The organism is Siminovitchia fordii DSM 16014 = CIP 108821, assembly GCF_000374565.1.
Classification (GTDB): domain Bacteria; phylum Bacillota; class Bacilli; order Bacillales; family Bacillaceae_C; genus Siminovitchia; species Siminovitchia fordii.
Window position 1 is genome coordinate 1 of the sequence record NZ_KB894695.1, and the last position, 56,738, is coordinate 56,738.

The following is a 56,738-nucleotide window of genomic DNA, read 5'->3' on the forward strand; positions in this document are numbered from 1 at the left end:
AAACTGGAGAAATCTACAAAAAACGTAAAACTGATGTGGAGCCAGTCTTCGGATTCCTGAAGGCTAATTTGCGTTTCACCCGTTTGTCCGTAAGGGGCAAAAAGAAAGTGGAAAACGAACTGGGACTTGCGTTCATGGCGGTAAACTTAAGAAAGTATACCGCAACGAATCCCTCACATGTCTTTTAAGAATAAAAATCACCTATAAAAAATGGTTCCAACCATCTAAGACCGATGGTTGGAACCATTTTTAATTATTTTGGCCAGTTATGTCCCAGCCTCTTTTGGATTTTTAACCTTGAAGAGCAACTTCAAGATTCTTTATAAGTTCATGCCCCTTTGCAATATATTTGTCATCCACGGAACCGTCCGGATCTTCAGGTTCAGCAAACTGATTGAAAGAAGCAGTCATGTTTCCCGGATCGGGCCCATCGTCAATCCCTTCTTGATATACGTGGTTCAGTATAAAAGGCTTGCCAAGTTCAACAACTGCCCCTTTCTGATCCAGTTGGCCGTCAACGGCAGTGAAAGGAACACGTAAAAATTGATACCCCTCATCGTTTGCCATTTTGTAATCAAAAAATCCCCGATCATAATCCCAGTTGCCACCAATGGTATAGCCCCGCGGTTTTAACAGTTGCTCAAGCTTATGTAAATTAAAGCGCCTTCCTTCAATAGAGGATTCGATCTGAATCATTGCTCTCACTCCCATGGTATATTTAAAATTATTGTTCCTAAGAGGGGTGGGGGTTATACAAAAAACTGCCGGTACAGATGTATCGGCAGTTTCTATTCATTAGTTCTTTATTTTTATACCCATCCTCTAAAGCGGGATGCTTCAGCAACATTACGCAATCCGAGCATATATGCAGCTAAGCGCATATTGACTCTTCTGCTTTGAGAAAGGTTGTAAACATTATTAAACGATTCAACTAATTTTTCCCTTAGTCTTTCATTCACTTCTTCTTCCGTCCAGTAGTAGCCCTGATTATTTTGGACCCACTCGAAATAAGAAACTGTAACCCCGCCGGCACTTGCAAGTACATCCGGCACAAGCAGGATTCCACGCTCAGTCAAAATTTTCGTTGCCTCCTCCGTCGTCGGGCCATTGGCAGCCTCGACAACAATGGATGCCTTGATGTTTGGAGCATTTTCTCCCGTGATTTGGTTGGCAACTGCTGCCGGAACGATAATATCACAATCAAGTTCGAATAATTCTTTATTGGAGATTGTATTTTCAAATAAAGTGGTCACTGTACCAAAACTGTCTCTTCTGTCAAGGAGGTAATCAATATCCAATCCATCAGGGTCGTGCAAAGCTCCGTAAGCATCAGAGATACCAACAATTTTCGCACCCGCATCATAGAGGAATTTGGATAGAAAGCTACCTGCATTACCGAAGCCCTGAATGACAATTCTTGCATCTTTCAAATCGATGCCGCGTTTCTTTGCAGCTTCTTCAATACAAATGGTTACACCTTGGGCGGTTGCTTTTTCCCTTCCTTGCGATCCGCCAAGTACAATCGGCTTGCCTGTAATGAAGCCGGGAGAATCATTTTCACGGAGACGGCTGTACTCATCCATCATCCAAGCCATGATCTGGGAGTTTGTATATACATCCGGTGCCGGGATGTCTTTAGTCGGGCCTACAACCTGACTTATTGCACGAACGTATTCACGGCTGAGGCGTTCAATTTCGCCCATTGACATTGTGCGCGGGTCGCATATGATTCCACCCTTTCCACCACCATACGGAAGATTTACAATCCCACATTTAATGGTCATCCATAAGGACATCGCTTTTACTTCTTCCTCCGTCACTTCGGGATGATAGCGAACTCCACCTTTTGTGGGACCGACAGAATCATTGTGCTGCGCACGGAAGCCGGTAAAAACTTTGACTGACCCGTCATCCATTTTCACGGGTATTCTGACAGTAAGCATACGAATCGGCTCTTTCAATAATTCATACATTTCCTCGCCAAATCCAAGCTTGTTAAGGCTTTCTTTTATGACCTCTTGTGTTGATGTAAATAAGTTCAGATTTTCTGCCATCGTTTTTTCTCGCCTCTTTGTTTTGTAATCAACTAACATTATAACACTAGGACAGAACTTTTTTAATACGTTCCAGCGCCCAATCGACTTCTTCCCGGGTTATGACCAGCGGAGGTGCAAACCGAATGACATTCTCATGGGTTTCTTTGCACAATAGACCTTCATCTTTCAGCGACTCGCAATATTTTCGGGCTCCCTCATGCAATTCTACTCCGATAAACAACCCTCTCCCTCTGATTTCTTTAATTATGGGATTATCAATCTCTTTTAATTTTGACACAAAATAGTCACCAAGTTCAAGTGAATGGTCAGAAAGATTTTCATTTTCAATTACTTCGAGTGCTGCAAGCGAAACTGCACAGGCTAACGGATTTCCTCCGAATGTAGATCCATGTGAGCCAGGATTGAATATACCAAGTATATTTTCATCGGCGCATACGCACGAAATCGGGAATACCCCTCCTCCAAGCGCTTTTCCTAGAATATATATATCCGGCTCAATACCTTCCCAGTCACAGGCAAACATTTTTCCGGATCTTCCAAGTCCCGCCTGTATTTCATCCGCTATGAAGAGCACATTATGTTCCTTGCAGATATCATTGGCAGCTTTTAAAAATCCTTCCGGTGGAATCACTACTCCAGCCTCACCCTGGATGGGTTCTATTAAAAACGCAGCAGTATTTGGCGTAATGGCCTTCTTCAAAGCTTCCAAATCTCCGTAAGGAACCAGCTTGATCCCCGGTAACAGAGGAGCAAATCCACGTTGGTATTCCTTTTCAGAAGAAAGGGAGACTGCTGTCATCGTTCTGCCATGAAAATTCCCTTCACAAGCGATGATCTCCGCTTGGTTATCAGGAACACCTTTGACATCATAAGCCCAGCGGCGTGCTGCTTTAAAAGCTGTTTCCACTGCTTCTGCACCCGTGTTCATGGGGAGTGCCATTTCCTTATTAGTCAGCTTTGTGATCTTTTCATACCATGGTCCCAACTGATCGTTATGGAAGGCCCTTGAAGTCAAGGTGACCCTGTCGGCCTGGTCCTTCAATGCCTGGATAATTTTGGGATGACGGTGACCTTGATTGACTGCCGAATAGGCACTCAGCATATCCATATAGCGATTCCCCTCCGGATCACGGACCCAAACGCCTTTCGCATCAGAAATGACAATCGGAAGAGGATGATAGTTTCGTGCACCGTATTTTTCAGTTTGCTCAATAATTTGATTCGTTTTCGACAATATCATCAACCCCTTTAATCTAATGGAGCCTCTTTAAAAAAAGTGCGCCTTATCAGTTATGCTGCCTGTATATATCATTTTCGCCGCTCTATTCCCCTGCATGTAAAGGACAGTATCCCGGAGGAAACGGATCTGCCTCGGCAATACATCGGTTTGATTGTACCCTTATCCTTATGTATCAAAGGCATTCTAATCGTTTACCAGCTAATGAAGTTTTCCTTGTTTACAGGGTCACCAACTTTCAGTTCCTGTGTGAGTTCCATAGCAATCTCAAGTATTTGGTCGTATATTTCCCACATTTCCGCCCCTATTCTTGTCCGAAAAAATACGAGAGCTAAACTGAACGATCGATTGCACCGTAGTTCCAGTTCCACATCCTTATCGAAAATGATTGTATCTTTTATCTTACAAGCGGAATAGTCCTTTTTCAGGTAGCCTTTACATCAAGTCCAATCAGATCTTTTGAGACATCCGTATACGATTCGTGCCTGTAGAAAAACATCTTGCATCCTCCCTCAATCATCATCTTATTAGGCTGCCTAATAGTTGCAGATATAAACGCAGGATTAAGTTTTCGACTGTTACATATATAAGAATGAAGAATGTCCCGTTTTTTTTCAAGTGATTTTGATCACCTATTTAAAAAATTAAAAAAATAAATAAAAAAGCTGAATCCCTATTTCAGAACTCAGCTTCGCTTGGAAAATATTATTTTTTGATTAAATCGTCCCGTTCGGATTTTTTAATCCATTCTTGTAGCTTGTCTTTTAACGTATTAAATCCTTCACGGTCCACCTCATCAAGCTTGATACTGCCCTGGCGTCGTACCCGTGGATTCTTTGTTGCTTCTGCAGGAGGTTCCTCTTCCAATGCACGGATGGAAAGGCTGATTTTCCCTTTATCTTCATTAATTTGAAGCACTTTCACTTTCACTTCATCCCCGACAGATAGAACTTCATTAATATCTTTCACAAACCCGTGTTTAATTTCTGAAATATGGACAAGACCCTGGGTATCCTCGTCAAGCGCCACGAATACGCCGTACGGTTGAATGCCTGTCACCTTTCCGGTCAGAACGTCGCCTTGGTTATACTTTGCTGTCATGATAACACTCCCAATTGATATTTGATTTTCTCTTATGAACGCAATAGAATATACTAGCATAAAACAGCAAAAAAATCAAAATTGACTTTGCTATCTTTTCTCCAAAAAGTTACGCTTTGAACTTGATGAAAAATTAAATCATATGTTTAAAACTTCTGTATACTGGCAATACTTGTACCGTAGGACATTCCAATATTCCCCCTTTTTTATGATTGGTCGTGGCTTTTCTAAGCCACGAATTTTTCTTTTGTAAGGGGAATTCCAGGAGGGAAAATCCTTGGCAGACTGTCAGCAAGGAAAGAAAGCATGCATTAACGGCATACAAATGTATTATGAAGAAAGCGGCAACTCCTGCGCTGCCCATACTATTGTTCTTCTTCACGGATTTTTATCCTCTTCATTCAGTTTCCGTATGCTTGTCCCTTATTTGGCTAAAGATTTCCGAGTCCTTTCTGTAGATCTGCCTCCATTTGGTTACAGTGACAAAACGAAAAAGTTCTATTACTCATATAAAAACATTGCAGCAACTGTTTTGCAGCTTTTAGAGGAAATCAATATCGAGCGTTTTTCTGTAGCAGGACACTCCATGGGAGGACAGATTGCTCTGAATATGATGCTCCAATCACCTGAAAAAATTGATAAGGGTATCCTTCTTTCAAGTTCCGGGTATTATACCCGTGCAAAACGCCACCATATTTTAGCCTCGTATCTGCCTTTTTTCCCGGTCTTTGTCAAGCATTATTTGGGAAAAACGGGGGTAGTCGGCAACTTAAAAAGTGTTGTTTATGATCAAGCATTAATTGACAAAACTATGATTGACGGATATGCAAAACCATTTGAAAGCACAGAGATTTTTCCTGCATTGGCAAGGCTTCTCAGGCACCGTGAAGGAGATTTATCAGAGAAATCATTACAAAACATCGAAACACCCTGCCTTTTAATTTGGGGAGAAAATGACAAAATTGTTCCTGTTAATATCGGAAAAAGGCTTTCCAAAGATTTGCCGTATGCACGGCTTGTAGTTTTTAAAGAGACAGGTCACCTTGTCCCGGAAGAAAGGCCGAAGGAAGTTTATGAGGAAATCAGTTCTTTTATAAATTGAGACATGATAGCTGACACTCTTCTTATAAATGTCATATAATGATGCCTAAACGAACAGGAGAGGGGTTAGGCGGTTTGATGAACTTTGATGAAAATATCGATAGAAAAAATACACGTTCCCTTAAATGGGACGGTATGAAAAATCTTTTCGGCAGGGAAGATCTTCTCCCCATGTGGGTCGCAGATATGGATTTCCGTCCTCCGAAAGAAGTCATCGCTGCTTTAAAGGAGCGAGTGGATCACGGAATATTCGGTTATACGATTGTTACTGAAAGTTTATCCGAAGCGATCTGTGACTGGACAAGTACGCGCCACAACTGGAATGTCAAACCCGAATGGCTGTTGTACAGCCCCGGTGTGATTCCATCCATACATACCGTAATCCAGGCATTTACCGAACCCGGGGATAAAATTCTTGTACAATCACCTGTGTATACGCCTTTTTTCCACATGATTGAGAGAAATTCAAGAGAAGTGGTCAATTCCCCCCTTATTTTGAAAAACGGCCGATATGTAATCGATTTTGATGATTTTGAAAAAAAACTCCGAGACGGGGTGAAAATCTTCATACTGAGCAGCCCGCACAACCCAGCGGGAAGAGTTTGGGAAAAAGAAGAATTGACAACAATCGCAGAGCTTTGCAAGAAATACGATGTATTGATCGCTTCTGACGAAATCCACGCGGATCTCGTCCCAGCACCTTACAAGCATGTTCCGATTGCCTCTTTGGATGAATCATTTGCCGATATCACCATTACATTCATGGCACCGACCAAAACTTTCAACTTGGCAGGAGTTCAGGCATCCTTCATGGTAGTTCCCAATAAAAGCCGCCGCTCAAAAATAGCAGCCATACAGGCAAGCGATGGCTTTTCCATGTTGAACACATTCGGTGCGATTGCAATGGAAGCCGCGTACAGACATGGAAGCGCCTGGCTTGATCAAGCTTTAAATTATATACAGACTAACATTGAATATGTGAAAAAGGAGGTTGGCACTCATCTTCCGGATTTAAAAGTGATTGACCCAGAAGGCACTTATTTAATTTGGATCGATTGCAGAAAGCTCGGTCTTTCTGATGCAGAGCTGAAAAAACGAATCCTTGAAAAAGGAGAGCTAGCCTTGAATTTTGGTCATGCATATGGTCCCGGAGGGGAAGGATTTGTCCGGATGAATGTCGCCTGTCCGAAAGCGACAGTAATTGAAGGAGTGAAAAGATTACGAATGGCGCTGGGTGAGTAAATATATAAGTAGAGCGGAATCTCTAGGGATCCGCTCTTTTTTATTGATATCCAGGATGGTACTAGCGGGCTTTTTTACTTCGCCGGCTTTCTGTTTTTCGTTATTTCCCCGCAGGCTATCCTATTGCCTGAGTCTCCTGCAGGCTGCGACATTCCGTCATCAGCCTGCTCATGGATTACGAGGGAAGTCCCGTCTTTTGTATATAGAGAAGTTTTCGCTTCCTCAAAAGTTACATTTTTAGCTGTAACATCCACTTTAGACTTTCCATCCTCGGCCACTGTGAGATTCGGAAGATCCCCGGCATGCGGCCCTTTTGAATTCAGCAGGCCATGTTCTTTTTTATCCGGATTGAAATGGTCGCCTGCGGATGCGAAATCCGGGGGATCACACTTCCCTTTATCATGGATATGCATGGCGAGTTCACCTGGAGGAAGACCTTTCACCTCTCCCTTAAGCTTGATTCCCTCCGCCTGTTCTTCAAAAGTAATCTTACCAATTGAATCGCCATCCGCATTTTTTATATCTACATCAAATTTTGTTGGCGGCTGATTCGTGCAGCCCGCCATCACAAAAGTTAAAGTTAAAATAACAATAAGACTTCGCAAATCCTTTCCCCTCCCTGCTCCGTTTTTCCCCAGTCTAACCAAGGCAATACTTGTTTATTCGTTTAGCACCCTTATTGGAAACGCTTATGAAAAAATGTTTGCACATCTCTCCTGCAGTTCATAATAATGAAGGACTTCTAAGATTAGATCGTAGGTTAAGGGGGGACAAGATGTTTTCTTTTCGTGGAGATGGCCATAAAATATATTTGCAGTTACGAAAAAACCAAGAAATAAAGTTTATAGAAGAGCTCAAAGAAACGGAAGAAATTAAAAGCTTTTACGAATCGCTTGACAGCCGTACACTTCAGTTGGCCCGCTACCGTATGATCAAAGAACAAAATGGCGTGGGTATTATTCCGATTTTTGTCACAGCTATTCCTTGGTTATTGTTTTTATTTTCAACCAAACTTCAAAAATTTCTGTTTAAGGACGGCAGTATGCTATGGGCAGTGTTTGCCATTCTGTATCTCATTTCTTTGACTGCAAGTGTACTGAGCCATTTCAAAGAAAAAGCCTGGACTGCGTTTCATTTGAATATCATCCAGGATGTGTTGGCTGATAGAGGTAAAAATTTCAAATAAAAAACGCCCCCATAACAGATGTCGAAAGGTTGCGTCCATTGTTTTTGAATAAGTTATATCTTCCATTAGGTCTGACAATCGGAACTATGACTACCCTCAATCCATCATGTCACAGTAATACCTAAAGACTATTGCATATTAAGCCCTATTCAAGAACACCTAAAGTATAGGGCTATGGATATGCTCTCTTATTTGACAGCACTTTTTTCTAGTAAAACAACGTAAGAAAAAGCACCCATCAGGTGCCTACACATGTTTGCCGTTTCTTTCACGATTGATGCGTTCTTCTATCTCTTTTGTTTTCAACTCTTGCTTCTTTGATACTTTCTTGATAAATATGAAAGTCAAAACGCAGGCAGCGCCAAATATTGCCATTGAGATTGCTGCTGGAATATATTCGGATTTATCTTCCGGAAAATATAAAAACGGCATGTATAGTACAAATGTCTGTAATATGGACAGCACGTTAAACATCCCTTCTTCATGAGAACATATCTTCATTATACCCGTACCGGAGCTGTACTTCCAATATAGGAAAGGTGGCAATTATGTGAAAGCCGGCTTGCGCCGGCTCTTTAAATTGAAACGGCAGGGTTCGGGATAGGTATATCTTGCGCAATACCACCCATAAAACGAAATCTCCCATTCCTTGTGCGAACCTTTTTAGGCCACCACCCATGCACTACGAACTAATCTTTAATGATATCAATGCTTTCGATTACGACATCTTCAACAGGTTTGTCAGCCATTCCCGTTTTTACATTGGCAATTTTATCAACGACATCCATGCCTTCAATTACCTGGCCGAAAACAGTATGTCGATGATCAAGATGCGGTGTTCCGCCATGCTCCATATAAGCTTCGACGATTTCCTTCGGAAAACCTGCGCTTTCCATTTGTCCTTTCATTCCAGGATCCATGTGGCTGTTTTGGACAATGAAAAATTGACTGCCATTTGTTCCTGGTCCTGCATTTGCCATCGAAAGAGCTCCACGCAAGTTAAAAAGATCCATGGAAAACTCGTCTTCGAAAGGTTGTCCGTAAATGCTCTCTCCACCTCTTCCCGTTCCGGTCGGGTCACCGCCCTGTATCATAAAGTCCTTGATGACGCGGTGAAAAATAATCCCATTATAATAGCCGTCTTTACTGTGCTTCATAAAATTTTCCACTGTTTTGGGCGCTTGTTCAGGGAATAACTTTATTTTGATTGATCCAAGATTCGTATTCATTGTGACGACTTTCTCATTTTCTGCAACTTCTGTTGTCAATTGTGGGTAAGCAGCTTGTTCTGACATACTAGTATCTCCTTTTCTCTTTTCAGATTTTTCTTTTTGGCCGCATCCGGCCGCCAGAAGTAAAATTATCCAACAAATAATTAAAAGATTCCACTTTTTCAACTTGTAAACCTCCATTGATTACTTTACATCATGCAAGCTGAAAAATCATCATTCTTCCATTTTTACCATATGTCCTCCATAATAGTAACATAGAGGTGATGATTACATGGAAAATGGACAAATTGTCAGGGCTTTTAGAAAAACAGGTTCGTACATAGGGGAAATTACCGAGGTCAGACAGGATGTCTGCATTGTGCGTGTACTTGCCGTTATAAAACACCCGATGCAAGGCAACCTTCACCATCCGCGGGAAGTGGATGTTCCCTTTTTCCATGAGCGAAAGGCCCATGCATTCCGGGAACAAATCCAGGTTCCGGCCAATATGGTCCGTCCCTATGAAAAAGGAGTGCCAAAGTATGAAGACAGTTTGCGGGAAGCTGTGCAAAACCTTCATGATGAACTTGCATCTAAGCCTGACGATCCATTCAGCAAACGTAGTCTCGAAGCTTTAAATATACTGATCCGCGAATATGAGCTGATGTACGGCATTAAATGGACAGGTATTGAAAAAAGCTGAATCCCAGCAGATTCGGCTTTTTGTTCATGTTCTGGAAATACCCGATAAATGAGCATTCGAGTTGAATTTATGACCAATCGCAGTATAATATATTTAGATACACGAAATAACCAACAATGAGAAGGTGTTATTTATCAGTATCGAAAAACGCAATTTATGGATCATGTGGATCTGCAATTTTATTATTGCAGCCAGCATGACAATGGTATTGCCTTTTCTTTCCTTGTATATCAGCACTTTTGGGGATTTTAGCGCCGAATATATCCAGCGCTGGTCAGGCTTCATTTTTGGAGTCACATTTGTTACAGCTTTTTTTATGTCCCCCATTTGGGGACGAATTGGAGATAAATATGGATTTAAGCCGATTTTAATCATTAATGGTCTTGGGATTGCGACAAGCATCTTCTTAATGGGGTTCATGCATCACGTTCATGGGCTTTTTTTATTGAGACTGTTTATGGGAATCGTCACAGGTTTTATTCCGACTTCAGTCGCGCTCATTGCAAAACAGACGTCAAAAAAAGAAGCGGGAGAAACCCTTGGCACTCTGCAGATGGGGACTGTGTCAGGAACACTTTTTGGCCCTCTAATCGGCGGTGTGATGGCGGATACTTTCGGATTTCAATACACGTTTATTATCACTTCAATGTCCATTGTTCTCGCAACAGTTGTAGTCATCTTTGGTATTGTTGAAAAGATACACGACAATCAGTACAAAACGAAATTGCGCCCTTCCAAAAAAGCGGTTATCCAGCTCATATTAAAGCGAAGGATGCTTGTCAGCGTCATGGCGATTGCATTCATTGTCCAGGCAGGATTGTTCAGCATCCAGCCCTTGCTCTCCCTATATGTAAGTGAGTTGACAAAAGCGGACAGTGTCGCTTTTTTATCTGGGCTGGCCTTTTCAGCAACAGGTTTTGGCAATTTATTGCTTACAAGGAAGTGGGGTAAACTTGGCGATGATATCGGTTATGACAGGGTGATGATGATCCTGCTCGTATTAGCCGCTGTACTGATTGTTCCCCAAGCTCTGGTGACCGAGCTTTGGCAGCTCGTCATATTGAGATTCCTTTTTGGAATGGCAGTTGGCGGAATGCTTCCGTGCATTACCGCTTATATCAGAATTGAAGCTCCTTATGAACTTCAGGGAGAAATTCTTGGTTATAATCAGAGCTGCCGCTTCCTGGGAAACGTGGTTGGTCCCATGATTGGCGGTATTTTTTCTGGTTTCATGGGAATTTCTTCTGTTTTTTACGTAACCGGCTTCTTATTTTTACTAGCCTTTGGGCTGCTATGGTGGAGTATAAAACAGAGCCGCCAAGCAAAAATAAGAGAAATCTATTAAGTAAATTGGGGTTCCGGGAGATAGGCATTTGAAAAGGAGGCATCCTGAAGATGATGTTTCCTTTTTTTTGTATATCCAACAAAAGAATCCCAAGAATTTACCTCTTGTTATTTGTGAACATTTTATGACATTTTCCAACGAATAGATGCGTCTCTTCCTATTTAATATCTTTAGAAGTGAAAAAATAATTTTCGGCAGGCTGGCATGAAACAGATGGATAACTACGCTATAATTTCTGTGAGTCGATACTTGTAACCGAAGGGGGAGATGTTTTGTCACTTTTACATTTAGCGATTATTGCGCCGTTGTTGTTAGCAATTTTTATTCCGTTTCTTTTTAAAAGATTGAACCTCATACATACAGGCTGGTTCGTATTCGGCCTATCCATCATCCTTTTCATTTATTTTCTGCGGTTTCTGCCCGAGATTCAACATGATGCGATTCACGAAACCATCAATTGGATCCCTTCTCTTGGCATCAATTTCACTGCCTATTTGGATGGACTCAGTTTATTGTTTGCCTTGCTTATCACTGGGATCGGTTCGTTAGTTTCCCTTTATTCCATTTATTATCTATCAAAAGAAAAAGAGGATTTGGGAAGCTTCTATGTCTATTTGCTCATGTTCATGGGAGCAATGCTCGGTGTAGTTTTGTCGGATAATCTGATTGTCCTATATACATTCTGGGAACTTACTTCCTTTTCTTCATTTCTTTTGATTGGATATTGGTATCATAAGGAGCGTTCACGTTACGGTGCACAAAAGTCCATGATAATCACAGTTTTCGGTGGATTGGCCATGCTCGGAGGCTTCCTGCTCCTTTATTTGATGACAGGTTCCTTCAGTATAAGAGAAATCATTTCCATGACAGGAGATATTACTGCTGATTCACTGTTCATCCCGGCATTAATTTTAGTTTTACTGGGAGCTTTCACTAAATCTGCGCAGTTCCCGTTCCATATTTGGCTGCCTGATGCAATGGAAGCGCCGACACCGGTAAGCGCCTACCTTCATTCAGCAACAATGGTAAAAGCCGGCATCTATCTGGTTGCACGTTTAAGCCCTGTTTTCGCTGCACAGGGAACATGGTTCTGGCTTGTGGCCGGTTTCGGTATTTTCACTTTAGTATGGGCTTCTTTTAACGCAGTAAAGCAAACGGATTTAAAAGCCATTTTAGCCTATTCAACGGTGAGCCAACTCGGATTGATTATGTCTCTTCTTGGAGTCGGAGCAGCTGCGCTTCATTACACTTATTTGGATGACAATTTACATATGGCCGCTACATTTGCCGCTGTTTTCCATTTGATTAACCATGCTACTTTCAAAGGAAGTCTTTTTATGGTTGCCGGTATTGTTGATCATGAAACAGGCACCCGCGATATCAGGAAACTGGGCGGATTAATGCAGATCATGCCAATCACATTCACTATTGCATTGATCGGTACCTTTTCCATGGCAGGACTGCCTCCTTTTAACGGCTTTCTGAGCAAAGAAATGTTTTTGGCAGCCATGGTCAATGTATTATCTCTGGATATTTTCAACATGGACACTTGGAGTGCATTGTTTCCAGTGCTCGCCTGGGTCGGGAGCGTATTTACATTTGTTTACAGTATGTTACTCCTATTTAAAACATTCACAGGTGATTTCCAGCCGGAAAAATTGGAAAAGAAACCAAAAGAAGCACCTTTTGGCATGCTTATCCCACCTGTTATTTTGGGAGCGCTTGTCGTTGTTTTCGGATTTTTCCCGAACATCCTCTCGACATCAATTATCGAGCCGGCAGCTAAAGCCATTGCACCTGCACTGATTGATGCAGGACAAGATTACAGTTCACATATTAGCTTTTGGCATGGCTTTACACCTGAATTGTACATGACAATAGGTATCATTATTGTTGGTGCATTTTTATATGTAACACTGCCAAAATGGGGAAATGTTTATGGTTGGTTTCCGAAAAAGCTTGCGCTGAACCATTTGTATGACCAAACCCTCATTCGGGGGGAAAACGGAGCACGTGGGATGACCAATTCTTATATGAACGGCTCAATCCGGACATATATGATTTATATCCTTATTTCCATGGTTGGACTATTGGCGTTTTCCATCGTGAGAAAAGATGCCTTTTCCTTTACAACAGAAGGCATGGCGCCCATCGGTTTGTATGAAGTGGTGCTGGGAATCATTATTTTTGGGGCATCCATCACAATCTTGGTTGCCAAATCAAGATTAACGTCAATTATTGCATTGGGAGCCATTGGCTACACCGTTGCATTGTTCTTTGTCCTGTTAAGGGCTCCGGATCTCGTTTTAACGCAGCTTGTTATAGAGACCATCTCTGTTGCATTATTTTTACTCGCATTTTACCACTTGCCCAAAATCAGCCGAAAAGAGGAGCGTATGGGCTTCAAGTTGACGAACGCCCTAGTGGCAGCAGGTGTCGGAGTGATTGTTACGATTATAGCGTTTTCTGCCTTAAGCAACAGGCTATTCGAATCAATCTCCCAATACTATATCGAAAATACCGCAGAAGAAGCCGGCGGATTCAATATGGTGAATGTTATACTTGTTGACTTTAGGGGCTTTGATACGATGTTTGAAATTGCAGTCCTCGGAATCGCCGCGCTCGGTATTTACGGGATGATCAAGCTCCGGTTGTCAAGGAGGGAAGACACATGAAAACGAACGACATCATCCTGCAGACAGTAACTAAAATTATTTCTTTCATCATTTTGATGTTTGCCCTTCATATATTTTTTGCCGGACATAACAATCCGGGGGGAGGATTTGTCGGGGGTCTCTTGACTTCTGGAGCCATTGTTCTCCTGTTGCTCGCTTTTGATATAAAAACAGTCGCCAACAGCTTGCCAATTGATTTTAAAATAATGGTGGCTGTCGGATTACTGTTTGCGGTTGGAACTGGTCTAGGTTCCTTCATGTTCGATGTCCCATTTTTAACACATGCATTTGGTGAGTTTGCCCTTCCGATTCTTGGGAAAGTACATCTCCATACAGCGGTGCTGTTTGATATAGGGGTATATTTAGTTGTCGTCGGCTCTACGATGACCATTATCCAGACCATTGGGGAGGGAAAATAATGGAAATATTCATGTCGGTATTGATCGGCTTTTTATTTGCAAGCGCTGTTTATCTGATGTTATCTAAAAGCCTGCTCCGCATCATCATCGGAACAGGTCTATTAAGCCATGGCGCCCACCTATTACTTTTGACGATGGCCGGCTTGAAACAAGGGACTGTTCCTCTCCTTGGTGAGCAGGCGAAGGCTTATACAGACCCCATTCCGCAGGCATTGATTTTAACGGCCATTGTTATCAGCTTTGGTGTAACAGCCTTTTTCCTGGTTCTGGCCTACAGGGCTTATCAGGAGCTTGGGACAGATAACATAGATGAGATGAGAGGTACGGAATAAATGATCAACTTGTTAATATTGCCCATCATCATTCCATTCGTTGCAGCCGTGTTATTGATCTTTTTGAAAAAGAATGTTGTTCTCCAACGATGGATTTCCACCATCGCTGCAGCAGGGGTTCTGGCGGCGTCCATAACTCTTGTCCATACCGTCTACAATGAAGGGATCCAGACCTTGGACCTTGGGAGCTGGAAGGCTCCATTTGGAATCACGCTGGTTTCCGATATGCTGTCCGCCCTTCTTGTGACAGCCACGTCCCTAATCACACTTTGTTGCATACTCTTTTCGTTCCGGTCCATTAGAAAAGAAAGGGAGCGAAACTTTTATTATCCTGTTGTCCAATTCCTTGTTGTCGGGGTAAACGGGGCATTTACTACAGGGGATATATTCAATATGTTCGTCTTTTTCGAAGTCATGCTCATGTCTTCTTATGTGCTTCTCGTGATTGGAGGAACAAAGATACAATTACGGGAATCAATCAAATATATATTGGTGAATATCACTTCATCTGCTTTGTTTGTCATTGCCGTTGCTTATTTGTATTCCATTGTAGGGACACTGAATATGGCACACATATCACAGCGGATTGCTGAAGTGGACCAACCTGCTATTTTAACCGTTCTCGCAGTCCTTTTCCTGATCGTGTTCGGTCTGAAAGGAGCGATTTTCCCACTGTTCTTTTGGCTTCCGGGTTCTTATTATGCACCACCCGCTCCTATCATGGCATTGTTCGGAGCATTGCTAACGAAAGTGGGAATCTACTCGATTTTAAGGACATATACCTTGTTTTTCTATCATGACATAGGATTTACACATGAACTTCTATCCATTCTATCTTTAGTCACCATTATTCTTGGATCGATCGCAGCCATTGCCTATAAAGATATGAAAAAGATTGTTATCTACAACATTATCATTGCGATTGGTGTCATCACGTACGGTATCGGGGCAATGAATGCCGATGCACTCACAGGCTCTGTTTTTTACCTGATCCATGACATGATCATCAAGGCCGTTCTCTTCCTTTTGGTTGGTGTCATTATTTTGATAACAGGATCCAGTAATTATACGAAATTCAGCGGACTGATCAAACATTATCCTCTACTTGGATGGTCTTTCTTTATCTCCGTGCTGGCTCTTGCCGGAATTCCGCCTCTCAGTGGGTTTGTCGGAAAAATTTTAATCGTAAACGGCGGCTTTTCAAACGGAGATCTTGTTGGAGCATTGATTGTCCTGATGTCCAGCCTGTTCGTCCTGTATTCACTGATGCGGGTGTTCATCAACGGATTTTGGGGAGATCCGGCGGGGAGTGTAAAGAAGCCGGAGTTAAAAATCGGAAGTATGTTATTTCCAATTATTATTCTCGTGATTTCAGCCATTTCGTATGGGGTCTTCTCTGAATGGATGAATATGTATATTGCTCAAGCTGCTGAAGCATTGATCGACCCGACTGTATATATAGACGCAGTTTTAGGGAATCCATAAGCGCCTTAATCAGCGCAGGCAAACAAAACAATTCCTGAGGAGGCAATTCTTCCCCCTCCACAAGGAAGTGTTTGTTTCCTCGAGGGACTGGAGTTGCAGTTAGACAGTCACCACTTTAAAGAAATCCCGGAAAGACCGTGCACAAAGGAGGTAGAGTGTCCGTTGGCATTTCAAATTTTATTGAACTTTTTACTCGCTTTCACGTGGATGTTTTTTGAAAGTTCGATGGAATCGTCCACTTTTTTCATTGGCTATCTACTTGGAATGCTTGTCATATTTTTTATGCGCAGATTTTTTTCTTCCAGATTTTATGTATATCGAATTTTTTCCATCATCAAGCTGATCCTGATTTTTTTAAGGGAACTGATTTTATCCAATCTGGCGGTACTGAAAGTGGTTTTACGTCCAAAATTGGATATCCGTCCTGGTATTTTTGCAATGGAAACAAAGCTTACATCGGATTGGGAAATCACTTTACTGGCAAATTTGATTACGTTGACGCCCGGGACGCTAGTTGTGGATGTGTCTCCAGATAATAAAACCCTCTATGTACACGCCGTGGATATAGAGGATGCAGAAGAGGCGATTGAGGATATAAGAGGTTCATTTGAGAAGGCGATCATGGAGGTGAGCCGCTGATGCTGGATATCGTGATTAAAATAGCTTTATTAGGTTTTGCAATATCTTCCTTCATTCTTTTATTACGCGTAATAAAGGGACCGTCAACCCCTGATCGAGTTGTTGCGCTGGATGCCATGGGAATCAATTTGATAGCTATTACAGCACTTATGTCAATGCTGCTTGCGACAAATGCCTATCTCGATGTCATCCTGCTGCTGGGAATTCTTTCCTTCATCGGAACGGTGGCTTTCTCGAAGTTCTTGGAGAAAGGAGTCATCGTTGAATATGAGCGCAACCGCTGAAATAATCATTGCTGTCTTTATTCTGATTGGCGTGTTTTTAAGCCTGGTTTCCTCTTTTGGAGTCATGAGACTTCCGGATGTTTACACAAGAAACCACGCTGCATCTAAATCTACAACGCTAGGAGTCATGTCCACCTTAATAGGTGCACTTCTCTTCTTTTACTTCCATGAAGGAGTCATTCACTCCCGCATTGTGCTTGGAATTATCATTATATTTGTCACTGCTCCTGTTGCAGGTCATGTAATCAGCAGGGCTGCATATAATTCTGGCGTCAAATTATCGGAGCGAAGTGTCCAGGATGATTTAAAAAGAGGAAAATAAATGTCCCGCCCATTGCCTGTTATGGCTTATGGGCGGGATTATTATTTTTCATGTTCATTCAAGTACAGAGGCAAAGCGATAAATATTCGCTTCATCGAAAGGTTTCCCAATCAGTTGTATCCCGATTGGAAGCCCACTCTCCGAAAAGCCGCATGGCATGGAAAGACTAGGCAATCCTGTCATATTGAACGGGCCAGTAAACCGGTTAAGTACCAGACTGCTGTGAATGGCTGAACCATTCAAGACGATTTCGCGCTGGCCGATATCTACCGGTAGAATAGGAACTGTCGGGGTGACAATGATATCCACCTCTTTAAAAATCTTCTCAAAGTCCCTGTTGGCTTGCTTCTTGATTTGCTGTGCTGCAATATAGTCTTTGGCATGTGTATCTTTGGCAGTGAACAAACGGTCCTTGACTTCGTCATCCCATTCATCTGAATAATCTTGCAGCCTTTTTTCATGGACGGTATAAGCTTCGCTTGTCAAAGTTTTCCTGAATGCATTCAGGATTTCCTCCATATCCGGGAGGTTAACCGATTTGATTTCTGCACCAGCTTCTTCAAATTTTTTGATGGCTTGAATATAATTCTCCTCAACCTCCGGATTTCCGCTTTTGAAGAATTCGCCCGAAGGAATTCCAATTACCGCACTCTTAATATCCGTTCCAATTAAAGCAGTATAGTCTTCTGTCGGTATGTTCATTGAATACGGGTCGTTTTCGTCATACCCTGCAAGTACATTCATTAATATGGCGTTGTCACGGACGGTTTTAGTCATCGGACCCACATGATCGAGTGTCCAGCCAAGAGGAAATACACCATAGTTGCTCACTCTTCCAAACGTAGGCTTCATTCCAACTATCCCGGTAAATGAAGCAGGAATCCTGATGGAGCCGCCCGTATCCGTTCCAAGCGCTCCATAACAAAATGAAGCGGCAACTGCTGCTCCTGAACCGCTGCTCGAGCCTCCAGTAATTTTTTGTGTGTTGTGAGGATTTTTAACTGGCCCTGCAAACGAACGGTCTCCAGATGTTCCATAAGCTACTTCGTGCATATTTAACTTCCCTAAAATAACAGCACCGGCTTCTTTAAGCTTTTTTGCCACTGTTGCATCGTGGTCAGGGATATATTTTTTGAAAATAGCCGATCCCATGGTTGTAGCTATATTTTTAGTATAAATATTATCCTTTAAGGCAATAGGAACTCCATGAAGCGGACCTCTTATTTTCCCATCATTTATCTCGAGTTCTGCCTTTTTCGCCTGCTCCATCGCTTCTTCAGCTGTGACAGTTATAAAAGAATTAAACTTTCCGTCCTGTTCTTCAATCCTTTTCAGAAGCTGACGTGTCACAGCAACCGGTGACAGCTGTTTATTCTGAATCGCATAAGACAATGTTGCCAAATCAAATTTTATAAAATCCTCTTTGTATGTATCGGCCAATCCTTGCTCCGGGGTCTTCACTAGTACCTCCACCCTTCAAAAGAAATATATATTTAAATTATATCAAGTGCTGGTTTTAATGCCAGAGTATCGAAAATAAAGCCTCCCATTGTAAAATGGGAGACCTATTGATTAATCATACAGCCGGTCGGAAACAGAACCATCCGTCTTATGGATAACCAGCATCCCGTCACGGTCATTGACATATTCTTTGGCCCGGTCGAGTAAATTTTTTTTTGTTTCTTCCCGCATAATGGCCTTTAAACCATCCTTCTTTTTCAAGATCCAGTCCTCTCCATCCGGTTCAACATGATATTCTGGCCGGTTATCGTCATCACCCTCGATGTATTTCCGTGCCTGTGCGATACCGATAGATATCGCTCTTCCCTCACTGTAATCTTCCTCCAAAAGTGCATTGGCAATTTCAATCGCCTTATCCCTGATATCGTCAGGAAGGTTTTTCATCGATTCCGGATAATCGTTTTTTGACCAAGGCATGTTAAATGACCTCCTTTACCTTGTCCACTATTTTCCCGGATTCATACGTCCCAAAACCACCAGGGTTGAAAAGCTTTGGAATCAGCCTATTCCGCCCACAAGCAAAATCTACTGTTCTCCTTGAGTCATTGAATGGAGTAATCATTCTTAGCCATCTTTCTGAATAGGCACAATGGCCACCGTACATCTCGATATTGAAATAAGGCGTTCCTCCTCATCCTTGATTCGTATATCCCAAACCATGGTGGTTTTTCCGCGGTGTACAGCCTCAGCTGTTGCCGTTACCAGCCCACTCTTTTTGGGACGAACATGGTTGGCATTGATTTCCAGGCCAAAGCAAACCTCTTTCTCCAGATCAATCAAAGACGCAGTCCCAACGCTCGCTGCTGTTTCTGCAAGAGCTACGGATGCACCGCCATGCAAATATCCATAAGGCTGTCTTGTGCGTTCATCTACTGGCATTGTAGCCGTAACTTTCCCATTTAAGATATCAATGACTTCAATTCCTAATGACTGTTGTAATCCTTTATATTTCATATGTAGTCCTCCACTAAATATATTTCTCTTTCTTCATTTCTACATATATTTACTTTAATCCTTTTTTAAAGAAGAAAGCCCTTCGGTTTTTTGACCGACGGGCATTTTTCCGTGAACTTTCCGAAAGCAAGCTTATCTTAGACCTGTCAATACAGGGGAATTCAAAACCCGTATGGTGCTCCGTAGGGCACTCCATACCCATACGGTCCGCCATAGCCATACGGAGCTCCGCCGTAAGGAATCGGCCCATAGGGATAAAACGGGCGCGGTCTGAATATTGCGCTCCCGATACCGGCTCCGATGCCGCCCCCTATCAAACCGCCGATAAAACCGCCGAGTAAGGGAGCACCGAAGAAAAAGCGGTTTCCGGGATAGGGTTCGAGATTTCGATAATACATCATTACAGGTAGCCTCCTTTATATAAGAGCTAAAAAGCTCTCTATATCTGTGTATGCGGCTAAAGCACAGATGGGATGGGCAGATTCCCAAAAACAAGCCCTTTCCTTCAATTATTCCCAAGGCTTTTCCCCGACTGCAAGCATAGCAAGTGTCCGAACCATCACTCCTGTAGCACCGGAAGGCCCAAGTTCATATTCTTTGTCGGTAGTTGCGGTTCCTGCAATATCCAAATGGACCCAGGGGGTATTTTCCACAAATTCCCCGATGAATGCACCGCCCATGATAGCATGCCCTTCCCTTCCGGGTGAGTTATTTAAATCGGCGATCTTACTTGAACGTACACGTTCCCTGTCATTCTCCGTATAGGGCAGCCGCCAAATAAATTCCCCGGTCTTTTTTGAAGCTTCTTTCACTTGGTTATAAAAGTCATCATTATTTGTGATCGCTCCTGTTTTATCAAGGCCGAGCGCAATGATGACTCCGCCGGTCAAAGTAGCCACATCAACCAGGCGGTCCGCTCCATGCATTTTCGCATACGTAATCGCATCCGCCAAAACAAGGCGCCCCTCTGCATCCGTATTTAACACCTCAATTGTTTTTCCGTTCATTGATGTGATGACGTCATCCGGTTTAAATGCTTTTTCGTTGATCATATTGTCAGTGGCCGGAATCACTGCCACAACATTTCGGTCGGGCCGCAGCCGAGCTATCACTTCCATTGCACCAAGAACAGCAGCTGCTCCTCCCATATCAGTTTTCATCCCGACAATTCCATCCTTCGGTTTGATGGAATAACCGCCCGTATCAAAAGTGATGCCTTTTCCAACAAGACCAAGCACGTCCGCCCATTCTTCTTTCCCCTGATATTTTAATACAATCATATAAGGCGGTTCACCGGATCCCTGATTCACTGCAAGAAAAGCACCCATCCCAAGTTTTTCGATTTCCTCTTTTTCTAATAACTCTATTTCAATTCCATATTCATCTGCCATCTCAGCTGCATATGCTGCCATGCTGGAAGGCCTCAACAGATTGCTTGGGGTATTTACCAGCGTCCTTGCATTGTTTACTCCTGTACCGAAAATCCAGCCTGTCTCAACGGCAGATTCGATTGTCTTTTTATCTTGATTTGTAAAAACGGTAATTTTATTAATGATGATGTCCGGCTCATTGGATTTTTTGTATCCGGGGAATTCATATGATGCCATGATAAATGCTTCACTCAAGGTCCAGGCGGCTTTTTCAGCAGAAATTTTTCCTGCGATAAATGTGTCCAGCACGATGGAAAAAGACCCCGTCCGCAAATCCTTTATTTTTTTTGAAGCTTTTCCGACTGCTTCACGCAGGCGTTCATCCGTCAGCTCCTTTGATCTGCCCAACCCGATAAAAATGAACCGTTTAATAGGTGTGTTCCCTAGACTATGTATGACAGAGACCGATTTATATTTTGCGGAAATATCACCTGTTTTAACGAGCTTTGTCAAATTCCCCTTAAATGCATCATCAAGCTGCTGCAATCCCCCCGAAAATTTTTCCGGTTGGTCTATCAAACCGATTAACATGCATTCCTGTTCACTCTCATATGGGTTTCCATTCGAAATATGAAACATATTAGAAGCCCCTCCTTTATAAAAATTATAGAGGAAATAATCAGAGGTTTCGAGTTTTCCAAAAGCATGATTCCTTTTTGGGCTATTGTGGTAATATAGAACAAGAATGGCTGGCGAAAAGAAAGGATGTAATTGATGGACCTGTTTTTGAACTTTCCTCTTTGGTTTGCTCTCACTGCGATTTTCTTTGCCCAGTTTGTGAAAGTCCCTCTTCATTTCATCGTTACAAAAAAATGGGATTGGTCCCTGCTTACTTCAACAGGCGGGATGCCCAGTTCTCACTCCGCCGCTGTTGCTGCGCTTTCCACAGGAGTTGCCCTTCAGGAAGGACTTGGGTCAACATTGTTTGCTGTATCTGCAGTTTTTGCCATTATTGTGATGTTTGATGCGACAGGGGTTCGAAGGCAGGCTGGGGAACACGCTATTGTTTTAAATCAGTTGAGTTCCGATTTCCAGCGGTTTATTGAAGAAGCAAAAGATTGGCCTGAAAAGCCCGCACAAGAAAAAAGGGATGAGTTAAAGGAATTGCTTGGCCATAAACCAGTGGAAGTTTTTATCGGGGGATTGACTGGTGTCGGACTAGCACTGATCCTTCATTACTTTTTTTATGCTTGAAAGAGAAAAGGCTGCGGATTTGTCCGTCAGCCTCCATTTTTAATCTGCAGTTTTTAGATAAGACTGCCTGAATACTTGCATTGCCTCATCTTCATTTAGGGCCGTTAACTCTTCTTCTGTAATCTTTCCTGCCCCCATTTTAATGATATGGACATCCAGCGTTCGTTTCCCCCAATTTTTATATACCTCGTCAACAGTCTCGTAATAAAGATCAATTTTATCACCTTTGATCGCTGAACCTGTATCCGCCACAACACCATATCCATATCCTGGTATAAATAAAATGGTGCCGATCGGAAATACTTTGGGGTCAGCCGCTACCGTTGAATATAAATCTCTTTTCACTTTTACTCCTGAATATGTAATGCCGTAAGACGGATGTCCCGGCTTTTTTCCAGTAGACTCCTCCCCTGCCGTATATCCAGTTGCTTCTACCTTTTTTACCGGATATTGAGACCAGTCAAACGCCTCTTCCAATGGGGGTATTTCATCAGCTGCAGCTTTTCCAGCCTTGACTGCCGGCTCAGACACTGGCTCATTCTTCCACTTATTTGAATCTGAAAATAATATCTGGGCAGTTGTTCTTAAATCCAAGCCCGACAACGATTCAAACGTTGCACCTAAAGCCGCTGCAAATAAAAGCAACATAAAAAATCTCCTAGCATACAGATAGCGCGTAAACATTCATTCACTCCTCTCAAGGGTATTGTTTCCCTATTTTGAGAGGGTTTATTCATATTGCTAGAAAAACCAGTAAGGGCATATAGGATATTCCAATAGAACAACTTGTTTACCAATGTCTGTATTTCAATAGGTATAGTAGCGCTTTGGCGTTAAGTTATTAGATAGATCTTTTTTGCTCGGAAACACTTCCCCTATGATACCGACTTTCTGGATTGGCTGCTTGTTTGGTATGAATTCGCCGTGTTCAAGCGCATTTGCTTGTAAATTCAAGGATTACACCACACTTTGGACATAAAAAAACGCCAGGAATCAGTTTCCTGGGCGTTTTCTTGATTAAAACATCCTGTATCCTTTTTTACGTAAAACCCGCATGGTGAATCCTGCTGTGATTGCTCCTGCCAAACCGCTTAATAAAATAATTAGATCGGCTGCCGCAAGATTGGAAATGCTTGTTCCAAGGCTCGAAAAAGAAGCTGATGGAGATGTGATATAATCTGTAAATCTCACTTTGTCCACTATCAATATAGCGACAACCGGATAGATGATCGCCATGATCCATGTCATCCGTAACAGCATATTAAGTAAAAATCCGATCCCGAAAAAGAGAACAAAAAATAATAGTATTGATATCAGCAGGAGCGGAAGTGGCATCTGCATGGCTGTTTTCCCCCTTGATTTCACTTTCATACCAAGTTTACTGAATGGTTGATAGAGCGTCAATGCGGTGACTCGGACGAATTCATGACAATTCAATCATAAAGGAAAGTGGTAGCGCCTTGATTAGACCCGACAAGTATAAGATGATTCTGGAAGAGGAAGTTCTTTAGCCACCACAGGGAGTGGCTCTATAACCACTGAAGGGCATTGGTAAGTGGACGCGTCTCTCAGATTTTGTCCGGACGTTCTGATTCCAACTTATTCAAAGGAACAATTTATAGGCTGTATACCCGAATTGATTGCCAGGGTTGACCGCATTCACTTCTTTTTGAAGGGGTCTGTATCCTCCTTGGATCAATTCAGTGATCATAACAGATGTCCGTTTGTCATGAAGCAGGCTCTCAGGTGTCATCCAGCAGGCCTCTTCAAGTTCCTTCTCCTGAACACAAATCGTTTTGTTTTGTGGATTACAGGCAAATATCATCATATTATCGCTGATCGTGGATTGCAGGACACCTGTCCTCACACCAAGCAGTCCCTCCACAGTGCATATAATCCCTGTCTCTTCGAGCACTTCCCTTTTAATCGCTTCATCCAATGTTTCACCCGGCTCCACAAACCCCGCAGGCAAAGTCCATTTTCCTTTTGCCCCGCCATACCTCTTTTTCACAACAAGTAAGTTTCCATCCTGATCCGTCACCACACCGCATACTGCCAACCAAACCTTGCCTCGATCTTGACTTATCCTCATTTCGCTACACTTCCTGTAAAAAAGCTTTTTCCAACGAACAAGGCGCTTTCATCCTGAACTTCCTAAAAAAGACAGAATCCATATAGATTCTGCCTCTTTCACCATTCACTACTTAAGCAAGTTGAATTTCCCTTTTTTCATTGTCAGCGGTACACCGCCGATCATGTAAAGGGCACGGTTGTCGATCATTTTTTTCATAAATGAAGCTTTTGTACCTGTCACTTTCTTTCCAAAGACAACGCCGATAGCATCATCATCACCTAGGGAACAAACAGTTCCTTTGTTATCAAAAATGAAGCTGTCAAGATTTGTCTTCCCGTTAACGAGTTTCGCCAAGTTGCTTGCAACCAATTCACCTTGCTGCATTGCGATTTGAGCAGTTGGCGGATAAGGACGGTTGATTTCTTCATTGATGACGAGTGAACAGTCTCCAATGACGAATACATCGGATAAACCAGGTGCACGAAGGTCTGGTTCAACTTTTACCCGGCCACGCATATTTTCAATGCCTGATTCCACGATGATTGGGTTGCCGCGCACTCCTGCTGCCCAGACTACTGTTCCAGCTTTGATTTCTTCTGTTTCGTCTTCTCCTTTGGCAACGACAATTCCTTCTGGAGTAGCTTCCTTGATAGCTGTGCCGATGCGGAATTCCACATTTTTTCTTTCAAGCAATGCCGTCGCATATTCGACAAGCTCAGGGTCGAAGCCAGGAAGAGCGGTAGGAGCAGCTTCCACACAAACTACTTTCACCATATTTTTTTCAATATCATATTCCTTGCAAAGTTCGGGAATACGGTTCCCTAGCTCTCCTAGGAATTCAATTCCTGTAAAGCCCGCGCCACCGACAACAATTGTCAAGCGCTCAGGTTTTTGATCCACTTTATAAGTTGCAAATTGGTATTCAATATGTTCACGTATTTGTCTTGCTGTATTTACATTTGTAATAGAGAATGCATATTTATCAAGGCCTTTGATTCCAAATGTTTCTGGTGCTCCACCTAAAGCAATCACCAGGTAGTCATAAGAAAGCTCGTCCCCTTTTTCAAGTTGAACTTTTTTGGCTTGAGTATCAACTTTTAAAGCAGTGTCTTGTACAAAATCGACCTTGCTTCTGTCAATGACATTTGAGATGTCGTAACGGACCTGGTCAGGGGACAATGTTCCGGCGGAAGCTTCATGCAACCATGTTGTTTCATAATGGTAGTCATTTTTATTAACTAAAACAATGTCGGCATCGTTGCTCCCGAGTTGTTTTTGAAGACGTGTCACTGTCATTAATCCGCCGTAACCAGCGCCTAATACTACAATTTTTGGCTTTCTCAATCTAATCACTTCCACCTTTTCGTCTTATTATTAAATATTCGTACGGCTGAAATGCATATTCGGAAAGATAATAAAGTATATAAGTAAATGTGATGCACTTCACGTACATTTATAAAAAAAATGTCATAAAAAATAGATATATGTCTGTCTCAATACATCATATGGCTTTTATCCTCTTTTTTCAAGCGGTTTCAAGGAAGAATAACAATTCTGAATATTTGAGGTTAACCACTGTTTGTCCTTTCTATTTTCCTATGTTCATGGGGCATTTTATATGACAAAAATAAGCATTGTATGGCACAATAGGAACGTGTTAGGATGACATAATGAAGTTGTTTATGAACTTAGGAGGGATTTTCTTTGAAAGAAGATCAGCAAGTTTTTGATATGACCATCATCGGGGCAGGTCCTGCCGGGATGTTCACCGCCTTTTACGCAGGAATGAGAAACTCATCTGTTAAGATTATAGAAAGTCTTCCCCAACTTGGCGGTCAGTTGGCAGCCCTGTATCCGGAGAAATATATATATGACGTGGCCGGTTTTCCAAAAATCAAGGCACAGGATCTTGTCAACAACTTAAAAGAGCAGTTGAAACTATTTTCTCAAACGATTTGCCTTGGCCAATCTGTACAGAATGTTGAAAAGCTGGAAGATGGAACTTTCAGATTGACAACCGACAAGGAGATTCATTATTCAAAATCAATTATTATTACTGCAGGAATCGGAGCATTCCAGCAAAGGAAATTGGAATTGGAGAATGCTGAACAATATGAAGGAAAAAACCTTCATTATTTCGTGGATGACATGAAGAAGTTCGAAGGACAGAGAGTTGCCATACTTGGTGGAGGAGATTCCGCAGTTGACTGGGCTTTGATGCTTGAGCCGATTGCCGAAAAAGTAACCCTTGTCCACCGCAGGGATAAATTCCGTGCCCATGAAAGCAGTGTGAATCAATTGAAGTCTTCTTCAGTTGAAATCAAAACTCCTTTTGCTGCATCGGATATTATCTGTGACGAGGAATCAATCAATAAGCTTGTCATCCAGGAAGTAAGAGGGGATGCTGTAGAAGAGATTGAATTGGATGCCCTCATTTGCAACTACGGGTTTGTATCATCGCTCGGACCAATTAAAGATTGGGGCATTGAAATCGAAAAGAACTCCATTGTGGTCAACTCAAAAATGGAAACGAATATTCCGGGCATTTACGCTGCAGGAGATATTACAACATATGAGGGAAAAGTAAAATTGATCGCCACTGGATTTGGCGAAGCTCCGACAGCTGTCAGCAATGCGAAAGCTTACATCGATCCAAAAGCAAGATTACAGCCGATGCACAGTACATCCCTATTCGATAAATAAAAAAACATGAAAGGCCTGAACAGTCTATTCTGATCAGGCCTTTCACTGTGACTTGTGATAGTCGTAAGCCGTTAAATCCACATGACACGGCGGTCTCCAGCAGATTTTTCTAACATTCTTCCGGCGTTCCTGTCACTTTTGCCGTACGGAATGATGAGCCGCATCCACATGATACGAGAGCATTCGGATTATCTATTGTAAAGCCGCCCCCCATAAGGGATTGTTTAAAATCAATGACGGTTCCAGCAACGATCGGTGCAGTCTCTTCGTCGATGACAACACCTACTCCGTGCTGTTCAAAGAATGTATCTTTTTCGGCTTTCTCTTGGTCAAGACTCATGCCGTATGATAAACCGCTACACCCGCCGCCATTAATGGAAAAACGGAAATAGGCTCCTTCTTCCCCATTTTCCTTCATCATTTTTTTGATCTGCATTGCAGCTGCTTCGGTCAATGTAACCAGATCACTCATGAATCTGCACCCCCTCAGCGAGAAATTTAGGTCTTCCTTCTATTATAAATCCGGACTGATCTATTCTCAACCAATTGGTTTCATCAAAACATCGGATTATCTTCTATATATTGGTAAATACTTTTCACCAAATCATCCGGGCTTTCACCCGTTACAACTTCTCCATTGACAAGAGCATATAAAGTTTCAGCACACAAATCGCAATGATCCAAGCAGCCATACTCAACAATGTCCAAATCCGGGTCTTCCTCAAGCTTTTGCATTGCTTCGTAACCACCCATACCTAAGTTGCTGATACAAAATTCTATGATAGGATTCATTTGCTTCACCTCATTACCAGTCTTTATCCTACTCTTTTCGCATGGGTTAGTCAATTTGAAAGACCTAATCGGGTAATTCCACTGACCGAAACATACTAATCCTGTTGTATATCAAAGTGGATTCAGCTATACTTTACGTTGGATATAGAACTCTTAAACCGATAAATATCGTTTTGTTTTTTCTTTAAATGGATAAATAGACGGCAAAAGGAGATTGTTTGCATGAAAAAATTAGTACTGCTGGGCGGTGGATATGGGAATATGCGGGTGCTGCACCGTTTGCTGCCAAATAACTTACCGGAAGACGTATCCATCACATTGATTGACAGAGTGCCTTATCATTGTCTTAAGACAGAATACTATGCATTGGCTGCCGGTACAGTCTCAGATCAAGAAGTCCGTGTACCATTTCCAGAACATCCGCGCCTTGAATTGAAATATGGTGAAATAACGAAAATCGACCTTGAAAAAAAACTCGTTCATCTCGATGAGGGTGAACCTGTCCCATATGATGACATCGTTATAGGTCTTGGGTGCGAGGATAAATATCACAATATTCCTGGAGCCAAAGAGTATACACATAGTATTCAAAATATAGAAAAGGCCCGTGAAACGTATCAAACATTGAACAATCTGCCGGCCAATTCCGTTGTCAGCATTGTAGGCGGTGGGCTGAGCGGAGTGGAGCTTGCGAGTGAGCTTAGGGAAAGCCGCGAGGATTTGGTCATTAAGTTATTTGACCGTGGAAAAATCATTCTTTCAGCATTTCCGGAAAGAGTCAGCCGCTATGTGCAAAATTGGTTCCAGACAAATGGCGTTGAAGTCATTAATGGTGCGAACATTACAAAAGTGGAAGACCGCACTCTTTACAATCATGATGAACCGGTCCAAACCGATGTTATTGTATGGACTGCCGGAATCCAGCCAAACTGGATTGTACGTGATATGGATGTTGAAAAGGATAAGCAAGGCAGAGTCGTATTGACGAAATATCATAACATTCCAGTTGATGAACATGTATATGTTGTCGGGGACTGTGCAAGCCTACCTTATGCACCAAGTGCTCAACTCGCTGAAGGACAAGCGGATCAGATTGTACAGATACTTCAAAAACGCTGGAGCGGGCAGGAACTTCCTGAAGAATTACCGACAATCAAACTTAAAGGAGTACTTGGCTCTCTTGGTAAAAAGCAAGGATTCGGTCTGATGGCCGAACGTGCCATTACCGGCCGTATTGCCCGGATTCTGAAATCGGGAATTCTGTGGATGTATAAGTATCATAATGGTTAGAAAGCAAAAGGCGATCTTTAGCGGGACAGATTCTAATACGAATAGCAGCGCCTTTCTTACAAAGCTGGAAGAAGTACTGAGTAACACTTAATTTGACTGTACAGTCTAGGGTTTACAACTCGAGACGATGGGGCTTAATCGTAATGTCTGCTAATCGCTGTTGCCTACAGCTGAACATATAGAAAAATTTTCAAATCCTGTTTATAGGCTCAGCATTAATATAGCCGGAATCAGGTTATTTCCTGATTCCGGTAATTTTATTCCGCATGATATCCGTATTCTTTCAACTTCTTGTACACATCTTTTAACCGTGGATTTCCTTCTCCGATGATTTCATCGTCCATCGTAACAACTGGATAAAACAGATCTTCTTCAATAACCCGCTCTGCAAATGCTTTGGTTTCCGTCTCTTCCGGCGGATTAAAAATATCGATATAACGGATTTTAAACGGCTGGCCCGGAAACTTTCGTGTAATGGCCGCTTCCAGCCATTCGTATGTCTCTTTTGAAGAAGGCAAGTTGACGCAGCTTGCACAAATTTGCTCTGCCCCATATACAATTATTTCAGCTTCTTTCTTCATCGCTTCCACACTCCTTTCCATTTATTTTAACGCTTATGTAGGAAATTCCAAATGTATTGATTACGATGGATTGGGACTATAATAATGGGAGACTGTCGAAATGGATCGTTTGACATTGAAAGTACAGGCTTATTAATTTTACAGACACTTTTTAAGTCAGTAGAAATCCGCCTTTTTAAACAATGATTATTATAATCATATAAAGGGACGTTAAAAAAATGATACCAACTCTATACATCATTTTCCCGAACTGAAACTTGCCGCACTCCAAATATTGGTATATGAGTGACTAGTGAGATGGCCAAACATAGTCATAGATTTTTTTTTCGTTTCTGATTATAATGGGTATTAGGAAGGGAGTAGATCTGAATGTCTGAACAAACAATGTACAGTCAAGTTCAAGAAGTACTCGATAAATTACGGCCTTTTCTCCTTCGTGACGGCGGTGACTGTGAACTCGTTGATGTAGATGAAGGTATTGTTAAACTTCGTCTTTTGGGTGCCTGCGGCACATGCCCAAGTTCAACTATTACCTTAAAAGCCGGTATCGAGCGGGCATTGGTTGAAGAAGTGCCTGGCGTCGTTGAAGTGGAACAGGTATTTTAATTCGCGATACGGATTTTTCCGGATCGCTTTTTTATTTTTTGTAAGAAAATCTAAAAGTATTGATATCCTGACAAGCGCAAGGCAATTCCGAGAAGGCAGTTCTTCAGCCTTTCAAGGAAGTACCTTGAGACCTCAAGTGGCTCGATTTTAAAAGCACGTCCAATGGCCGCTAGACCTCACACTCGTTGGAGCTCATCAACGCACTTTGCATATATATAGAATTAAAGCCATTCAACCAACGGCAGGCTTTTTTTCACTCCCACCGTAGAAAAAAAAGTTCGGAGGAACCGTTCATAATCCTTCGTATCCCTCAAATATCTGGCAAGCGTTTCTTCCAACTGCTTTTTTGTAGATTGTGAATTTGTATTATAATATTCCTCTACACAGACAAAATAGTGTAACGGAAATAATAACCTTGCATAGATCAGCCTCCATGCGAAAGGAGATATCGGTGAAAGAGACTGGTATTCATTTAAAAACTTCACCATATCAGGGCGAAGCGTCCGGCTGCTTTTAAAATAACGATCCCTGATCCATTCCGAAATGTCCCTGGAAGGATGGTCAAGGACCCAGTCGAAAGGATTCCGAATTTCTTGTTCACCCTTCCACAGCTCCTCATGGAATCTTTCATGGCAAATGGTCCCATAATCAAGACGCTGATGCTGCTCGTCCAGTTCTGTATCTGTCACATATTGGATGGCATTCTCGCACAATCCCAAATAATATGGAAAAGATTCCATAAACATCTTGTCAAATTCTTCTCTCGGTGGCTCATGAATCAACCCAGTCCATACTTTCTCCATTTGATCAAGCCTTGTCGACCAATACTCCTTCCATTCTCCCACCCTGTTCAATGTTTTAATGGGAGCCTGCAGTCTCTTTCCCCTTTCATGGAACCTTGCCAGTTGCCGGCCTGTCTTTCGATTGCGGTTCGCCGTGTGGAATGGGTTTTGAAGGACGACATAATCCTCATTTTCATGTGTGACTAAATACTTTCCATCCTTGCCAGCTACAAACCTTGACACTTTTTTATCTGAATGCTTTGCCATGTGCTCTGACATTTCATATAATTCTATTAGAGCTTCCTGTTGCACATGTGTAACGGAAACAATAGTATACAACAAACCGTTTGAAAAATAGCGTATTTGCCGTCCAATACGCATCGACTGCTCTGCTTTAATATTAAAATATTTCTCCAAAATATCCATAGGCATAAAAACATCCCTCTCTTATCACTTTTTCCCTATATAAGTATATGAGCGAAATTAGTTAAATTGCTGATGAATTGTTCTTCACATGGAAAATGCGGGGGAGGAGAAAATGTAATTTAAACAGAACTTCATGATGACATTTCCATAAAGGGTGAGAAGAATGAGTGCAGAAAGAAAAATGACAAAATTGGAAGAGAAGGCACGCCGCTTATTGAATGAGCGTGGAGTGTCCATTGAGGATATCGCAGAATTGGTGATGTACTTACAAAAGAAATACCATCCCGACCTCACAACCGAGGAATGCGTATTTAATATCGAGCGCGTACTTCGTAAAAGGGAAGTCCAAAATGCCATATTAACGGGAATTCAATTGGATATGTTAGCAGAACGGGGCATGCTTGAGGAGCCGCTTCAATCCATCATCGGAACAGATGAAAGCCTGTATGGTGTTGATGAAATTTTGGCTTTTTCCATCGTCAATGTATATGGATCCATCGGATTTACCAATTATGGTTATATTGATAAACAAAAGCCAGGTATTCTTAAGCATCTGAATGACCATTCAACAGGCGAGGTCAATACTTTTCTGGATGACATAGTCGGCGCAATCGCAGCGGCGGCTTCCAGCAGGCTTGCCCACAGCGCAAAAGGCGAAGAATAAATAACTTCCGCGTGTCACAGTTGGCTGAATGCGATCACCACAAAATGAAAAAGGTCTGAACAAACGCGTTCAGACCTTTTAATCCAATTTATCTATTTATACATTCAATTAGACTGTTTTAGACCGTCCATTCTGCAAGATTATCCACCACATATGTTGGTTGAATTTCCTTTGCCTTTAATGCTTCTTTTGTTGTTACACCCGTATGGACAAGTAGGGTGTCCATTTCAACATTAATGCCTGCCAAAATATCCGTATCGTAATTATCACCGATCATCAGCGTTTTCTCTTTTGGAATACCAAGTACTTTTAACGCCTGTTCCATAATAATGGAATGAGGCTTTCCTATGAAAATGGGCTCTTTTTGAGTGGAAACTGTAATGACGGAAGTAATCGCCCCGTTCCCTGGGAGGAGCCCCCTTTCCGTCGGTAGCGCCACATCGCCATTCGTGGAAAAAAACATGGCCCCGTTTCGGACGGAAAGGCAGGCTTTCGCTAACTTTTCGTATGTTATTTTACGATCTATTCCAATGATGACGGCCTCTGGATCGCTGTCTGTCAATCTGAAACCTTTTTCCTTCAAGGCGGTTGTAAGTCCTCTTTCGCCAATAACATAAATTGAAGTCAATGTATGGTTTTCATGCAGGTATTCAGCTGCTGCCATGGAGGTTGTAAATATATCCTTCTTTTCAGCTTCAATTCCAAAATACTTTAAATGATCTGCAACTTGTTCTGGAGTTTTTGATGAATTGTTTGTAACAAATAAATAGGGAATCCCCTTTGTCCTCAAACTGGCTACAAACCGGACAGCCTCAGGGATACTTTCTGTGCCTCTGTACATCGTACCATCCAAATCAATCAGATAGCCTTCATACTTATTCACCGAAATCCACCTTCCAAACACTTACTTCTTAAATGCCGATACAGGTCCCAATTCATTAGTTAAATAATCCCTTACTTTTGGCGGGAATTGTTTAAGAGCATCGCTTTCTTCTGTAAGCATTGATTTTACTTGTTTGTGATTAACTTCAATATACTCCTGTACCAGCATTTTCCGAAAGCTGATGACAGATTTTAAGCTTTTGCTCATATCATTTGTGATGACTTTTTCATCATTTAGTATATCAATGATATCGTCATAACTGCCCGGATCCCTCATGATAAATCCGTCAATCATCGCATTTCCGGTATCAAGAATGGATTCAATGACAGTTTGCGCAATTCTTTCAAGCGCCATTTTTTCAACTTCTGTCTCCCATTCATTTTTTCCTTCAAAAAGCTGAAGCTGCTCTTCCATATACAACAACGTCTTTTCAATTCTTTCACGATCTATAAAGTACATGTTTCTGATTCCCTCCAACAGTTGTTACCATTATCTTATCAAATATATGATCGGTAGACGAATAACTGGAACGTTTATGGGGATTTTAAACAATAAAAAAGGTGGGTCTATCACATGGAAGAATCACGCCACGACGGCAATAATCCCGATAAAGAAGAAATCTCATATACAGACGTATCCAATGCAGAAACGCGAAGGAACTTTATTATACCTGAGGACTTTCCCGAAGGGCCATACGGAGCACCGAGAGGAAAGCATACACGAGTAGAAAATAAATCGACTCCATGGAAAGAAGGGCAACGCCCGTATAGTGCTTTTAACTACGAATTCAAATCCATGCACCAAAATAGGCCCCGCCAGTTCCCAGGAGCCCATCCGACACATGATGACCCAAACAGAGACACCGAACCCCCTTATGAAGACAGCTAATTTCATAAGAAGTGGCCAAGGACAAAACTTGGCCATTTCTTAATTGATAAGCAACCTCGGCTCCGACGGACAGGAAGTACTAGTGCAAACGAAGACGATATGAGCCTGCCGAAGCCACTGGACGTGGCGCTCTGAGGCGGCCTTTGTCACCGGGTTGTCTGGCTCGAGTGCCATCGGGCTCGAGGTCATAAGCCAATCGCTGCTGAAGGCAAACTACGCCTTCTTCACCGCTCGTCTTACGCTTGTCACCAATAAGCAGGCACTCTCGCACTTCTTTTTTCCTTTATCTCGTCAGGATTCGTCCAGTCTGTACGTCGATTTGCAGGCATCTCCGCTTTTCTTATTTATCCACTTTTTTCAGTACAAAGTACGCGCAGCCAAAGTTGCAGTACTCATATAGATATTCCGATAAAGTGCTTATTTTTGTATCATATGATGCCTTATGATTATCATCCGAGAAAAAGCCTTTCAGGCGAAGCTGGCCATAGCCCCAATCACCTACAATGTAATCATATTTTATCAATATATCGCTGAAGCGGGCTCTCAACGCTTCCTCATTGAAGCCGTCCCTAAAATCTTCAACGAGCTCATATTGCTTATTTTGTATCGCAACCAATTATCTCACCCGCTTTTTTGGCTTTAGTTATAAAAAATTGCCTCTAGAAGTCTTTCCTATAAGGTTGTACCTTATGTTAACAAAGTTTGTGTTCAATTTCTGTTCCTCTATAAATTATAACTCAAACGGCAACAATTTCTAGTAAAAAAGCCGCTTTTTCGCACATCCTACTATAGAGGAGGTGTATTTTTTGAAATCAGCAAGGGTTGTATCGATTGTTCTAAGTGTCATGATATTGGGTGCCTGTGCGGCCAATGAGCGCCAGACCGCAGAAAACGATGCGGTCTATAAAGAAAGCGGAAACACGATGAATAGAGATGACCGGCACGATTTATATAACCGTTCAAATAATGATAATAATTATGGCTTTGTCCGCGAGGTAAAAAGCCCTGTTCCGGGCAAAACAGCGGATTTTGAGCGTAATGATACAATAGACCGGGAAAAAACCGCCCGTACAATCAGCAAAATGACCGTTGCACTGCCAAATGTTCTTGACAGCAGTGTAGTCGTAACCGACAGCGAGGTTTTAATTTCCTATAAATTAAGCGAAACAGATGATAAAACAAGGTTTGAGACGGCTGATCAGGTAAAGAAAACAGCCATGTCTGCAGTTCCACGCTGGTATCACGTTTATGTCACAGATGACCCAGCCTTAAGGCAATATGTTGAAAATATTGGTTCCATTGATCCTTATACAGCGAATAAAAATAAAGCTGTAAGGGACACCATCCGTATGATGAAAGAAAGTTCCCCTCAAGGCCGAAAAATGAGTGACACTGAAAATGAGAATGGAGAAACAAAAGAAGATCGTATGATCAACTCAAGATAGCCTTGCAACATATATATCGGCCCGTGTATATCATGGGCCTACTTATTTTTTAATAATAAGCAGAGGAGGTTTCACCCATTTGAGAATTGTATTACTCTTTGCCGTTCTCATATTTTTTTCAGGAATATCGGTTGAAGCAGGAGAGATAACAAAGAAGTCGGATATGTACGAAAAAAGATTGGAGTTGTATAAAAAAACAGAAACAGCTACCGGAGTTCCATGGTTTTATATAGCAGCTGTAGACCAATACGAACGCAGTATAAGGTATGTAAGAAAAGATTTGCCGAAACCCGACGGAATAATCGGCATATACATTCATCCTGAACAATGGAAAGGCATTGCCAATCCCGATAAAAAGGACATCAATCCAGTCACCATCTCTTTTTTTAATGGACTTGGCCAAGATGGAAATGGTGATGGAATTGCTAACCCTAATGACGAAGAAGACGTATTGTTTACGATTGGAAATTACTTTTCCAAATACGGTGTAGATGACACCAGGTTCCGAATTGCCTTATGGAATTATTATAAAAGGGATAAAACAGTTGGTGCCATTATGACTAATGCGAAAATATATAGAAAAATGGACCGGATTGATTTGGATGATAAAGCATTTCCTATTCCCAAAGGCTATAACTATACGTATCATAACACGTGGGGAGACCGCCGTGGATGGGGTGGCCGGAGAATGCATGAAGGCACCGATATTTTCGCCGGATATGGAGCGCCTGTACGCGCCGTTGCTTATGGAGTTGTAGAATTAAAGGGATGGAATAAATTTGGCGGATGGCGGGTTGGCATCAGGGATTTGAATAACACCTACCATTATTACGCTCATTTGAACGGATTTGCAAAAGATTTGAAAATTGGGAAGGTCGTAAAGCCCGGTGATGTCATTGGAAGTGTCGGAAGTTCAGGATACGGACCTCCCGGAACAGCCGGAAAATTCCCCCCGCATCTTCATTTCGGGATGTACAAAGACAACGGTATCAACGAATGGGCGTTTGACCCTTATCCGCATTTAAAAGCGTGGGAACGGGTTGAAAGAAAATAATGAAGCTTTGGGTCTTACCCCAAAGCTTCATTGATTCTTTCATTATGCTTTTCTTTTTGCTTCCTTCGACTTGGAGATTGCCAAAGCGACACTCGCTCCAAAGCCTCCCCATATAATGATAACACCGATAATCATCATTGCGATTGCGCTGCCGCTCATTTAACCTACCTCCCTTTCGTCAACCGAGGATTTATAACTGAGATCATGGCCTTTCCACTGCTTGAGAGACATCAGAATACCAAAGAACATTGCACCGAGTGCTACGGTCCATCCGTATTTAAATAGGAATTCGCGTGGGTAATCCCCCCCGCCGTAATCTCCGACAAGGTTTTGACGCAGATTGTCAAACATCATATAACCAAGAACAAGCGGAGTGATGACCGATAATGAAATCCTCCACCAGGCTCCAAGTCTGATATCTGAAACAGAATCAGCATGAGATTGAAGCGGTTTCAACTGTTTGGCAAACCAAGCAATAAAGATTACCTCAAACAGGCCAGCCATCGCAACTCCAAATTGATTAATGAAATAGTCGGCAACATCAAGCAAGTTCAAACCATTTTGTGTAGCAAAGACAAGCGACACGATGGCTGTCAATCCGCCTCCGAACGTAACCGCCTTTGCCCTGGAAACATTGAATTTTTCCTGAATACCGGCCATATACGTCTCAACAATTGATATTAGGGATGTAAGCCCTGCCAATGTGAGCGATACGAAGAACAAAACTCCAAAAACTTGCTGGAATCCCGGCAACTCATTAATGATGGTTGGAAAGACGGAAAACGCAAGCAACACTCCCCCTTGCACAACCTCATTGACGCCAACACCCTGTTGCGCTGCCATAAACCCTAAAGCTGCAAACACACCAAACCCGGCGAGAAGCTCGAAACCGGAGTTCGCAAAGCCGGTAATAAAGGCGCTGTTCGTTATATCGGACTTTTTCGGCAAATAACTTGAATAAGTAATCATTATGGCAAAACCAATGGATAAACTGAAGAAAATCTGTCCATATGCTGCAACCCATACCTTGCCGTTTGCAATTGTGCTCCAATCAGGTTTAAAGAACTGATTTAATCCCTCAACCGCTCCATCCAAAGTAAGGGCACGGATAACAATGACTAAAAATAAGACGACGAGCAATGGGATCATAATTTTGGTAGCGGCTTCAATACCTTTTTTAACTCCTGCAAATAATATTCCCAGTACGATGACCCACACGAGAATAAGTGGAATCAGAACTCCAGGAACAAAGCTGCCCATGGAGGCCGTATCGCCAACCTTCAAATAATCGGCAATCAGGAAGTTAGTTGTATCAGAGCCCCAGTTCAAATTAAAAGAAAAATAAGTGTAGGACAGAGCCCAAGCGATGATTACCGAATAATATGTGGCAATAACAAATGAAATGCCGATTTGCCACCATCCGATCCATTCCCCTCCTTTTCTTACCCTCGTCAGAGATAGAGGCGCAGATCCCCTGTATTTGTGGCCGATCGCAAACTCCAAGATCAGTAATGGAATTCCTGCCGTAAGCAGAGCGAACAAGTATGGAAGAAAGAATGCCCCTCCTCCATTATCATACGCAACAGCTGGAAAACGCCATATGTTCCCCAGTCCAATCGCTGACCCGACGGCGGCAAAAATAAACCCCGCTCTCGAACCAAATTGCGCACGATTTTCCATTAAAATACCCCCTTTTTAATAATAGTTTTTTCTTGCGGAAAAATCAGAAAATTTACCAAACTATAAAATTAGTATATCTATTCATTCTTATTTTGTCAAAACGAAATTATGCACAAATTCTATATAAATTTTATATTAAAACTATTTTAAAATAGATAAAAGACAGCACTAGGCTGTCTTTTACCTTCAAGGGTTTTCTTCCATTACCGTCTTTTGTGGAGCTTTATTTTTTTTCGTAGTCAGGGCAAAAATAGCCAACAATAAGGCTACTGTAGCTAGTCCTAACAATCCATTATCCGTCAATCCCATTACAATGAACCCGATACCTGCAATCAATGCCGATGTCAGAGCATATGGAAGCTGGGTGATAACATGGTCCATATGATTACAACCTGCACCAGTGGATGAAAGGATCGTTGTATCCGAAATTGGTGAGCAATGGTCTCCAAAGACAGACCCCGCAAGAACGGCTGCAAGTGCCGGGAGCATCATGGATATGTCTGTTGCAGCGACTATCTGTCCCGCAATCGGCAATAAGATACCGAAAGATCCCCATGAGGTACCCGTTGCGAATGCCATCAATCCGGCAACAGCAAACATGATAACTGGCAAGAAGGAAATATTCAACTGTGAGTTCGCAACGATGTTTCCAATATATACGCCTGTGCCCAACTCTTCGATCAAAGTGATAATGGCCCACGCAAATATCAAGATCATGACAGCCGGAAGCATGGATTTCATCCCAACTCTGATCCCTTTAAAAAGAAGCTGCGAATTCATTGAACTGTTTTTTGCCGTTTGGCGGAAAAATAGGATAATAGCAACGATTAAACCCAAGACGCCGCCATAAATGAGAGCAGATGCCACGTCAGCGTTACCAAAAATATCCATTGTTGTTGCTCCGCTTTCACTCTCCCTCAAGCCGCTCCACACAATGGCAGCAATCGTCCCTGCAAAAAGGGCAACAATTGGCCAGACCAAATCCCCCACTGTTCCGTTTTCGCTGGAGGGTAAATCTTCTTTTATCTCACCCGGAATCTCTTTTTTGGGGTCATAGGGTATACCTGTTACCATCGTGCGATTTTCATGTGTCTTCATGGATCCAAAGTCAACATTCCTTAGGGCAATGATAAAGACAAGTCCAAGGGTAGCCCATACATACAGGTTCATAGGAATGATTTTAAGGAAAGCTGTAAACGCAGAAACATCCGTAATATTATGCGTCGCAAGAACCGTCCCGATGATTCCGATAATAAAGGCTCCCCAGCTGGAAATGGGAGAAATGACACAAATAGGCGCTGAGGTTGAATCAATCAGATAAGCTAGCTTTGCCCTGGATACACGATGGCGGTCTGTAATAGGGCGTGCCACCTGACCGACCGCAAGGGCATTAAAATAATCATCTATAAAAATAATGATGCCAAAAATCGCTGTTAAAACTTGGGCACCTGCTCGGCTCTTCACTTTTGTCATAGCCCATTCACCGAATGCCCTGCTTCCACCCGCGATATTAATGAGTGCAGTGATCGCTCCCAATAAAAACAGGAAGGATAAAATACATATGTTCCAAGAATTTAATCCGCCATCTTCGACGAAAATTCCTTTGACTGCGTTCCATAAATAAGATAAGGATTGTATAACATTGCCCTTGCCCAATAATAAGGCTGATACGATTATGCCTGTCCCTAACGAGAGCAGTACCCTGCGTGTAAGGATGACCATCAATATCGCCAATAGAGGCGGCAATAAAGAAAAGATCGATTGCTCCATATTTTCCTCCTGTTCTCACACAGACTCTTTGCTGTGCACTGCTGCTTAGGCTCTTGCTAATTATACTTTATAATAGAGAAATAGTTTTTCCAAATCTCAAATTTTAGCAAATCCCCTCTTTTCAAAGAAAAAACCACGCATGCGCGGCTACATCCAACATCAGAAAAGCTATTTCTAATAATAATTTCTAACGTATCCGTTGTCTAATCCTAACCCCCAACCTCCGTTATCCCTCTCTTTGAAAAGGTTTACATTCTTATTATATAAATATACTATCATTAAATATATTTGCTGACAATGCTATGGTGTATTCGGTGCACCAGGAATTTGGATGGATGGGTTCATCGTCCCGCTATTATTGTAAAATTGAGGAACATCACCAGGATACAAGCCAATTGCAATAGGTACTTCCTGCTCTACTATTGCCTGTTCAGTCCCAAAAGGAATGATGATTTGTACGACAACACTGACTTGGACGGACACTGTAACGAACATATTGTTAATCGGGTATTGCTCCACCTTTGTCTCCACGTTCGTATTCACGCTGCCTACAGGAGTGAACCTGATCGGAATACGCGGCCCTAAATTTCCCAACAGCGCAATGTTCGTCGCCTGTCCCAAAGGAAATGAATATACGATTCCCTCACCTTTTGCGGATTCGTCGTATGAAAATTGTACACCCGTCTCCTCGTAAAATGCAGCCAAGTCTCCCGCTTCTGCCTGTCTCAAGTTCAATTGAATCGCCCTGGATATATCCGCCTGAGTTTCATTGATAATATCGGTCTTGAATTGAACAGTCTTTCCCCCTACCCCGTCCGGAACAATTTCGGTAATTTCCCTCAAGTCCTTTACTTCTGGAATCACATCCTTGACCGCTTTACTGACGACCATTGGGGCAATTTTACGGGTTTGGGATTCTGCATAACTCATCAAAGTAGGTTTAATCCCTTTATTCACAATCCACAGCCCAACGGCTGTGGAAAAAATAAAAAAAACGAATGATATCAACAAAACATAACGAAAAGGCAATGGTCCCCGCCGATAATTGCGTTTACGAAATCGAGCCAACAATAATCCCCCCTTATACAAACATATGCGTACAAGAGGGGATATAAGCGCACGTTTATAAAATTGCTTTCGATCCGACTTCAGATCATTTTCAGCAAAGCTTCACGTCCTATTGTTCCCGGAGTGATGCCAATCTCTCTTGCAGCAAACGTCACGGATTCCAGCGGAGCGTCGAGCAGTTGGTCAATCGTTCTGACGCCAATCGCCCTTCCTGCAATGATCCCGCGGTCTTTCAGTTTGCTGTTCAACAATCCTACGTCAAGAGCACCGCACATGATATATCCTCGATCATTTGATAAGGTAAGCAATGTAGTCTTAGGCAAACGAACAGTCGAAGCGATAAACATATGCCCGTCAATCATCACCGGCTCTATACTAACCATCCAATCCACTCCTTCCGTTACCTATTATATGAAAGGGCAGATATATAGTTTCCGAAGTGAAAAGTGAAAACGGTGGCCAGCGTCCAGAAATGCGAGAGCCTTACGGTGTTAAACTGTTTCCGTTGAGAAAGTATCTCTCCACCATTTGGGAACAGCCGACTCAACCACATTCCATGGAATTTTTTTGAGTCTTCCATGCAATTTATGACCTAAAATCCCCAATATTGGACGTTTTACAATATTTGCCTTGATTTTAGAATTAAGCTAAAAATTCAACAATGTTTTTTTATAATGACAATGCTTCTAGCAAAGGTTTATATCTTTACCTCCACTAACATTTGTGACAAACCGCTGAGACCTACCTTAACAGAGATGATTATGCTTACGGAAAGCCCCGGGTAGGGTCTTCATTTAAAAGAAGCATATGGAATACTTTCTGTTAAGCGGGATTAAAAAACAATAAACAAATCACAGATACCTGGTCTTCAGTTCCCATTCCATCAGATCCCGTACAAATTCCGGCAAATAGTAAATCTTCCTTCTCGCATTTTTTATAGGAGGCAAAAATACGCCGAATGTGAACATGTCCAAAGTTGCCAGACTATAGGTCTTTTCACGGACTATTGGCTTTCCAGCAACTTTGATGGATCCGTTGTCCTTGTCGTATTCTATTTCATGGTAAACAAGTTTTCCCATCATGACACCTCTGAAGCCCAGACCTTGAAATTCGAGGTCAGACAACCCACTATCTTCGGATATATGAAGTACCTCCTCAAGTTCAGCTCCTGATAATTCAACGACACATGGATTGATCGGATGTGGGAGCATTTGGTGCAAATCGTACTTCGTCACTTTTCCTTTCTCAAGTGCTGAAAGAATAAGTCCGGAATTGATAAGAGCACAATCCGCTTTGCACCACTTGTATAAAGCTTCACACAATATAGCCGGTAGTTCGGACTGCTCCGCCCATGAATAATTAAGCGGTTCAGGAAGAGTGACCACTTCGGTTTGCAGCAGGTCTTTTCCGATTTCTTCCAAATCTTTAATGTATTCTCCTGCATTCGGAGGGTTGTCCAAAATAGCTGTATCGACAAGAGAAGCAGTGAAGTTTTTCCAAAAAAAAGGTCCTGTATCAACTTCAGCTTTCACGTAGCCAATATATTCCCCATATCGTCCCGCAGCACCCAATGTTGTATGGTTCACTTTTTTTCCGTTCATAAAAACATGATGGGTATGGCCGCCCAAAATCAGATCAACACGAGGATTGTTCTCTGCAATCGTTTCATCATCATCCATGCCTAAGTGGGATAAAACGATAATGATATCAGCCTGCTTCTGTAATTCAGCAATTTGCCTTTCCAGTTCTGCAAGCGGTTCGGATAATTCCCAGCCCAATAACTTGTAAAGTGGACGGTAATAGGCAGTAGCTGCGGTAACCCCGATTTTGGTCCCCCTTGAGCTTTTAAATATTTGATAAGGGAGAGCCCATGAAGGCCTTGTTCCACCTGCCAAATACACATTTGCAGCCAATACTTCAAAATCCGCTTCATCATACAGATGATTTAAAACATCATGAGGCAAAGTAAGTCCTTCATTATTGCCTAAAGTGACCGCAGTATACCCGGCATCGTTTAAAAGCTCGACATTCCCCTTTCCAAGGGTCCCTTCTGTAAAAGAGTGCCATCTGTCCACAAAATCGCCGCAGTCAAAAATAAAAACGTCTTCTCCATTCGCTTCATGAAGTGCTTTTCTTTCTTTCAAAAACTTTCTGATCCTTGGCCATTTTTCAAAATGGCTGTGGACGTCATTCGTATGGTATATATGAATTTTTTCCCTCACAAACACACTTCCTATCAGTCAGAACAAATCCAGCTGTTTGGCAGCAAGTCCTTTGTATTCTATGCCCAGCAATTGGATAAAATCCTTTGCGTTCCCGGCAGCATCTCCACCGGAGTTATTATTGAAAAGAACATAGATATCCTTAGTTTGCTCTTGAAGCTTCAGGATATTATTCTTCCATTCCAGCAATTCCTCTTGATTATAGCGGTATAAATAACGGACCTCCCGCCAATTTTTCCCGTTAGGCTTTACCCAGGCTGCTGTGTTCCTTCCATGCATACGAACAAGAGTTTTCTCCTCATTAGTTGCTTTAAGCACAGTAGGAACCGATCCTTCCCCTGCCTGCGGTTCATCGCAGATGCTGTGGATCCACCTTTCCGATTCCATAAATCTTAATGTTTGAGAACGGAACTTTGCTGAAAACCAAGACTGGTTGCGAAACTCGAGTGCCACTGGGAATTGTCCCATCTTTTCACGGCAATAACGCAAATAAGCTACATTCTCCTTATTACAGTCAAACCATGGAGGAAATTGAAAAAGGATCATCCCGAGCTTGCCGCTCTCCTTATATGGCAGAATCGATTCTTTAAAGGCAGCAAACATTTCCTCTTTTGACGAAAACGGGATATCTCCACGTTGATGTCCTGTCATCCCTTGATACGCCTTCACAACAAAGAGAAAATCAGGAGGCGTGTCCTTGACCCATTTTTCCACATTACGGGCAGGCTGAACCGCATAAAAAGAAGCATCCACTTCAACAATAGGGAAGTTCGCCGCATATTCCTTCAATTTATCCCGTGCAGCCATCCCCTTTGGGTAAATGTTGTGGTCGCCCCATCCGGTAACTCCAATATAAATCATAACATCACCTGCTTTTAGTGTAGCATGATTTAAAGTTTATCTACCAATACTATCATCTCATTATATTCCCATTGAAAGAAATAAAAAAACGTCCGGAGGGTGAGCGAAACATTGGGGGTAAAATGCAATTTGAACCTCTGATGACTAAAGGTGACGGGATTCTTTGAAGCATACTTGAATTGCATCATATTAATTCTTGAACAAACGGTCAAACTTATCCACAAAATTCTTTAATGATGATTACAAGGAATACTCTCCACTTCCTTCAGCCTTATTCGTTCTTTTTCAACTTGTCGAATGAAACGAGCCTTACTGTGTATGAGGGAAAATATAGATTTAGCCCGGTCAAAGCCGGGCCTGTTTTTGACCTAGTCGTTGATTTCTCTACAACGACAAATGAATCTCTCACGGTCCCGATGATGGTGATGGTGGCCACGATCATGGTGATGATGTTCACGTTCATGATGATGGTGGTCACAATCATGGTGATGATGCTCGCGTTCGTGATGATGGTGGCCATGCTCATGGTGATGATGCTCATGTTCATGATGATGGTGGCCATGCTCATGGTGATGATGCTCACGTTCATGATGATGGTGCCCATGCTCATGGTGATGATGCTCGCGTTCGTGATGATGGTGGCCATGCTCATGGTGATGATGCTCACGTTCATGATGATGGTGCCCATGCTCATGGTGATGATGCCCGCGACCATGATGATGGTGGTCACAATCATCCCAATCCCAGATTTCTCGACATCTGCAAACAAGAGCTTCCCGACGTCTTCTGTGTCGGTCTCTTTCATCGCCGCCAAAGTCATATTCTTCATATTCAAAATACATATTCATCTCTCCTATAAATTTATTGAAGTCGGCCGACCTGTTATTAAGATATTGGAAATAGTTGAAATGGATTGGACAAACGAATAGGAAAATCGAGGATTTTTATTCAAAAAAAAACCTCCTGAAAAAAGGAGGTTAAAAATATTGTTTGACTGTAATTTATACTTTCTTTGTTATGACTCCTTTTGATGCTTTAACAGGTCACGAATTTCAGTAAGCAATTTAGTTTGCTCATCTAACTCTTCTGTTTCCTCTTCTTCCTCATCATGCTTTCTTCTTACCGAATTAATCAAACGAATAAATAGAAAAATAGAAAGAGCAATAATGAAAAAGTCAACTACATTCTGAATAAACACACCGTATTCAATATTTGCATCACCTATTGTGAACTTTAACCCTTCAAAGCTTAAGCCTCCAAGCAAGAGACCAATTATTGGCATAATGATATTGTCTACTAAAGACGAAACAATTTTACCAAAAGCGCCTCCAATAATAACTGCTACAGCTAAGTCCATTACATTCCCTTGTGAAGCAAATTCTTTAAAATCTTTCCACATAAGCACCTTCCTTTCCCAAACCCAGCCACCTATCTTTGGGCATTTTAAGCAATTTGTAAGTGTCTTTTTCAATATTACCTATTAACCCAATTACTCAAAAGGGTCTAAAAAACTATTTTTCTATCGTTTTCACTCAATTGTTTCAACAATTCCACGTTTGGCAGAAGTTTTTGCGATTTGCCATACTCGACATTTCCGATTAACTTAAGACAGCCAAAAGGATATAAAGAACCTTTTTCCAGAGGAACCGCCAGGAAGTTTGTTTTCATTTTTTTATAAGCACACATTGGTCAACTACATTGTTTTGACTAAATTAGTTTGTTGTCATTTTGCCATCTGGATTCATGAGCGGCAGTAACGGTGTTCTCTTTACATTTTAAGAAAAATTAAAAGGCATGAACACGATGCATTACCGCGTTCAAGCCTAACAAGCTTTCCAATACCCTAATCTGTTAAATTACATTAATCCCCCATCTCAGATCAGTATTGTTCTCATGCTTTTTTTATCTTTCTTTCCATCTGACATACTTATGCTTTTTTCCTAGCCTGCTGCTCTTCCAAATCTATTACATATTCCTTTCCTTCTCTTTCGTTACTTTTCATCAAAATAATTTCGTTACTCAATCCTTTGTAGGTTGAGTAACACATGACTAGCATCATAACGGATAATGGGACAGCTGCTGCGACTAGTGCAGATTGCAATCCTTGCAACCCTCCTGTCACAATGAGAACAATTGAAATACCCGCAATAACGACTCCCCAAATGATTTTTGTCATGGTTTTTGGGTTAGGGTTTCCATTTTCACTTATCATGCCCAAAACGAAGACTGCTGAGTTCGCTGATGTAATAAAGAAAATCAAGACAAGTACCATAGCAAGGACACTTAGAAAAGCAGTCATTGGAAAATATTCAAAGAATTTGAATAAGGCAGATGTGACATCTGTAGATACAGCATTTGCCAGTTCAGTCGCACCTTCAATCTGAATAAGGTGAATAGCGGATCCTCCCATGACCGCGAACCAAAAAAATGAACCAAGTACTGGAATGAATACCGCTCCCATCATAAATTCCTTTATTGTTCGTCCTTTTGAAATTCTTGCAACGAAACTGCCTACGAGTGGTGCCCATGCAATCCACCAGCCAAAGTAAAACAATGTCCAGCTTGCAATCCAAGATCCGTCATTATAAGGTTCTGTCCGGAAAGACATACCTATGAAATTTTGTGCATAATCACCGATCCCTTGGAAAAATATTTTTAAAATACTTTGAGTCGGTCCAAGCAGCAAGACAAATCCAAGTAAAGCAAACGCCAATAACATATTTACATTCGATAAATGCTTCATTGCACCTTGAAGACCTGAAACGGTTGATGCTACGTAAATTAATGTAACGGCCAGTACAATGAATATTTGTACACTAAAATTAACAGGCAGCCCCCATAGAACGTTGACCCCGCTGTTCACTTGCAGTGTTCCGAATCCCAATGAAGTTGCGATTCCTATCACAATTGATAGAATTACAATAATATCAACGGCCTTACCAAATTTCCCCCCTATTTTATCTCCTACCAGAGGGTAAAAAACTGAACTTAATGAGGCAGGTAGTTTTTTTCTAAATTGAAAGAATGCAAGCGACACACCTACCAGTGCATAACATGCCCATGCTGACACTCCCCAGTGTAAATACACAAATTGCATGGCGAGTTTGGCGGATTCCTCTGAAGAACCTTTCCCGAATGGTGGATCGATATAATAAGAAACAGGTTCAGCGACTCCCCAAAACACAAGGCTGATCCCGATTGAGGCACTGAATAGCATCCCAATCCAAGTAGCTGTTTTATATTCAGGACGATCAGAATCATCTCCTAATCTGATATGTCCAAACTTTGAGAGTCCTATATACATACAAAATGAAAAAAATACAAATACACTTCCTAAGATGAACCATCCCAAGTTATTATAAATAAACGATAAAGATGTTTCCGAAAACCTTTCAAGCTGCTTTGGAATAAAAACTCCAAGACTGATTAAGACAAGACTGAAAGCTAACGAGATATAAAAGACCGCTTTCTTACTCTTCATATAAACACTCCTATTATTTTAATACGTTCACTTACATTGGATGAACGAAAATACAACTAAGCAAAAATAAGGATTTGTAAGCGCTGTCTTTTAGATGTAAAGAGTATGGACAAGTAAATACCGCTATTTTTCATCAGCCAGGAATCAGATCATAACTATTCCTGGCTGACTAATTTTCCTTCATTTATTCTCTGAATACAAGAATTTCTTCTGAATACAAGAAGTTACAACTTCCACCATTTTATCTCCAACTTCTGAAGTGATGGCCGATCCTCCCATATCAGGTGTAAGCACCTCTTTTTTGATAAGTAACTCTTCGATTCCAGAAACAATCACTTTTCCATACTCTTCATATCCAAAGAAATCCATCATTTGACTGGCAGACCAGATGGCTGCGAGCGGGTTGCTCAAACCTTTCCCTGCTATATCAGGGGCTGATCCGTGAACAGGTTCGAACATAGATGGATATTTTCTTTCCGGATTGATGTTGGCACCTGCAGCAAGTCCAATTCCACCGGCAATTGCAGCTCCTACATCAGTTAATATGTCACCGAATAAATTGGAAGTCACGACGACTTCAAATCGTTTAGGGTCAGTGATCATTAACATCGCTGCCGCATCAACGAGATAAGATGCTGTCTTTACATCAGGATAATCCATGCTTACTTCTTCAAACACTTCATCCCAAAAAACCATCGAATAATTTAAGGCATTCGCTTTTGAAATGCTCGTAAGTGTTTTCCCTTCTTTTTTAGCTACTTCAAAAGCATAACGAATGATGCGCTCCGTTCCTTTACGGGAAAAAACCGAATTTTGCAACACAACCTCGTTATCTTGGCCCTTGAAAAGCCAATCACCTGCTCCAGAATATTCACCTTCAGTATTTTCACGGATGAATAACATATCGATATCATCGATCTTAACATCTGCTAAATTAGAATGAGCTCCACGCAACAATTTAACAGGACGAAGATTGACGTATTGATCAAAGCTTTTACGAATGATCAGCAATAACTCCCATAAAGAAATATGGTCTGGGACGCCGGGAAAACCGACAGCACCTAAATAAATTGCATCAAATTCTTTTAGCTGATCAATCCCGTCATCATCCATCATTTTTCCAAATTTCGTGTAAAATTCGCACCCCCAAGGAAAATAGGTGAAATCAAATTTGAAGTTTGTATCAAGTTCTGATATTTTATTTAAAACTTTAATCCCTTCATTGATGACTTCCGGACCGATCCCGTCCCCCGGAATAACCGCTATTTTATATGTTTTCATGTCAGCTCCTCATTCTTGGCTTTGGTTCCAAACAACTAATTTCATTTCCGTCATTTCTTCCACTGCATATTTAACGCCTTCACGGCCGGTTCCACTGTCTTTTACTCCGCCATACGGCATTTGATCCACCCTGAATGTCGGAACGTCGTTAACAATAACCCCTCCAACATATAATTCCTTTGTTGCATATAAAGCGTTTTTAATATTGTTCGTATATATTCCTGCCTGCAGTCCGAAACGGGAATCATTTACGCAGCGGACAGCTTCCTCAACCGACTTTACTTTATTTACTACAACAACTGGCGCGAATACTTCTTGACAAGATACTTTTAAATCAGAATGAGCACCTGTAATAATCGTCGGCTCAAGTACTCCTTCTGTCAGTTTACCTCCGGTTCTGATGATTGCCTTCTCCTTCGCTTCAGCAATCCATGCCAGCGCACGATTAGTGTCATCTTTAGAGATTAATGCAGATATATCTGTTTCTGGATTAAGCGGGTCGCCAATTTTCAATTGTTTGGCCGCTTCGGTAAATTTAGAGACAAACTCCTCAAACACATCTTCATGCACATATACACGCTGGAGTGAAATACATACTTGACCCTGATTGGAGAAAGCTCCCATTATACATCGGTCAATTATGGTATCCACAACTACATCTTTATCGATGATGAGTGCTGAATTAGATCCTAGTTCAAGTGTTGTTTTTTTCAAACCTGCTTTGTTGCGTATGCCGATTCCGACACTGGGACTTCCGGTAAAAGTGATCATATTTACGCGGTCATCCTCTACAATGGCCTCTCCTACTACTCTTCCGGAACCTGTTACCACATTCAGTACTCCTGCCGGAAGTCCGGCTTCTTCAAAAACCTCGGCAATAAAAAGGGCGGACAACGGAGTTTGTGATGCAGGTTTTAAAACCATCGCATTTCCCGCCGCAATAGCAGGTCCCACTTTATGAGCAACTAAATTCATAGGAAAGTTAAACGGTGTGATAGCCCCAATTACTCCAATAGGTTCTCTTACCGTGTAACCGATACGCCCTGCCCCGCTCTCTGCTGCATCAAATGGAATCGTTTCTCCATGAATTCTTTTTGCTTCTTCAGCGGAAAACTTATAAGTCTCTATCGTTCTTGCCACTTCCGCCTTGGCAAAAGCAATGGGTTTTGCCGACTCCAGCGCTATAATCCTTGCCGCTTCATCTACTTTATCTTTTAAAATAGAGGCAGCATTCTCCAATATTTCTGCCCGTTTAAAAGCAGTCATTTTCCCGATGATTGAACGCGCTTTACAGGCAACTGTGATTGCGTCATAAGTTTGCTCCTTGGTTGCTGCCGCAATTTGTGCGATCTCCTCACCGGAATATGGAGAATAGAGAGGGGTGTAACTTGATGTTTCCACCCGCTCGCCATTGATGATTAATGACTTTTTATCTGATTTCACTTCACTTGTCAATTTACTCATTTAGAGCCTCCAACACCATTTCATGAAACTGTACGATGGCTTGTTCAGAAGAAGAATATCTGCCGCGCTCAAAAGCACGTGATCGGAACCCGATTTGTTCTAATTCGACAAGTTCAATATCTTCCTGACGAACTTGCTCCGCAAATGCAACTAAATCTTTTTCATCCTGAGTCAATTCCTCATCCCGGAAATAATACGTGTAAACAATCAGCGTATTTTCATGATCGATTGGCTTTAATTGAATCGTGGCCATATTTCCCGGACCTGGGTAGATTGTTAACATCAGATTTGGCCATAACCAGTAGAAGGAACCTCCTTGCATTTCAGCTTCATCCAATTCTACAGATCCATAATTTTTTTCCGGCTTTACGTTTGAAGCTTGAACAGAATAGTTCTCGCAAGTAGTGATTTGGTATTGATTCATGTCCAACGTCGCCACAAAGCTTGGGTGTGCTACGTGACAGTGATCGCACTCCAAATAGTTGTCCACAAATGCTTTCCAGTTCGCTTTAAGATGCCTCGTTTTTACATTTGTTCTTTTTAATTCACTCAAGAATGGGAATTTGCTTAAACGATCAAAGAAATCTCCGTAGGATTCGGCCAATGGTTTCGCATTGTCATCCAAGTTTACGAAAATAAGCGATTCCAAAATTTCCACTCGAACGGGGCGCAGACATGCATCTTGTACACAGGCTGCATCCTCCCCTCTAAAGTTAGGCGCCTTGTTCAATTTCCCATCTAGTTTGAAAGTCCATCCGTGATACCCACATTGTAAAATTCTTTTCTTACCGGATTCATTTTTTTCCAGCTTTGTAGCCCGGTGAGGACAAACGTTATAGAAGGCCCGGATGACACCGTCTTGTCCTCGAATGACGATAATCGGCTCATCCGCAACTTCCGTTGTGAAAAAAGATCCCTCTTTTTCTAATTGGCTGATGTGACCTACTTTTTGCCACGTTTTTGAAAAAATCAAATCCCTCTCTTTTTCAAATGATTTTGGATCTGTGTATTTATCATAAGACAGTGTTCTTTCAAATGTACGATTTGTATTGTTAATAACTTTGTTATAGGACATAGACAATTCCCCCTGTTTTCAAGATTATGTTTTTTAACTGGCTTGTTCAGCTTTGCCAAATGGTTCCTCAGCAACTTTTATAGAATTGGTTGGACACCCTTCAAAAGCATCCTCTAAATCGTCCTCAAATGCCTCTGGCACTTGGCACTCCCCGGAATTGTTATCCAACATAACGTAAGAGATGCCCTCTTCGTTATAATCAAAGATGTCTGGTGCTGTTTCTCCACAAGCGCCGCATGCTATGCATGTTTCCTGATCTACCCATGTGTATTTCGCCATAGGAAAACCTCCAATCTAAAAAGAATCAAGTTAAAATTTTATTTGTGTTTTCCATCAAGGTCGTACTATGAACCGTCTGCACTTTCGCCGTCGGGTCAATATAAACTTTCGCATTGCTGACTGCTGTCGGTGCCTCACCAAAGCCGCTTGCAATCAGCTTGACCTTTCCCTCATAGGTGCAAATATCACCTGCAGCGTAAATACCCGGGATATTTGTCTCCATTCTGGAATTGACGACGATTGAATTTTTATCAATTTCTAAGCCCCAATCCGTAATTGGACCGAGTGAAGAAACAAATCCGTAATTAACTAATACAGCGTCAGCATGTAATTCGAGTGTGTTGTCACCTTTTGCTTCAGAAACAATGACTCTCTCAATTTCTTCGTCACCAATGAGTTCGGTGGGGACGTATGGAGTTAAAATTTCCACATTTGATTTCATTAATAAATCTACACTGTGTTCATGAGCCCGAAATTTATTCCTGCGATGGACAATCATAACTTTTTTTGCAATCGGTTCCAACATTAAGGCCCAATCTACCGCAGAATCTCCTCCGCCAAAAACAACCACCTCTTTCCCTTCAAATTGTGCTAAATTTTGAACGGAGTAGTGAAGATTCGTTTGTCCAAATTTTTCTTCGCCAGGTATTTTCAATTTCCGGGGTTGAAAAGCGCCGTTCCCTGCAGTAATGATCACAGCCTTGGAATAATGTGTTTCTTTGTTAGTAGTGATGGCAAACAGCTTCTCATCAATTCTTACAATACTTTCAACGGATTGTTCGAGACAAACTGTTGCTTCAAACTGATTCATTTGGTCCAGCAAGTTATTAATCAATTCCTGGCCGCTGATTTTCGGAAAACCAGCAATATCATAAATATATTTCTCCGGATATAAGGCAGACAGTTGACCACCTAATTGAGGAAGGCTCTCGATAATTTTTACCGTGGCATTGCGCATCCCCGCATAAAAGGCGGTAAACAGGCCAACAGGGCCTCCCCCAATAATTGTGATGTCATATTCGTCTATAGGTTTTTCCATAACCATGCCTCCCTTATCTGACAAATAAATATTCTTTTTAGACTTAAGTATTATCATTGCAACTACCGTGCCAATATTAAAAAGCGTATAAGGTTCAGTCGAAATAACAAAAATAGGTGAAAAATTCATTTTTTTGAGTTATATTTAACTCGTAATTAAAAAAATATTGAGTCAATTTTGATTCGTTAAAAAGGGAGGGCTTATAATTGAATAGGAAAAGTGAGGAAAATACTTTAGAAATAACGGTAGAGGCTCTTTTAAGAATACTTGATTATTCTTCTGATGAAATTTTTGTATTAGACAGGGACCAGAGAATTGTTTATGTTAACCGCACTTGTGAAAAACATTATGGTTTGAAGCCTTCTGATATAATTGGAAAATTAAATTTTGAATTATTTAACAAAGGTTATTGGAAACCCTCTATTGTTCCGGAAGTATATGAGACGAAAATACCTTGTTATATGAAGCAAGAAACCTATATTGGAACAGAATTGATGACATCTGCTATCCCAATTTTGAATGAAAAAAACGAAATTGAATTAGTTGTTATCACTGCTTCTGAGCTCCAAAGATATAAAATGCTAAAGAACGTAGATTCCGTGAATCAAAATCAGCAGGAACCGGTAATGGCTTTAAGAAAAATCATCGCTAATTGTGAAAAGATGGAGAAAACCCTTGAATTTTGTAAAAAGATTGCGGGAACAGATTCTACTGTATTAATATTAGGAGAATCCGGAACAGGTAAAGGAGTGCTTGCTCAGCATATCCATCAAATCAGTAATAGAAAAAACCAACCTTTCATGAATATTAATTGTGCTGCTATCCCTGAGGAACTATTGGAATCTGAATTATTCGGTTATAAAGAAGGTGCCTTTACAGGTGCAAAAAGCTCTGGCAATGAGGGGTTAATTGCAGCAGCCGACGGCGGGACTTTATTTCTTGATGAAATTGGAGAAATGCCACTGAGCATTCAAGCCAAGCTGCTTCAAGTAATCCAGGACAAAGAGTTTATTCCACTTGGAAGCAATGAAACAAGGAAAGTGGATATCCGGATTGTTACTGCGACAAATCAGAATCTGTTGGAAATGGTCCAAAAAAAGAAATTCCGTGAAGACTTGTTCTATCGATTAAATGTTGTCGATATTCATTTACCTCCACTCAAAGAGAGAAAAGAAGACATCATTCCACTAACTTATAGTTTTTTAAACAAATTTAATCAAAAATACAATGAAAATAAAGTTATCTCAAAAGAGTGCCTGGACATTCTCATTCAATATGATTGGCCGGGAAATGTCCGCCAGCTTGAAAACTTAATGGAACGACTGGTAGTCATCAGCGATTCCATTATCCAGGTTGATGACCTTCCGGACCTTATCAAAGACAGCGTTGGACCAATCCCGAAATTATTACAAGCCACTACCCTTGATAAAGCCCTATCCGATACAACGAGAATCTTAGTGAGAAAAGCATATATAGAGCATGGCTCTTCAAGAAAAGTAGCCAGCGAATTAAGCATTAGCCAAACAAAAGCCTCTCGATTGATTAGAGAATATTGTCGGGACCTAATAGGATAAAGAGCCGTATCGCTTGAATTCACAAACAATAACTAGAACTGTCATACATAAAATAACAGTACGTGAATATTGAATTATTCTATTGATTTTAGATAAGTCAGGAGGAAAAAATGAAAACATTTCTTATAGGCTTTTCTTCAGGTTATATGATTAGCATGTTACTTTTTTACCTTATTTTTGATAAGTTTTCTTGGTCGTTTGCAACAGGATCCCTAATGGGAATCCTTTTATTCGGATTCATTTTATATACTATTCGGAAGAAGAAAAAACAAGGCCCGGTTTAAGGCGGGCAACCTCCCAGATATTGTATAATCAAATTGTCATGCTAGATTAGCCGGAGGGATCCTGGCTTTTTTATTCTCGCAGGCCTTGATTGATTTGTTGCATGAGATCACTTCCTGTATCTGTTAATCTTAGAACTGTACAACAAAGTTTTGAAAAATGTAAAATAAGGAAATTAATAAAATTATATACCTTATAGGGAGGTGTACAGTCTTAAATGACAGCTTCAAAAAATTTAAGGATATGCAATAAAGGACACAAATACTATAAAAGTAGCGATTGTCCAAACTGTCCGAAGTGTGAAGTGGAACGAAAACCCGGTAGTGGTTTTCTTTCAAAACTTTCAGCACCCGCAAGAAGAGCCTTAGAGCACCATGGAATCACTACTTTGGATAAATTATCAACGTATAGTGAGAAAGAGATTCTACAAATCCATGGTATAGGACCAGCTTCGCTACCTGCTCTTAGAGCTTCTTTAGAAGAGAAGGGATTATCTTTTAATAAACGACTTTCTTAAGTCGCTTTTTACTGATCCGGTGCTGCCTTTGTTATTCATGCCACTGACCTTTATTATAGTGGGCGTTCCTTTTTTAGTTTTGAGTAACGTGACCTCATGCCTATACTTGTCACCTATTTCTCAAGAAGCAACAATTCCCTCCGGTGCGTCCACTGCCTGATTTCTGCTTTGACAACTTCCTTGTTCTCTCCAGGAGCGTATACTTCAACTACATGGAGAAGTTCACCTTCGTTTGTTCTTGCTTTCCGTTCGACTGACCAACGAGTGATCACTTTCCCACCCCTTTTACAACTCTTCAAATCTTCCATTATCGTATTTAACAATCGACAGCTTGTGTGGATACCGTTTATGGAACATCTTTTCCTTCATGCGTACAACATCCGTCTTGACTCCCTTTACATCCACCACTTCAATGGATCCGTCCGTATCGTTTATTTCAAAGTTCACAATATACTCTATCCTTCTGTGAGCCTCGCCAGCTTTCTCAAATGATTCCTGGAGCAAGTATCGGGGCTGGGGACGGAAGAACAATATCTGCTTATTGGCTTCCAGTTACTTCAGCTGCTCATAATATTTGCTCTCAGCGACTGAATCGAACACAATCCGTCAATTTCAGGAGGTTAAAAACAGGACGTTGGCAAGCTCGAATTTGGAAAGACGGGAAATATGAAAGCATCGGCACTTTCAGAACTAAAAAAGAAGCTGAATTGGCTGCAGGGAAGGCCGAGGAAAAAGTTTACTACGGATATGCCCTCAATGACAGGAAAAAGCACTTTAAGGATCTGGCCGATGAATGGTTGAATTTGCATAAAAAAACAATCTGAGAGATTCCACATTCGAGCAATATGAAGTGGTTGTCAGATTGCACATCTTGCCATTCTTCGGACGAAAAAAAGTATTACGTATCAGAAGGTCCGACATTCAAAAATGGATGAATCATTATTTTGAAATCGTTGATGACGACGGAAATGAAGAATATTCCTATGGTTCAAGATTAAGGTATTTGTCAGTGCTCAAAAGCATTTTTCATTATGGGTTCACTAATTGGAGATATTGGAGAAGGATCCGTCAAACAAATAAAAAATACCAGTAAAAAATAAAGTCAAAGTAAAAAAAGTTTTAAAGTATTATTCTTAAGAAGAACTGAACAAACTGCTGAACTTTATGGAGACATATCAGCATCAAAGATTCAAAGATTATCGTCTGTATTATACTCTGATGTACTTTTTAAGCCAAACAGGTCTCCGCATTAGCGAAGCTCTTGCGCTTAAATGGACAGACATTAACGGTAAAAAGCTTAATGTTGAAAGGCAGACCATTAGGGATGACAACAACGCACTAAAAATAACAACACTAAAAAATTCATCATCATACAGGACGATTGGCCTTAACGACGATCTGTTGCAAGAACTAAAATTCAAGGTAAAACAGAATGAATTAATCTTTTAGGAAGAATGAAGACGGGATCATCCTCCAAAACTATTTAGGAAATTATTTAACACCTTCTACGGTCCGTGAC

General features: G+C 41.5%; 68 protein-coding genes (1 of these 68 running past the window's edge). 27 read left to right on the plus strand and 41 right to left on the minus strand.

Going from position 1 to position 56,738, the window contains the following annotated elements:
- Positions 1-188: transposase (locus tag C509_RS24025; protein ID WP_033370165.1), on the plus strand; the 188-nt coding region annotated here is incomplete at its 5' end.
- Positions 189-291: 103 nt separating this feature from the next.
- On the opposite strand, the gene C509_RS0114405 is transcribed toward C509_RS24025, so the two are convergent.
- From C509_RS0114405 to yugI, 4 genes are all read right to left on the minus strand, one after another.
- Positions 292-696, minus strand: coding sequence for a YugN-like family protein (locus C509_RS0114405; RefSeq protein ID WP_018707628.1), 405 nt, complete (start codon positions 694-696; stop codon positions 292-294).
- A 113-nt stretch (positions 697-809) separates the two neighbouring features.
- The gene (locus tag C509_RS0114410; protein WP_018707629.1) at positions 810-2,054 is read right to left on the minus strand and encodes a Glu/Leu/Phe/Val family dehydrogenase; all 1,245 of its coding nucleotides are present in this window, start codon (positions 2,052-2,054) and stop codon (positions 810-812) included.
- A 46-nt stretch (positions 2,055-2,100) separates the two neighbouring features.
- Positions 2,101-3,291 (minus strand): ornithine--oxo-acid transaminase, encoded by a 1,191-nt coding sequence (locus C509_RS0114415; protein WP_018707630.1) that lies wholly within the window; start codon positions 3,289-3,291, stop codon positions 2,101-2,103.
- A gap of 708 nt (positions 3,292-3,999) precedes the next feature.
- On the minus strand, positions 4,000-4,395 hold the full coding sequence (gene yugI, locus C509_RS0114425; RefSeq protein ID WP_018707632.1) for a S1 domain-containing post-transcriptional regulator GSP13: 396 nt from the start codon (positions 4,393-4,395) through the stop codon (positions 4,000-4,002).
- A 277-nt stretch (positions 4,396-4,672) separates the two neighbouring features.
- On the opposite strand from yugI, the gene C509_RS0114430 reads away from it, so the two are divergent.
- Together C509_RS0114430 and C509_RS0114435 are read left to right on the plus strand one after the other, a co-directional pair.
- The gene (locus tag C509_RS0114430; RefSeq protein ID WP_018707633.1) at positions 4,673-5,497 is read left to right on the plus strand and encodes an alpha/beta fold hydrolase; all 825 of its coding nucleotides are present in this window, start codon (positions 4,673-4,675) and stop codon (positions 5,495-5,497) included.
- Between the two features lie 41 nt (positions 5,498-5,538).
- Positions 5,539-6,738 (plus strand): MalY/PatB family protein, encoded by a 1,200-nt coding sequence (locus tag C509_RS0114435; RefSeq protein WP_211214277.1) that lies wholly within the window; start codon positions 5,539-5,541, stop codon positions 6,736-6,738.
- Positions 6,739-6,812: 74 nt separating this feature from the next.
- Here the strand turns inward: C509_RS0114435 and C509_RS0114440 are convergent, their stop codons facing one another.
- Positions 6,813-7,343: a superoxide dismutase family protein gene (locus C509_RS0114440; RefSeq protein WP_018707635.1), complete on the minus strand. Its 531-nt coding sequence runs from the start codon at positions 7,341-7,343 to the stop codon at positions 6,813-6,815.
- Positions 7,344-7,513: 170 nt separating this feature from the next.
- Here C509_RS0114440 and C509_RS0114445 point away from each other — a divergent pair, with 170 nt between their 5' ends.
- The gene (locus C509_RS0114445; RefSeq protein WP_018707636.1) at positions 7,514-7,924 is read left to right on the plus strand and encodes a hypothetical protein; all 411 of its coding nucleotides are present in this window, start codon (positions 7,514-7,516) and stop codon (positions 7,922-7,924) included.
- 246 nt (positions 7,925-8,170) lie between these two features.
- On the opposite strand, the gene C509_RS0114450 is transcribed toward C509_RS0114445, so the two are convergent.
- Positions 8,171-8,398 carry a hypothetical protein gene (locus tag C509_RS0114450; RefSeq protein ID WP_186322596.1) on the minus strand — a complete coding sequence of 76 codons (228 nt, stop codon included), beginning with the start codon at positions 8,396-8,398 and terminating at the stop codon, positions 8,171-8,173.
- A 215-nt stretch (positions 8,399-8,613) separates the two neighbouring features.
- Positions 8,614-9,321 (minus strand): peptidylprolyl isomerase, encoded by a 708-nt coding sequence (locus tag C509_RS0114455; protein WP_018707638.1) that lies wholly within the window; start codon positions 9,319-9,321, stop codon positions 8,614-8,616.
- Between the two features lie 106 nt (positions 9,322-9,427).
- Between C509_RS0114455 and kapB the strand changes: the two genes are divergently transcribed.
- The 9 genes from kapB to mnhG all read left to right on the plus strand — a co-directional run bounded on the left by kapB (position 9,428) and on the right by mnhG (position 17,339).
- Entirely contained in the window at positions 9,428-9,838 is a 411-nt protein-coding gene (kapB, locus tag C509_RS0114460; protein WP_018707639.1) for a kinase-associated lipoprotein KapB, read from the plus strand.
- Between the two features lie 133 nt (positions 9,839-9,971).
- Positions 9,972-11,183: an MFS transporter gene (locus tag C509_RS0114465; RefSeq protein WP_026319878.1), complete on the plus strand. Its 1,212-nt coding sequence runs from the start codon at positions 9,972-9,974 to the stop codon at positions 11,181-11,183.
- A 272-nt stretch (positions 11,184-11,455) separates the two neighbouring features.
- Entirely contained in the window at positions 11,456-13,858 is a 2,403-nt protein-coding gene (locus tag C509_RS0114475; protein WP_018707642.1) for a Na+/H+ antiporter subunit A, read from the plus strand.
- On the plus strand, positions 13,855-14,277 hold the full coding sequence (locus C509_RS0114480; RefSeq protein ID WP_018707643.1) for a Na(+)/H(+) antiporter subunit B: 423 nt from the start codon (positions 13,855-13,857) through the stop codon (positions 14,275-14,277). Before C509_RS0114475 ends, C509_RS0114480 begins: the two co-directional genes overlap by 4 nt.
- Positions 14,277-14,609 carry a Na(+)/H(+) antiporter subunit C gene (locus tag C509_RS0114485; protein ID WP_018707644.1) on the plus strand — a complete coding sequence of 111 codons (333 nt, stop codon included), beginning with the start codon at positions 14,277-14,279 and terminating at the stop codon, positions 14,607-14,609. The genes C509_RS0114480 and C509_RS0114485 overlap by 1 nt, the downstream gene beginning before the upstream one ends.
- The gene (locus C509_RS0114490) at positions 14,610-16,094 is read left to right on the plus strand and encodes a Na+/H+ antiporter subunit D (RefSeq protein WP_018707645.1); all 1,485 of its coding nucleotides are present in this window, start codon (positions 14,610-14,612) and stop codon (positions 16,092-16,094) included. It begins immediately after the preceding gene.
- Positions 16,095-16,256: 162 nt separating this feature from the next.
- A complete protein-coding gene (locus C509_RS0114495) occupies positions 16,257-16,733 on the plus strand; it encodes a Na+/H+ antiporter subunit E (RefSeq protein WP_018707646.1) in 477 nt (158 codons plus the stop codon).
- On the plus strand, positions 16,733-17,017 hold the full coding sequence (locus C509_RS0114500; protein ID WP_018707647.1) for a Na(+)/H(+) antiporter subunit F1: 285 nt from the start codon (positions 16,733-16,735) through the stop codon (positions 17,015-17,017). The genes C509_RS0114495 and C509_RS0114500 overlap by 1 nt, the downstream gene beginning before the upstream one ends.
- Positions 17,001-17,339 (plus strand): monovalent cation/H(+) antiporter subunit G, encoded by a 339-nt coding sequence (gene mnhG, locus C509_RS0114505; RefSeq protein ID WP_018707648.1) that lies wholly within the window; start codon positions 17,001-17,003, stop codon positions 17,337-17,339. The genes C509_RS0114500 and mnhG overlap by 17 nt, the downstream gene beginning before the upstream one ends.
- Before the next feature lie 54 nt (positions 17,340-17,393).
- Here the strand turns inward: mnhG and C509_RS0114510 are convergent, their stop codons facing one another.
- The 5 genes from C509_RS0114510 to C509_RS0114535 all read right to left on the minus strand — a co-directional run bounded on the left by C509_RS0114510 (position 17,394) and on the right by C509_RS0114535 (position 21,823).
- Complete coding sequence (locus C509_RS0114510) at positions 17,394-18,800, minus strand: amidase (RefSeq protein WP_018707649.1); 1,407 nt, start codon at positions 18,798-18,800, stop codon at positions 17,394-17,396.
- A 111-nt stretch (positions 18,801-18,911) separates the two neighbouring features.
- On the minus strand, positions 18,912-19,277 hold the full coding sequence (locus C509_RS0114515; protein ID WP_018707650.1) for a DUF2188 domain-containing protein: 366 nt from the start codon (positions 19,275-19,277) through the stop codon (positions 18,912-18,914).
- Between the two features lie 147 nt (positions 19,278-19,424).
- Positions 19,425-19,814 carry a hotdog fold thioesterase gene (locus C509_RS0114525; RefSeq protein ID WP_018707652.1) on the minus strand — a complete coding sequence of 130 codons (390 nt, stop codon included), beginning with the start codon at positions 19,812-19,814 and terminating at the stop codon, positions 19,425-19,427.
- 161 nt (positions 19,815-19,975) lie between these two features.
- Positions 19,976-20,215 carry a hypothetical protein gene (locus C509_RS0114530; RefSeq protein WP_018707653.1) on the minus strand — a complete coding sequence of 80 codons (240 nt, stop codon included), beginning with the start codon at positions 20,213-20,215 and terminating at the stop codon, positions 19,976-19,978.
- Positions 20,216-20,323: 108 nt separating this feature from the next.
- Positions 20,324-21,823 carry a leucyl aminopeptidase gene (locus C509_RS0114535; protein ID WP_018707654.1) on the minus strand — a complete coding sequence of 500 codons (1,500 nt, stop codon included), beginning with the start codon at positions 21,821-21,823 and terminating at the stop codon, positions 20,324-20,326.
- 135 nt (positions 21,824-21,958) lie between these two features.
- Here C509_RS0114535 and C509_RS0114540 point away from each other — a divergent pair, with 135 nt between their 5' ends.
- Positions 21,959-22,438, plus strand: a complete 480-nt coding sequence (locus C509_RS0114540) for a divergent PAP2 family protein (RefSeq protein WP_018707655.1) — start codon at positions 21,959-21,961, stop codon at positions 22,436-22,438.
- Positions 22,439-22,477: 39 nt separating this feature from the next.
- Here the strand turns inward: C509_RS0114540 and C509_RS0114545 are convergent, their stop codons facing one another.
- The 5 genes from C509_RS0114545 to C509_RS0114560 all read right to left on the minus strand — a co-directional run bounded on the left by C509_RS0114545 (position 22,478) and on the right by C509_RS0114560 (position 25,856).
- Positions 22,478-23,086 carry a 3D domain-containing protein gene (locus C509_RS0114545; RefSeq protein WP_018707656.1) on the minus strand — a complete coding sequence of 203 codons (609 nt, stop codon included), beginning with the start codon at positions 23,084-23,086 and terminating at the stop codon, positions 22,478-22,480.
- 159 nt (positions 23,087-23,245) lie between these two features.
- A complete protein-coding gene (locus C509_RS26525; RefSeq protein ID WP_169509217.1) occupies positions 23,246-23,392 on the minus strand; it encodes a hypothetical protein in 147 nt (48 codons plus the stop codon).
- Between the two features lie 63 nt (positions 23,393-23,455).
- On the minus strand, positions 23,456-23,779 hold the full coding sequence (locus C509_RS0114550; RefSeq protein WP_018707657.1) for a YuiB family protein: 324 nt from the start codon (positions 23,777-23,779) through the stop codon (positions 23,456-23,458).
- A gap of 262 nt (positions 23,780-24,041) precedes the next feature.
- A complete protein-coding gene (locus C509_RS0114555; RefSeq protein WP_018707658.1) occupies positions 24,042-24,530 on the minus strand; it encodes an NUDIX domain-containing protein in 489 nt (162 codons plus the stop codon).
- Positions 24,531-24,638: 108 nt separating this feature from the next.
- Positions 24,639-25,856 (minus strand): NAD(P)/FAD-dependent oxidoreductase, encoded by a 1,218-nt coding sequence (locus C509_RS0114560; protein ID WP_018707659.1) that lies wholly within the window; start codon positions 25,854-25,856, stop codon positions 24,639-24,641.
- Positions 25,857-26,216: 360 nt separating this feature from the next.
- Here C509_RS0114560 and C509_RS0114565 point away from each other — a divergent pair, with 360 nt between their 5' ends.
- Positions 26,217-27,215 (plus strand): NAD(P)/FAD-dependent oxidoreductase, encoded by a 999-nt coding sequence (locus C509_RS0114565; RefSeq protein WP_018707660.1) that lies wholly within the window; start codon positions 26,217-26,219, stop codon positions 27,213-27,215.
- A gap of 109 nt (positions 27,216-27,324) precedes the next feature.
- On the opposite strand, the gene C509_RS0114570 is transcribed toward C509_RS0114565, so the two are convergent.
- Both C509_RS0114570 and C509_RS0114575 read right to left on the minus strand, forming a co-directional pair.
- Entirely contained in the window at positions 27,325-27,687 is a 363-nt protein-coding gene (locus tag C509_RS0114570; protein WP_018707661.1) for a HesB/IscA family protein, read from the minus strand.
- Positions 27,688-27,770: 83 nt separating this feature from the next.
- Positions 27,771-28,007 carry a YuzB family protein gene (locus C509_RS0114575; protein ID WP_018707662.1) on the minus strand — a complete coding sequence of 79 codons (237 nt, stop codon included), beginning with the start codon at positions 28,005-28,007 and terminating at the stop codon, positions 27,771-27,773.
- A 222-nt stretch (positions 28,008-28,229) separates the two neighbouring features.
- Between C509_RS0114575 and C509_RS0114580 the strand changes: the two genes are divergently transcribed.
- A complete protein-coding gene (locus C509_RS0114580) occupies positions 28,230-29,297 on the plus strand; it encodes an NAD(P)/FAD-dependent oxidoreductase (RefSeq protein ID WP_018707663.1) in 1,068 nt (355 codons plus the stop codon).
- Positions 29,298-29,554: 257 nt separating this feature from the next.
- Here the strand turns inward: C509_RS0114580 and C509_RS0114585 are convergent, their stop codons facing one another.
- Complete coding sequence (locus C509_RS0114585; RefSeq protein WP_018707664.1) at positions 29,555-29,878, minus strand: YuzD family protein; 324 nt, start codon at positions 29,876-29,878, stop codon at positions 29,555-29,557.
- Between the two features lie 369 nt (positions 29,879-30,247).
- Here C509_RS0114585 and C509_RS0114590 point away from each other — a divergent pair, with 369 nt between their 5' ends.
- Entirely contained in the window at positions 30,248-30,484 is a 237-nt protein-coding gene (locus tag C509_RS0114590; RefSeq protein ID WP_018707665.1) for a NifU family protein, read from the plus strand.
- Positions 30,485-30,705: 221 nt separating this feature from the next.
- Here C509_RS0114590 and yutH read toward each other — a convergent pair whose 3' ends face one another.
- The gene (yutH, locus tag C509_RS0114595) at positions 30,706-31,698 is read right to left on the minus strand and encodes a spore coat putative kinase YutH (RefSeq protein WP_018707666.1); all 993 of its coding nucleotides are present in this window, start codon (positions 31,696-31,698) and stop codon (positions 30,706-30,708) included.
- A 157-nt stretch (positions 31,699-31,855) separates the two neighbouring features.
- On the opposite strand from yutH, the gene C509_RS0114600 reads away from it, so the two are divergent.
- Entirely contained in the window at positions 31,856-32,356 is a 501-nt protein-coding gene (locus tag C509_RS0114600) for a phosphatidylglycerophosphatase A family protein (RefSeq protein WP_018707667.1), read from the plus strand.
- Between the two features lie 118 nt (positions 32,357-32,474).
- Here the strand turns inward: C509_RS0114600 and C509_RS0114605 are convergent, their stop codons facing one another.
- Complete coding sequence (locus C509_RS0114605) at positions 32,475-33,239, minus strand: TIGR01457 family HAD-type hydrolase (protein WP_018707668.1); 765 nt, start codon at positions 33,237-33,239, stop codon at positions 32,475-32,477.
- Between the two features lie 21 nt (positions 33,240-33,260).
- The gene (gene hepT, locus C509_RS0114610; protein WP_018707669.1) at positions 33,261-33,698 is read right to left on the minus strand and encodes a type VII toxin-antitoxin system HepT family RNase toxin; all 438 of its coding nucleotides are present in this window, start codon (positions 33,696-33,698) and stop codon (positions 33,261-33,263) included.
- A 114-nt stretch (positions 33,699-33,812) separates the two neighbouring features.
- Between hepT and C509_RS0114615 the strand changes: the two genes are divergently transcribed.
- Positions 33,813-34,127 carry a hypothetical protein gene (locus C509_RS0114615; protein WP_018707670.1) on the plus strand — a complete coding sequence of 105 codons (315 nt, stop codon included), beginning with the start codon at positions 33,813-33,815 and terminating at the stop codon, positions 34,125-34,127.
- 340 nt (positions 34,128-34,467) lie between these two features.
- On the opposite strand, the gene C509_RS0114620 is transcribed toward C509_RS0114615, so the two are convergent.
- Positions 34,468-34,743: a YutD family protein gene (locus tag C509_RS0114620; protein WP_018707671.1), complete on the minus strand. Its 276-nt coding sequence runs from the start codon at positions 34,741-34,743 to the stop codon at positions 34,468-34,470.
- A gap of 190 nt (positions 34,744-34,933) precedes the next feature.
- Here C509_RS0114620 and C509_RS0114625 point away from each other — a divergent pair, with 190 nt between their 5' ends.
- A complete protein-coding gene (locus C509_RS0114625; protein WP_018707672.1) occupies positions 34,934-35,572 on the plus strand; it encodes a YhcN/YlaJ family sporulation lipoprotein in 639 nt (212 codons plus the stop codon).
- Positions 35,573-35,651: 79 nt separating this feature from the next.
- Positions 35,652-36,626 carry a M23 family metallopeptidase gene (locus tag C509_RS0114630; protein ID WP_018707673.1) on the plus strand — a complete coding sequence of 325 codons (975 nt, stop codon included), beginning with the start codon at positions 35,652-35,654 and terminating at the stop codon, positions 36,624-36,626.
- A gap of 42 nt (positions 36,627-36,668) precedes the next feature.
- On the opposite strand, the gene C509_RS25635 is transcribed toward C509_RS0114630, so the two are convergent.
- The 15 genes from C509_RS25635 to C509_RS0114710 all read right to left on the minus strand — a co-directional run bounded on the left by C509_RS25635 (position 36,669) and on the right by C509_RS0114710 (position 52,846).
- Positions 36,669-36,785: a methionine/alanine import family NSS transporter small subunit gene (locus C509_RS25635; protein WP_018707674.1), complete on the minus strand. Its 117-nt coding sequence runs from the start codon at positions 36,783-36,785 to the stop codon at positions 36,669-36,671.
- Positions 36,786-38,306, minus strand: a complete 1,521-nt coding sequence (locus tag C509_RS0114640; RefSeq protein WP_018707675.1) for a sodium-dependent transporter — start codon at positions 38,304-38,306, stop codon at positions 36,786-36,788.
- 186 nt (positions 38,307-38,492) lie between these two features.
- Positions 38,493-40,076: a Na+/H+ antiporter NhaC family protein gene (locus C509_RS0114645; RefSeq protein WP_018707676.1), complete on the minus strand. Its 1,584-nt coding sequence runs from the start codon at positions 40,074-40,076 to the stop codon at positions 38,493-38,495.
- 300 nt (positions 40,077-40,376) lie between these two features.
- Positions 40,377-41,144 (minus strand): sporulation protein YunB, encoded by a 768-nt coding sequence (yunB, locus tag C509_RS0114650; RefSeq protein ID WP_018707677.1) that lies wholly within the window; start codon positions 41,142-41,144, stop codon positions 40,377-40,379.
- Between the two features lie 80 nt (positions 41,145-41,224).
- Positions 41,225-41,527 (minus strand): YunC family protein, encoded by a 303-nt coding sequence (locus C509_RS0114655; protein ID WP_018707678.1) that lies wholly within the window; start codon positions 41,525-41,527, stop codon positions 41,225-41,227.
- 468 nt (positions 41,528-41,995) lie between these two features.
- Entirely contained in the window at positions 41,996-43,366 is a 1,371-nt protein-coding gene (locus tag C509_RS0114660) for a bifunctional metallophosphatase/5'-nucleotidase (RefSeq protein WP_018707679.1), read from the minus strand.
- An 18-nt stretch (positions 43,367-43,384) separates the two neighbouring features.
- The gene (locus C509_RS0114665; protein ID WP_018707680.1) at positions 43,385-44,227 is read right to left on the minus strand and encodes a DUF72 domain-containing protein; all 843 of its coding nucleotides are present in this window, start codon (positions 44,225-44,227) and stop codon (positions 43,385-43,387) included.
- A 271-nt stretch (positions 44,228-44,498) separates the two neighbouring features.
- The gene (locus C509_RS0114670) at positions 44,499-45,062 is read right to left on the minus strand and encodes a hypothetical protein (RefSeq protein WP_018707681.1); all 564 of its coding nucleotides are present in this window, start codon (positions 45,060-45,062) and stop codon (positions 44,499-44,501) included.
- Between the two features lie 180 nt (positions 45,063-45,242).
- Positions 45,243-45,626, minus strand: a complete 384-nt coding sequence (gene mscL / locus C509_RS0114675) for a large conductance mechanosensitive channel protein MscL (protein WP_018707682.1) — start codon at positions 45,624-45,626, stop codon at positions 45,243-45,245.
- Between the two features lie 528 nt (positions 45,627-46,154).
- Positions 46,155-47,708: a BCCT family transporter gene (locus C509_RS0114685; RefSeq protein ID WP_018707684.1), complete on the minus strand. Its 1,554-nt coding sequence runs from the start codon at positions 47,706-47,708 to the stop codon at positions 46,155-46,157.
- A 180-nt stretch (positions 47,709-47,888) separates the two neighbouring features.
- Positions 47,889-48,989, minus strand: a complete 1,101-nt coding sequence (locus tag C509_RS0114690) for a tartrate dehydrogenase (RefSeq protein WP_018707685.1) — start codon at positions 48,987-48,989, stop codon at positions 47,889-47,891.
- A gap of 9 nt (positions 48,990-48,998) precedes the next feature.
- The gene (locus C509_RS0114695) at positions 48,999-50,453 is read right to left on the minus strand and encodes an aldehyde dehydrogenase family protein (RefSeq protein ID WP_018707686.1); all 1,455 of its coding nucleotides are present in this window, start codon (positions 50,451-50,453) and stop codon (positions 48,999-49,001) included.
- Complete coding sequence (locus tag C509_RS0114700; RefSeq protein WP_018707687.1) at positions 50,446-51,528, minus strand: aromatic ring-hydroxylating oxygenase subunit alpha; 1,083 nt, start codon at positions 51,526-51,528, stop codon at positions 50,446-50,448. Before C509_RS0114700 ends, C509_RS0114695 begins: the two co-directional genes overlap by 8 nt.
- 33 nt (positions 51,529-51,561) lie before the next feature.
- Positions 51,562-51,807 (minus strand): ferredoxin, encoded by a 246-nt coding sequence (locus C509_RS0114705; protein WP_018707688.1) that lies wholly within the window; start codon positions 51,805-51,807, stop codon positions 51,562-51,564.
- Positions 51,808-51,832: 25 nt separating this feature from the next.
- Positions 51,833-52,846: an NAD(P)/FAD-dependent oxidoreductase gene (locus C509_RS0114710; RefSeq protein WP_018707689.1), complete on the minus strand. Its 1,014-nt coding sequence runs from the start codon at positions 52,844-52,846 to the stop codon at positions 51,833-51,835.
- 206 nt (positions 52,847-53,052) lie between these two features.
- Here C509_RS0114710 and C509_RS0114715 point away from each other — a divergent pair, with 206 nt between their 5' ends.
- On the plus strand, positions 53,053-54,420 hold the full coding sequence (locus C509_RS0114715) for a sigma-54 interaction domain-containing protein (RefSeq protein ID WP_018707690.1): 1,368 nt from the start codon (positions 53,053-53,055) through the stop codon (positions 54,418-54,420).
- Between the two features lie 499 nt (positions 54,421-54,919).
- Positions 54,920-55,219, plus strand: coding sequence for an RNA polymerase alpha subunit C-terminal domain-containing protein (locus C509_RS0114725; protein ID WP_018707692.1), 300 nt, complete (start codon positions 54,920-54,922; stop codon positions 55,217-55,219).
- A gap of 113 nt (positions 55,220-55,332) precedes the next feature.
- Here the strand turns inward: C509_RS0114725 and C509_RS26165 are convergent, their stop codons facing one another.
- Together C509_RS26165 and C509_RS24850 are read right to left on the minus strand one after the other, a co-directional pair.
- Positions 55,333-55,491 (minus strand): hypothetical protein, encoded by a 159-nt coding sequence (locus C509_RS26165; protein WP_018707693.1) that lies wholly within the window; start codon positions 55,489-55,491, stop codon positions 55,333-55,335.
- A 13-nt stretch (positions 55,492-55,504) separates the two neighbouring features.
- Positions 55,505-55,750, minus strand: coding sequence for a DUF1064 domain-containing protein (locus C509_RS24850; RefSeq protein WP_342664525.1), 246 nt, complete (start codon positions 55,748-55,750; stop codon positions 55,505-55,507).
- Between C509_RS24850 and C509_RS26530 the strand changes: the two genes are divergently transcribed.
- From C509_RS26530 to C509_RS27245, 4 genes are all read left to right on the plus strand, one after another.
- Entirely contained in the window at positions 55,708-56,043 is a 336-nt protein-coding gene (locus tag C509_RS26530) for a hypothetical protein (protein WP_018707695.1), read from the plus strand. The two genes, C509_RS24850 and C509_RS26530, sit on opposite strands and share 43 nt — an antisense overlap.
- 26 nt (positions 56,044-56,069) lie before the next feature.
- A complete protein-coding gene (locus C509_RS25640) occupies positions 56,070-56,312 on the plus strand; it encodes a tyrosine-type recombinase/integrase (protein ID WP_169509218.1) in 243 nt (80 codons plus the stop codon).
- A 71-nt stretch (positions 56,313-56,383) separates the two neighbouring features.
- Positions 56,384-56,668, plus strand: a complete 285-nt coding sequence (locus C509_RS27240) for a site-specific integrase (RefSeq protein WP_018707697.1) — start codon at positions 56,384-56,386, stop codon at positions 56,666-56,668.
- 65 nt (positions 56,669-56,733) lie between these two features.
- Positions 56,734-56,738, plus strand: partial view of a tyrosine-type recombinase/integrase gene (locus C509_RS27245; protein WP_018707698.1) — the 5' portion only. Its footprint extends 232 nt past the window's final position; only the first 5 of its 237 coding nucleotides appear in the window; its start codon is at positions 56,734-56,736; the stop codon falls past the right edge of the window.

Excerpts from the sequence above, each read along its gene's own strand:
- C509_RS0114405 (WP_018707628.1), bottom strand. The coding sequence starts at position 696 with ATGATTCAGATCGAATCCTCTATTGAAGGAAGGCGCTTTAATTTACAT.
- C509_RS0114410 (WP_018707629.1), bottom strand. The coding sequence starts at position 2,054 with ATGGCAGAAAATCTGAACTTATTTACATCAACACAAGAGGTCATAAAA.
- yugI (WP_018707632.1), bottom strand. The coding sequence starts at position 4,395 with ATGACAGCAAAGTATAACCAAGGCGACGTTCTGACCGGAAAGGTGACA.
- C509_RS0114435 (WP_211214277.1), top strand. The coding sequence starts at position 5,539 with ATGCCTAAACGAACAGGAGAGGGGTTAGGCGGTTTGATGAACTTTGAT.
- C509_RS0114445 (WP_018707636.1), top strand. The coding sequence starts at position 7,514 with ATGTTTTCTTTTCGTGGAGATGGCCATAAAATATATTTGCAGTTACGA.
- C509_RS0114450 (WP_186322596.1), bottom strand. The coding sequence starts at position 8,398 with ATGTTTAACGTGCTGTCCATATTACAGACATTTGTACTATACATGCCG.
- kapB (WP_018707639.1), top strand. The coding sequence starts at position 9,428 with ATGGAAAATGGACAAATTGTCAGGGCTTTTAGAAAAACAGGTTCGTAC.
- C509_RS0114480 (WP_018707643.1), top strand. The coding sequence starts at position 13,855 with ATGAAAACGAACGACATCATCCTGCAGACAGTAACTAAAATTATTTCT.
- C509_RS0114485 (WP_018707644.1), top strand. The coding sequence starts at position 14,277 with ATGGAAATATTCATGTCGGTATTGATCGGCTTTTTATTTGCAAGCGCT.
- C509_RS0114490 (WP_018707645.1), top strand. The coding sequence starts at position 14,610 with ATGATCAACTTGTTAATATTGCCCATCATCATTCCATTCGTTGCAGCC.
- C509_RS0114500 (WP_018707647.1), top strand. The coding sequence starts at position 16,733 with ATGCTGGATATCGTGATTAAAATAGCTTTATTAGGTTTTGCAATATCT.
- mnhG (WP_018707648.1), top strand. The coding sequence starts at position 17,001 with ATGAGCGCAACCGCTGAAATAATCATTGCTGTCTTTATTCTGATTGGC.
- C509_RS0114515 (WP_018707650.1), bottom strand. The coding sequence starts at position 19,277 with ATGCCTTGGTCAAAAAACGATTATCCGGAATCGATGAAAAACCTTCCT.
- C509_RS0114525 (WP_018707652.1), bottom strand. The coding sequence starts at position 19,814 with ATGAAATATAAAGGATTACAACAGTCATTAGGAATTGAAGTCATTGAT.
- C509_RS0114530 (WP_018707653.1), bottom strand. The coding sequence starts at position 20,215 with ATGATGTATTATCGAAATCTCGAACCCTATCCCGGAAACCGCTTTTTC.
- C509_RS0114535 (WP_018707654.1), bottom strand. The coding sequence starts at position 21,823 with ATGTTTCATATTTCGAATGGAAACCCATATGAGAGTGAACAGGAATGC.
- C509_RS0114540 (WP_018707655.1), top strand. The coding sequence starts at position 21,959 with ATGGACCTGTTTTTGAACTTTCCTCTTTGGTTTGCTCTCACTGCGATT.
- C509_RS0114545 (WP_018707656.1), bottom strand. The coding sequence starts at position 23,086 with ATGTTGCTTTTATTTGCAGCGGCTTTAGGTGCAACGTTTGAATCGTTG.
- C509_RS0114550 (WP_018707657.1), bottom strand. The coding sequence starts at position 23,779 with ATGCAGATGCCACTTCCGCTCCTGCTGATATCAATACTATTATTTTTT.
- C509_RS0114555 (WP_018707658.1), bottom strand. The coding sequence starts at position 24,530 with ATGAGGATAAGTCAAGATCGAGGCAAGGTTTGGTTGGCAGTATGCGGT.
- C509_RS0114570 (WP_018707661.1), bottom strand. The coding sequence starts at position 27,687 with ATGAGTGATCTGGTTACATTGACCGAAGCAGCTGCAATGCAGATCAAA.
- C509_RS0114575 (WP_018707662.1), bottom strand. The coding sequence starts at position 28,007 with ATGAATCCTATCATAGAATTTTGTATCAGCAACTTAGGTATGGGTGGT.
- C509_RS0114580 (WP_018707663.1), top strand. The coding sequence starts at position 28,230 with ATGAAAAAATTAGTACTGCTGGGCGGTGGATATGGGAATATGCGGGTG.
- C509_RS0114585 (WP_018707664.1), bottom strand. The coding sequence starts at position 29,878 with ATGAAGAAAGAAGCTGAAATAATTGTATATGGGGCAGAGCAAATTTGT.
- C509_RS0114590 (WP_018707665.1), top strand. The coding sequence starts at position 30,248 with ATGTCTGAACAAACAATGTACAGTCAAGTTCAAGAAGTACTCGATAAA.
- yutH (WP_018707666.1), bottom strand. The coding sequence starts at position 31,698 with ATGCCTATGGATATTTTGGAGAAATATTTTAATATTAAAGCAGAGCAG.
- C509_RS0114600 (WP_018707667.1), top strand. The coding sequence starts at position 31,856 with ATGAGTGCAGAAAGAAAAATGACAAAATTGGAAGAGAAGGCACGCCGC.
- hepT (WP_018707669.1), bottom strand. The coding sequence starts at position 33,698 with ATGTACTTTATAGATCGTGAAAGAATTGAAAAGACGTTGTTGTATATG.
- C509_RS0114615 (WP_018707670.1), top strand. The coding sequence starts at position 33,813 with ATGGAAGAATCACGCCACGACGGCAATAATCCCGATAAAGAAGAAATC.
- C509_RS25635 (WP_018707674.1), bottom strand. The coding sequence starts at position 36,785 with ATGAGCGGCAGCGCAATCGCAATGATGATTATCGGTGTTATCATTATA.
- C509_RS0114640 (WP_018707675.1), bottom strand. The coding sequence starts at position 38,306 with ATGGAAAATCGTGCGCAATTTGGTTCGAGAGCGGGGTTTATTTTTGCC.
- C509_RS0114645 (WP_018707676.1), bottom strand. The coding sequence starts at position 40,076 with ATGGAGCAATCGATCTTTTCTTTATTGCCGCCTCTATTGGCGATATTG.
- C509_RS0114655 (WP_018707678.1), bottom strand. The coding sequence starts at position 41,527 with ATGGTTAGTATAGAGCCGGTGATGATTGACGGGCATATGTTTATCGCT.
- C509_RS0114665 (WP_018707680.1), bottom strand. The coding sequence starts at position 44,227 with ATGATTTATATTGGAGTTACCGGATGGGGCGACCACAACATTTACCCA.
- mscL (WP_018707682.1), bottom strand. The coding sequence starts at position 45,626 with ATGTGGAAAGATTTTAAAGAATTTGCTTCACAAGGGAATGTAATGGAC.
- C509_RS0114685 (WP_018707684.1), bottom strand. The coding sequence starts at position 47,708 with ATGAAGAGTAAGAAAGCGGTCTTTTATATCTCGTTAGCTTTCAGTCTT.
- C509_RS0114690 (WP_018707685.1), bottom strand. The coding sequence starts at position 48,989 with ATGAAAACATATAAAATAGCGGTTATTCCGGGGGACGGGATCGGTCCG.
- C509_RS0114695 (WP_018707686.1), bottom strand. The coding sequence starts at position 50,453 with ATGAGTAAATTGACAAGTGAAGTGAAATCAGATAAAAAGTCATTAATC.
- C509_RS0114700 (WP_018707687.1), bottom strand. The coding sequence starts at position 51,528 with ATGTCCTATAACAAAGTTATTAACAATACAAATCGTACATTTGAAAGA.
- C509_RS0114705 (WP_018707688.1), bottom strand. The coding sequence starts at position 51,807 with ATGGCGAAATACACATGGGTAGATCAGGAAACATGCATAGCATGCGGC.
- C509_RS0114710 (WP_018707689.1), bottom strand. The coding sequence starts at position 52,846 with ATGGAAAAACCTATAGACGAATATGACATCACAATTATTGGGGGAGGC.
- C509_RS0114725 (WP_018707692.1), top strand. The coding sequence starts at position 54,920 with ATGACAGCTTCAAAAAATTTAAGGATATGCAATAAAGGACACAAATAC.
- C509_RS26530 (WP_018707695.1), top strand. The coding sequence starts at position 55,708 with ATGATTCCTGGAGCAAGTATCGGGGCTGGGGACGGAAGAACAATATCT.
- C509_RS27240 (WP_018707697.1), top strand. The coding sequence starts at position 56,384 with ATGGAGACATATCAGCATCAAAGATTCAAAGATTATCGTCTGTATTAT.